The following is a 51701-nucleotide window of genomic DNA, read 5'->3' on the forward strand; positions in this document are numbered from 1 at the left end:
TCATCGACGGTGACCTGCACGATCGCCATGTCCGGGGTGGCGTACTCGACGAAGTCCAGCAGGTCGCCCATGGTCAAGTCCTGGTCCGGATCATCGAGCCAACGCAGCCGCAGACCGTGCTTGAGCAGGTCGGCGTTGAGCGCGTGACTGTGCTGGTCGATGAGTCGGGCCAGGCCGACTATTTCCCCGCGGTGACCCCGGACGCGGTCGACCAGTGCTCCATGAGCACCTCGACCTCTTCCCCGGCGATATCCCGGACCGCGGGCGCCGAGTCCGGGGCGTGCTTGTCCAGGAACGTGATGAACTCGCCGAAGCTGCCCGTGTCGAGGGCTGCGACGATGCCCAGCGGGAGGGTGTCCAGCTTCGGCAGCGTGAACTCCCCATCGAAATCGGGCATCTCGAAGGACACCATGGGGTACTGCTTTTCGCCCTTGCGCTTCGGGCTCATCGTCTTGCGTCCGGTTGCCATGCGAGGCTCCTATCGTGTGGTGCGCGCAGGCTCGAAAAAGTGTGTGGACCCAGGGCGGCGGCGAGCCTACGCATGAATGGGTTCCGCCGCCCTGGGAATCTGTGGAGCCCGCTACCGGGTCAGTACTCGGCCCGGTAGCGGGCGGTCATTCCCCCGTGGCACCGCCCTCATCGCCGCCACCGGTCTCCCCGCCGCCATCAGCGGGGGCGACTGCGATGCGCTCGATGAGGGTGTTGCCGTCGTCGTCGGGGTCGCACGAGACGGTGACCTCGTAAGCGATTGCCTCCCCGTCGACATACGAGATGTCGCCGACCTCGGTCACCTGGGCCAGGCCCGCGTCGAGGTGGCGCGAGTTCGTGCCGTCGAGCATCGGGATGAGCAGCTGACCGTGCGGCAGGGTCTGCGAGTTCCGCTTGACCGTGATGACACCGCCCTCGGTGGAGACGTTGTCGGCGCCATAGACGAACTTCAGCGTCTCGGCGCGGAGAGACTCGATGAGCGTGAACTGCAGAGTGGTGCCGAACTCCGTCTGCACGGTGCGGACCTTGTCGCCGCCCCACGCTCGAATGTCTTCGGTGGACCGCTCGGAGGTCTCCGTGACACCGTCATCGGAGACATACCCCAGCGAGGCATACGCCGCGTCGATCGCGGCTTCGAGAGACGTGGGCCGGGTCGTGCCCAGCGGGGCGAACATGACGCCGCCGGAAACCTTGAGATTCGGCTTTCCAACGGCGACGTTCTGGGTGGATGTACCAGCCATGATGCGTGCTCCTCAGCAGGATTTGCGTAGGCCCCTTTGGAGTGCATGAAGCGTGCCGGCTCAGGTTCCCCTGAGCCGGATCGTGAGAGTGAATGTGAACCGGTGCTGCTCGGATTCGTCCGGCAGATCGACCGGCGGGCCCGACTCCCGATACCGGTAGACCGGGCGGCCCGCCCACTCCGGTGCCTCGCACAGGAGTCCCCGGATATGGTTGGCGCGATCCTCGGCCACGACCTCCGAGTCGTCCCACGATTCGACAGTCAGCGCGACCTCCTCGAGGACCGGACCCAGGCGGCCGGCGCCCCCGGCGTTGAGGATCCGCACGAACCCCGGCGGCCTCTCCGCAGGCACCCGCGTCACCACGGGCACGTCGAGCAGGCCCGCCAGATGCTCCCGCAGCAGGCGGCGAGCGCTGGGGAATTCGGGCATTACTGCCTCCCTGCGTTCAGTGCCTTTTGGAGGACGTTGTCCTGGGCTTGGCGGCGGCGGCCTTTGAGGCTGTCGGTGCCGACTGATGCGCGTGCGCGGGGGTTGCGGCCCTTGGTGCCCGGTTGGGCGTCGTGGGCTTCGAAGCCTTCGCCGGCGGCGTTGGAGATCTTGCGGGCGCGGCGGTTCAGGTCGGCCATCACCTCGGCGGAGTTGCGCAGCTGGGCGAAGGCCTTGGTGTTGAGCTTGATCTTGCCTTTGGCCATGGTCAGCCTTTCGCTCGGGTGATGGTGATGACGGCCCCGGACTGTGCAGCCTTGAAGGGGTCGGACCATCGTGCGATCTCGCCGACGACGCGGTAGCGGTGGCCGCGGACGGTGATGTGGTCCCGGTCGGTGACTGGCGTGTCGACGGTGTCGTAGAGGTCGAATCCGTCGACGACCATGCGTCGGTTCGGATCGATCTCGGCCGGTTCGACGTGCGGGGCGACGGCGATACCCGTGCGGGTGTAGTCGTCGCCGAACGCCGGGACCGGGTTGCCGTTGGCGTCCAAGGCTCCGTCTATGTAGGGGTGGACGGTGATGGTCTCCCCGTGCGGGTGCCTCACCGCTCCCATAGGGGCTCACCCCCGGTCAGGTCCGCGCCACACGAGCAGGAGCGAGCGCCGAAGAACTGTGAGCACCAGGGCTGGTGCTCACAGGCCGGGCCGCCACCGGCAATGTCCACGCCGAATGCCTTCTGCCCGCCCTGGCCCAGGGCCTTCTTCTCGGCCTTGGTCAGGTAGAAGTCCCCGTGCGGGTTGGCGGGTGTCTGGGACATGGCGAACGGGCCCGTGGTCAGCGACTGCTGGGACAGGCCGTCCATGTCGGAGGCTTCGGCGGCCATGGCCCGGCGGACGACCGCGCAGACGATCCGCCGGCGCGTGGACGCCGTGGCGTGGACCGCGGTGGGACAGACGTCGATGATGAACTGCGAGGCGTCCTCGAGGAGGACTCCCGCGTGGGCGTCGGCCCCGGGTGGGAAGTCCGGCCAGCGGGCCTTCAGGTCTTCGACCGTGGCCATGGGCCAGGGCTCGACCGGAGGTGGTGTCTCATCGGCCATGGCCAGACCTCCTTATCAGCCCTCGGTGGGCGGCGTTTCCAGCTTGGTCACGCGGGCGGCCAGGGCATCGAATGCCGCCTTGGTCACGTCCGAGTCCTTACCCTTGTCGCCCGGTGCCCCCTTCAGGTCCGGGCCCTCGACACCGTCGATGACGATCTTGGTGCCGTTCATGGTCACCTTGGGGGACTTGCCAGCGTCGCCGGGCTTTCCCTTCAGGTCCGGGCCCGCAGTGCCGTCCACGACGATCTTGGTGCCGTCGAAGGTGATGACCGGGCTGTGGCCATCATCGCCGGGCGTACCCTTACCGTCCTTGCCGTTGAGCGCGCCGGAGTCCACCAGATCGCGGATCTCCTTCACTGCGGCGTTGAGCTTGTTGTGGTCCTCCGGGTGTCCAGAGTTTCCCTCCTTGGCTTCCGCCGGGAGGGGCGCCTTCCATTCGGCCATGGTGGTCTCCAATCAGTCATTCGGGGTGTGGGTGGGCGCGGGGCCGCCCGCTACCAGGCCGGTCAGTACGCGGCCTGGTAGCGGGCGGTCATTCCCCCGCGTCGCCACCCTCATCGGCGCCGGCGGCCTTGATCACGGCGAAGCGGTCCGCGAAGACGTACCAGCCATAGACCAGCTCGAGGCGAAGGGCGATCTGGTTCTTCCGCTTGAGGTCTCCGCCGCCGTCCGGGTCGCCGAAGCGGATCAGCTCGATTGGCAGATCCCGCTGGATGCCCCAGCGGATTCCGTTCGTGTAATCGCCGACGATGCCGCGCACGCCCGTGGGCTTGGCGGCTTCGGGCTTGCCGGAGACGGTCGAGCCGGAGGCCGCATTCAGGCCCAGGAAGGACTCGATGTTGGCGCCCAAGCCGAGGTTCGGGTAGCGCTGCTGGCCGGACGGGTCGCCGTTGGCCAGCTTCCCCTGAAGGTTGGCCAGGTCCCAGACCGCATCCGGGGCCAGGGCCAGGCCGGTCGGGGTAATGGGGTCGTCGTCGCGGTTGACCAGCAGGCCCACGGCCTCGCGGATCACCTGATCGAACTCGTCGTCGTCGGTGACGACGTTGGTCGTCGACGTCAGGTAGTTGTCCCACCCGGTGATGACCGCTCCGGACAGGGGGTTGATGCGGTGGTACAGGCCCAGGTCCAGGGCGCGGGACAGGGCCTCGGAGCCCTTGGCGCCCAGCTGGTCGAGGATACCGAGCTGGTTGTCCTCGTCCATCCACTGGACTTCCTCGTTGAACCGCATCGTGACCTGAGCCTTGTGCGGCTTCGCAGTCACCGATCGGAACCCGCCCGAGGTCGACCCCTTGTCGGCGCCTTCCTCGACGAACTCGGCGCGGGGGAAGTCGTCGAAAATGATGTAGTCGACCTCGCCGAACTTCTGCGGCTCGGACGCCGAGAGCTTCGCGACCGTCGATGTGGACTGGGTCTTCGTGATCATGCCGTCAGCGATCGTGCGCGGCATGAGCACCTTGGCCTGCTTGCTGTCGAATACAGCCATCAGGGCCTCCTTCTGTTAGTCGTTGCTGAACAGGCTGCGAACGGCCTGCATCTCCTCGGACACCGGCGGCGCCGGAGGATTGTCACCGGCGCTGGGAACGACCGGCGCTGACGGTGCCGCGCCCTGCAGGGTTTCCGCCGCCTTCGTGAGCGCGTCCTCCGTGTCCCCGGCCATGAGGGCCAGGACTGTGGCGTCGACGTTCTTCTCACCGGCGATCTTCGCGACGAGGTCCGTGCGGGCCTTCGCCGTTTCGAACCCCGCGACCTTGTCCGTGAGGCCCTGGTTCGCCTGCTCCAGCTCGGTCGCCCGAGTCTGGGCCGCGTCCCGTTCGTCACGATTGGACTTCGCGCGGGTCTCCCACTTGCGGGACTCGGCGACGGCGGCGTGGTACTTCGCCTCCCAATCGGTCTGGTCCCCGGCGGGCGCCGGCGGCGGGGTCTTCGGGTCGGTGGTGCTGGCGGTGGTGTCACCCATGAGGGCACCGTCCTTTCATGCCGTGCGGCAATCGGATATGGCACAGGCCCCGTGCGGGGCCCGAAAATCGTGGAGCCCGGAGCGCTTCCGGGCATAAGAAAACCCCCGATGGGTGGTCGGGGGTTGGACTATATGCTGAGCCGGTCTAGACCGGCTGTCTGGCTACGATCGCTTGCTGGTCGGCATACAGGTCGGCATAGTCTTCGGTGTCGCCAGTTTCTTCAGCCACCCGCGCGAAGCGCTGCATCAGGTCGGCTGGCACCCGGACGTGGTGTTCGACAAGCTGATCAACGGCCATGGTCACCGGTGCCATTGGCCCATCGGCGTGCAGCACGTCTTGGATCTCGACGGCCCGGTCATCTCCGATCTCCGACCGGATGAGGTCGATGAGGTCCTGGGCGATCATTTCCATCGTGGGTTGGTCAGCTAGGAGGGAACGCTGTGATAACACGGGCTTTTCCTTTCCTTCGTCCAATGGCCACTCTGATCGGTGATCCCTCAATCATACCCTCGTAGGTCGCCTGCGACGTGTCGGTTATGTCAACCGTCTGGAGGAATTCTGCGATGTTCTGGGCGATCTTCTCAGGCCCCCATGTCGGCGGAAACGGCGTCCCTCCGCTGATCCATTCGTACCCCTTTTGGTGAGCACCCCCGGACCCGAATCCATAGAGAATGTGGTTCCATTCTTTAGAGCGTAGTGCCGGCAGATCAGTCGGCCACCATTCGGGCGGTTCTGCTGGGTGCTTTGGAGGCATCAGGTAGTCGCCCCCTGAGGTCTTCCCCTCTTGGTATAGGCGGGCCAGAAGGTCGCGTCTATGCTGCTCGTACTTGCTCAGTTGGAGCGTCCCATCCTTGCTCGTCCCGGTGGGGAGTCTCGGCCAGATACCGTCCGTGTACCTCTCCGGGTGAAGCTCGCGCATCTTCGTCATGATCTCTTCGGCGGTGGCGTACTTACCGTCATCGGGCAGCTGAGAGCGGGCTTCCTGGTACTGGTCGTAGAGCGCTTCCGGGTCGTACCCGGCCGGCACAGTGCCATCTTCCGGGACGATCTGGCAATCACAGTGCGCGTGATACCGATTGAGCCCACCAGCTGTATTCCGGTCGGTGTAGACGAATCCACGGGAGGCGAGCATGGTGCAGAACGAACAGGTGGTCCGCCCGGCTGGCACCCGTGCGAAGCGGACCTTCCGTCGCTGAGCCGAGGTCTGCACTGTGTCCTTGCCCTGGGCCCTTACCAGGCGATCAGCGACACTGGCCAGGTTGGCGAGCGCAGTGTCCCAGTCGCCGTCGAAGGCGGGGCCCATAGCCCAACGGAGTGAACTGTTGGCCTGGTCGGCGGGTATGGGGTCGGCTAGGACTGCACGCTGGCCTGTGCGCTCTTCAAACCATTCGGCCGCCGCCGTGGCCGCCACATCGCCGAACTTCTCCAGCAGGGCCGGGAAGATCTCCTCGAGCTGTTGGCGAGCGCGGAGCGGGTCGGCGTCGAGCTTGGCCCAGATGCGGGCCAGTTCCTGTTGGACCTGGTCGGTGACGGCGTTCTGAGCGTCTGCGAGGCGGTTGGTCTGGGCGCGGGTTGGCATTTACTTGTCCTCGAGGTCGTCCGCTTCGGTTCGGGGTGGGCGGAACGATACGGGGATCGCTCCGGTGAACTTCACCCCGGTCAGGCCCAGGCGGCGTGCTGCGTCGTCGGGGTCGACGCCGGAGCGGATTGCGATGCCGAGGGCGTCGAAGCGGGCCTTCATGTCGGTGGCGTCAACCCCGTCCGGGGGCGTCGGTGGTGGCCGGTTCCGGTTCGCTGCCCGGGGCCTGTCCGAGGAGGTTGTCGACCAGGTTGGATCCGCGGGCGCGGCGCTGGTCGTCGAGGATGCGCTGCACCTGACCCTCGTCGAACACTTGTTCGAGGAGGACGGGGTGTTTGACGAGCTGGTCCATGGAGGCGGAGAGCTTCTGGACTGCGTCGGCGCCTGCGGCCTGGCTGCGGAACTCAGGGTCGGCGAACCTGGTGGTGAGCTTCCACCAGTCGGCCGGCTCTTCGGTCAGCGTGTCGCGGACCATGACGGTGAGGATCATGAGATCGCGGACCTGTGCGGAGAGCACGTATTTGTTCTGGTAGGTCGCGTCGATGAGCAGGTCGTGCTCGGCGGCGCGGATCGCCTCGGCACTGGCGGGGTTGTCGTGGAGGACGCCGAGGGACGACGGTGGGATGCCGGTCTCTCCGGTGAACGCCATCGCGATGGTGCGCAGCATGTCACTGTGCGGTGTCATGGATGCCTGGGTGAGCTGCTGCAGGCTGGGGGTGTCGCCGTCCTCATCCTTCGTGATCGCCAGGAGGCGGCGCATGGCCAGCTTGAAACGGCGCGTTTCGGACATGTCCTCGTAGGCTGCCTCGTCGACGCCGAGTAGGGCGAGCTGTGGGGCGGAGTAGAGTTCGGCGTTGCCCTCCATGCGGACGTAGCTGCGGGCTGCCATGTCGGTGAGCCCCATGACGGAGTTCGTCAGGCGGGACCGGCCAAACTGGCGGCGCAGCTGGGGGTCGTGGGTGATCGGCACGGCCAGGACGCGGCCGATCGGGTTCGGGAGCCGTTCGGCCGTCCAGCCGGTGGTCTTGGTGAACTGGCATTCGATGACGGCGTCGGGCAGGTAGACGGTGAACCGCTTGGGCTTGTCCGTGGAGTATTCGGCGATCGTCAGGGCCGCGGCCAGGCGACGCAGGCGGGGATCCCATAGGGCGGCGACGTTCTCGGCGGAGTGGGCGTGCATCTGCACCGGGGACTCCCCCGGACCGCCCTTGGTGACCGTGTACAGGGCCATGCCGTGCGTGTAGGCCGAAACGATCGCCTGACCCAGGTACAGGCCAAAATTGTTCACGGCCAACAGTTCGCCGAGTTCGAACGGATTTTCCGAACCGGGTAGGCGCAGGCCGTCGAACTGCGAGCGCATGGCGGGTTTGCGGACGGCCTGGGTGGCCCAGCCGAGGCAAAACTTGGCCTTCTTCAGCTGGGGCGGCAGGGCGATGCCGAGGTCCTTGAAGGCCTGTTCGGTGTCGTAGTAGAGGGACCGCTTCATGTTCTTCTCGCGGCGGGCGCGCCAGACGGTGAAGAGCTTCTTGATGGTGGCCAGTTCCGCGTCGTCGATGCCAGTGATCTTGATGTTCTGGATATCGTTGGCGGTCCACTCCACGGCGACTCCCTTCTAGAGGATCTGTTTGCGGCCTCCCTTGCGGGGACGGCGGCGGGTTGTCTTGGCGGCCCAGGCCGCGGTGGTGGCGGCTTCGAGCAGGGTCACGGAGCCATCTTCGGGGGCTTCCCAGCCCCAGCCGCCGGCCTTGCCGATCGCGCGGCGGCCGGCGCCTTCGACCTGGGCGTCGAGTTCGGGCTGGCCCGAGTGGGACAGGGTGCCCTGCTTGACGGCCTCGAGGAACATCGTGTGGGCGGTGATGACCTGGTCTGCGGTCGGCGTCCAGATGAGCCGCTTGTTGCGCACGCCTTCCTCGCGGAGGGCTTCGACGAGGTAGCCGACGCCGTTACGGCCGTCGATGACGAACTGCGCGGCGGTGTCCTTGCGGTCTACGAGGAAGTCGACGAGCCACTGAGTGCCGGCGGACATGGGCGCCGACCGGATGCCCTCGACGAAGAGTTGGCCGTCTGGGTCGCGGCGGGCCGCGGCGAGCGCGACCTCGGCGCCGTCTGCGGAGAACCTGATGCCGAACGCGTCGATGCCCTCGTCTGGCGGGGTGCCGCGCAGCTTGTCCCAGCGTGCCTTCGGGATCGGGTGCTTGCGCTTGAGGGTCTCGTCCCAGATGCCTAGTCCCTCACGCTTGAAGCTGTCGGGGCCGAGCAGGTCGCGCATACGCTGGATCGCCTCTTCGGAGGTCCGGTGCGGGTAGGACGGGTTCGCCTTGCGCAGCTGGCGGCGGTCGTCCGGGTTCGCGTCCTTGTCGGCGGACATCTCCACGTACAGGGTGTTCTCGTTGCCGTCCAGGGCCTTCTGGCGACGATTCGTGAACACTTCTCCGGGGTCCGTGGGCCGCGGTGGCGTGCCCATCATGAAGACCAGGCCGTTGGGTGCGGCGTTCGTGGCCGGGACCATGTCCTCCATGGCCTTCTCGGAGAGGATCTGCGCCTCATCGAGGACCAGCACGTCGACCTTGGCGAAACCGCGGCCGAACCCGGACTCGCGAGCGCCGAAGAGGATCCGGGAGCCGTTGGTGAATTCGATCTCCTGGCGGCCGTTGCCCGAGCGAATGTTGGCGACGTGCTTCGCGGCGCGGCGCCGCTTGGCCATGGCCGACATGTCCATGAACGTTTCGTCGGCGGTGCGGGTGCGGTGGGCCGTCCAGATGATAGTCAGCTTCGGCAGGATCGTGGCCAGCGCGAAGAGCATCCAGCCGATCAGGTAGGTCTTGCCGACCTGGCGGGGGATGGACATGACGACGCCGCCGATGCCCGCGGCGTACTTGCCGGTCTCGCGTTTGCCCAGGGCGACCTGGCCGATGCCGGTCTGCCACCGGTCGAAGCCCACGCCGAAGCTCGCGCAGCGGTCACGGACGCCGGGCCAGGCGGTGGTGGTGATCCCCGAGGGGATGACCAGGTGGGAGGCGACCTCCGAGAGCTTCCGCTCAGACCTCGTCCGGGTCGAAGGCCTCGTCTTCAGAGACGCCACCATGGGTCGCCTCCTCTTCCTCCTGAGCCTGGAGCGATTCGATCTCCTTGCCGATCTCGATCTGCCGGCGGGTCAGCGCGGCCAGGTCCCGGGCGGGCGTGCCCTCATCGTCGATCGCGCGGGCGATCCGCCGGCGCATCGCGGCGAGCTCCCCGACACGGTCGCCGGCGGCTGCCGCGGCGGCGACGGACTGGGCCTCGGGCTGGTCAGGCTGCACGTGGGGTTCCTCGGCGGCTACGGCGTGCAGTTTCACGGCCATGCTTCCTCCAAGGGTTGCCGGTGACGCGGATGAACCGCGCTCGGGAGTAGTACTCTATGTTGCCGTCTCGGCGGCCCCGGGCCTCGGGCGCCTCAACGAAGATGTGCAGGCCGCGGCCCGACAGGGAGACTTCGGCCCAGACGGGGTCCGGGATGCCGGCGAGCAGGTCCGCGGCCCAGGCTGCGAGCGCGCCCGCATCGTCGATGCAGTGGTCGAGGTCCCAGCAGGCGAGGCCGCCGCCGAGCATGATGCCGTAGCCGTCGCCGGGCCCGTCCTGGACTTGGTCGAATGTCGTCCAGGTCCAGGAGTTCGTCGAGGAGGCGGGCCGACCGCGGACTGTCAGGGGGCGTTTGCCGGCGGCGCGGGTCCAGCGGGCCCGGGAGGTCATCCGCTCCGGCAGGGCCTGGGGGCCAGCTGCCCGGCGGGCGCGGTAGGCGCGCTGCCGGCAGGCGTTCGAGCAGTACCGCGGGATACGGCCACGACCGGCCGGCGCGATATCCTTCCCGCATTCACATTTCCCCATACCCCAATTCTATCGGGGCGCGTTACGAAATACTATTCTCACCAGGGTTAATACCGTGTGATTTGATGCCGTCAGGGAATCGCCTCAGAAGGGCCACAATCAGAGCCAAGTCAAATGCTTCATTCGGGGAATCGCTGGGCATTTCTGGGAAATCGTGGTGCCAATCGGGCCTATGCCACATTTCCGGGGACAGATTTGGAAAAATATCGGGGAGATATTTCGCTATGCCGCGGGGTACGGGAATCAGGCCCCTTTGGGGTATACCCCCTGGGTACCTCTTTACCGGATAAGAATAACACTAGTCTGATAACCCCGCCACCACCCGGCGATACCACCCGGACGGGATACCCTCGAATACCCCGACCGGGCTACCACCGGGCTGCCACCGTGGGCCGAATCTCCCGGGCCCGGCGCACCTGCTTCCGCCGGCGGGGCTGCTTATCCCCCATCGACTGATTGCACCGCCTGCACACCACTTGCGTGTTCTCGTAAACGTCGAGACCACCGAGTGATGCAGGGACGATGTGATCGACCTCGACCGAGTTCGGCCGCTTCCCTCGCTCATAGTCGAGGACCACACGGCAGCGCGGGCAGTGCGTCAGGCCGTCGTTGATCGCAGCCTGGATGCGACGGTCGCGGATGCGCATCCACTTCGTGGTGCCCGTGCGCGACGCCGCCATGCTCACTCCCCAAACCCGCGCGGCCCCGACCGTGATGGTCGAGGCCGCGCGCCTGCTGCTGGTCCTACAGTTTGAACGGCACCTGCGCGGTGCCGTCGAAGGCCGGGTCTGACAGGATGAAGTACTCGGGCTTGGCATCGGCCGGGACCGAGATGACTGCAATGACCTTCACCTTGTCACCGGGGTTGATGAACTGCCCGAAGGCCTCATCATTCTCCCGGCTCAGGTTCCCGCTGATATCGTCATCGGCGCCGGTCTGGGCGAATGATCCATTCCCGATTCCCGCCATCGGGGTCAGGCTTGGCATCGACGGCTTATTACCGACGTTCTCAACTTCGTATTCGACGACGAGGAATTGCTTTCCCTGCTTCGGCTTAGCCGTGGTGTATCGGTCATTGCCACCGTCGTAATCGGGATTCGACCCACCGTCTTTAATACTCGTGCTGGTCTCGCTCTTGAGTACCCGCAATTTGTAATGGTCCGTCTGATCGGAGTTCATATACTCTTCAGTCGCACCCTTGGTGATTCCGTTCGGATCATCGGCAGCCTGCTCATCAGCAGCAGTATCAACGATCGATTCAACCGGCGATGCTGCCGGAGTCTCGGCCGGGGCAGAGTCACTGGAACCACAGCCGGCCAATGCGAGGACGCCGGCGACGGTCAGGACTATGGGAAGTGTGGGGATCTTCATGGCCACCATGCTACCGGCAACCAGCGTTGCCGGTGGTGTGGGCCCGAGCCTCCCCACGAAGCCCGGGCCCGGTAACCATCCCCATCCATCAGGCGTGACCCCGAGGAACAGTCGAACATGCAGAAGGGCCAGGGTGAGCAACGCTCAACCTGGCCCTTCCGACAATCATTCGACTATGCCTTCAAGGTAGGGTACAAACCCGCCGAATGTCAAGACGCCGCCCGAGACGCGCGCGAGGCCTCAGCCAACGCCGCCACGTCCCCCACCGCGTACAGGGCCACCCCATCATCGTCCCGATCCACCGCGGTCAGGCGGCCACGCTTGACCCACTGCTTCGCCGTACCCAGCTTCACCGGCACGCCCTCACGCTGCAGCACACCGACCACGATCGACAGACGGGCCACATACCCGGCAGCCTCGGCCACCCGGGCCGCCTGCCTCTCGGCTACGTCCCACCGGGCGCCGCAGTCCGGGCACTCCGCCACCGGCTCACCCTCGACCGCCCATACCTGCCCGAAGCACTCCCCGCCCGCCACAATGGCACCACAGTCCCCCAGGCTCACCCGCTCCACCGGCAGATCCACCACACGCAGACCCCGCACCAGCAGATCGGACAGACGCTCAAACCAGGCGTCCGCCTCATCCCGACGCGCCATCCACCACGCCCACTTACACGCCGCCCGGACCAACTCCCCCACGTCCGAGCAGTACACGAACCCCGACTGCCTCAAGTTCCCCACCCGGACGCCGGCCACATACACCTCCTGCACCAGCGCCCGAATCCCATCGAGCACCTCGGCGGCACCCACATTGAACACCAACGGATTTCCCGCCACGCCATGGCCACCCTGATTCCGGGCCACCACATCACGCCGCTGCACCGTCACCTCCAAATCACCCACCAACACCACCAACTGCGCCAACACCCGCTGGAACTCCCGCTTCGAAACCGTCATCTCAACTCCCGTCCAATCCGACCCGACACCAAATCACTCGGCCGCCACACGCCCGCATCCTGCCCAGCATCAGCCAACGCCCCCAACCAATCCCTCTGCGCCGGTCGAAGCCTGCCTGTCTCCGTCTTCAACTCCCGCCACATCACCCGAGCCCGACCAGGATGGACGAGGCACAGATCAGGAAACCCCGGATCAGACCGACGTGAATCGTGAGTGTGATAGCTCATCCAACCCAGACTGCGAGCCATCGCCACAACCTGCGATTGGAACTGAGCCTCTGTCCACGACCGAGCTTGGAGTGCGCGGTAGTCGGCGGCTTTCATCTGCGGCGTCGCTTTCTCTTAGTGCCAGGAGCAGGGGCAGGTCTGAGGCTGGCAGGATCGTGCTCCCGGCCAGTCCCAGCCCCGTCCCCTCCTGACAAGGCCCTACCCGACCCGTCCCGACCCGACCCGCAACTGCCCGTCGACGTGGAGTCGCCTTCGGGCAGTTCCGGGCAGGATCGGGCAGGCCGTGGCATGGCCCGTGTTTTCCCAGGTGAGACACCCTGCAACCCGGTCTTGCGCTCGCGTGGTTTCGCGCTCGCTAAGGGTTGCCTTAGTGCTTGTTTGTCCTCCGCTGGGTCCGGTGCCGCCTGGCTGGCGGCTGTTTCCCTCGGACCGGAGGTTTCCGCGCCTGCGGGGCCACCCACCGTGGTGGGGATGCCCTGCGGACCAGGCGTGGACGCTGCGGGGTCGTCCCGGCCACCTGGCTGGTGGTCGGGGACCCGCGGGCCAGCGGTTTGGGCCACGCCCGCGGGGTCCGGTGCCGCCTGGCTGGCGGCTGTTTCCCTCGGACCGGGCGTGGGTGCTGCTGCGGGGTCGTCCCTGGTGTGGGGACCCTTCGGGCCAGCAGCTGCAGGCGCGGGGCCACCCACCGTGGTGGGGATGCCCTGCGGACCGCCTGCGTTCTTGACCGGCTGGCTGCCGGCCGAAGTCTTCTTGGTGAGATACACCTGTGCCCCCGGAGCGGACTGGCGCTTCGACGGGGACGGGATCTTCACATTGTTGTTGATGACCCACTTCAAGCCCCGGAGCCACGTCACTGTGGACTCGCTGAGGTAGGGGCTGAGCGGGACGGGCATGAGGTGGATGGCTTTGTCCTCGGCGGGCATGTCGCCGAACTTGCCATTGCAGCTCTGGCAGGCCACAACCAGATCCGAGATCGTCTCGGCCTCGACGCCGGGGACGAGATGGTCGTAGGTGCCTGCCATGGCCGAGTTGTTCGACCCCCACTGGACGACGCGGCCGCAGTACCGGCAGCCGTCACCGTCGCGCAGGCGCACGGGTACGACGATCTGGTATTTGTTCCGGTCGCGCTTCTGTTGTTTCGCCCATTCCCGCTCCTCGTACGGGACCAGGTGGATGAAGTCGTCATCTTGGAGCAGCTCGTAATAGTCCGCTTCCGGGTCGGCGGGGACGGACCAGTACCCGCAGGCGATCGCCGCGTCGATGAGCAGGCGGGCGCGGGTAGGGGAACCACCGAATGCGAGCGCGGTGCCCTTGGGGATCTTGTACTCGATGTTGTGGGCGGTGGATTCGAGCGCGCATCTGGCCACGAACCCGAAGAGTTCGTTGGCGATCCGCTCGTCCGCGTCGGCGAGCGCCAGTGCTCGGTTGACGACGGGGTGGTTGGCGGAGGTGTCGCCGAATCTGGCCCATGACATGCGGTTCGTGTCCTTTGCGGTGGTGTGCGGTAGGGGTGGGTGCCGGCAGGCCGTGGGGACTTGCCGGCACCGTTGTGGGTGGGCGCGTGCTGTTAGGTGGTGGGCCTGTTCATCCACGGGTAGACGTCGACGGCCCGAGGCAGGTTCAGGGTTGGTTCGATGACCTCGGCGAGCTTGATCTCGTCGCGCCACTCGACCATCCAGATCACGTCGATTCGGGTCTGGTCGGTGCTGTCGCGGCCGTAAACGATCTGGGCTTTCGACGTGTCGGCCAGGGCGTAGTGCGCCCAAGCCGTGCGGAGGCGACAGTGCAGGTAGAGCGATGCCGGACTGCGGTCAGGCCGCTCGTAGTAGGCCTGGGCCAGGTTCACGACCTGCCGCAGCGGCTTGTAGACGCCGCTGGACTCGTCGATCGTCTTGCCGTCGCCCAGGATGATCGTTGTCATTCGTCGTCCTCCTCCGTGTGCAGTGGGGCGTGGAAACCGACCGGCCGGTGTCCGGCGTTCTCCAGGTAGGCGCCCATGTCGACCTCGCGCAGAGGCTCCGGAGTTGGGCCGGGCTGGGGCTGGGCGCGTGTGATGGACAGGCCCAGGGTCAGGCTGATCTTCACTGCGCGCTCCAATCGCAGGAGATACCGCCCTGGCCCTGGCGATTGACGTCGTCCAGATAGATGCACTCGATGGACCTTCCGTCCTTGAGCTTCACCGTGTCCGAGGTCAGGCGGCCCTTTCCGCTCTCCGCGTGGCCTGCGCATCCGCCTAGGGCTACGGCAGCGAGGACGAGAGCAGCTGCGAACGCAGCGGTCTTCTTGGGACGAGTCATTGGTGGTCGTCTCCTCTGTTGATCTGGCGGGACCGGTCGAGCTGCGGGTCATCTGCCGCGGCGGGCCGGTAGTGGCGCATGTACTCGTCGGTGACGATCCAGTAGACCGGGACCTCGATGGTCAGGCTGATCGTGGTGCGAGCACTGCGGGGCATTGTTGTGCCTAGTCGTGTCATAAGGTCAGGCGTTTCGTATCCGTGGGTGATCGTCATCCCATCGCCGGCCAAGTGGCCTTCTGCGATGATCCATTGGCCTCGGTTCGGGTCATAGACCGCGATACGCGCTTCAGCTCCGCTCATTTGGGTCCACCCCCAGGGCCGCGCAGATCGGGCGCACAGTGCGGCAGGGGTAGAGCTGCCACTGTCCCGAATCCGTCCCGCACCCGGCGCAGACGCGGATCGGGCGCTTCGTCCGCCCCAGCTCGTCGACGGCTTCAATCGGCTGGTGCACCTGCAGCACGCCTTCCAGGGCCGTCAGGAGGTGTGGGAGCGCTGCGCGTGCATCTGCGATGGCTCTGATGTCCGCCGCGCTCCCGACCCCGTAGTGAGTGTCGTCTGGGATGATGCCCGGCAGGATTCCAAATTCTCCATCGACGTCGGCTTTCCACTCACCTGGTGTGGCCGCGGCTGCGATCCGGTGGCGCTCTGCCAAGTAGCCCTTAAGCGTCTCCTTTTCGCTCATCACTCGATCCCCAATCGCTGTGCGACCGTCTGTTCCAGGGCGATCTCGCCCGGCGTCGGGTCTCGGTCCGGGTCGTTGACCATCGCCAGATAGGCCACCAGCGTCGCCGTCCGCGTCTCGTATGCCTGGGCCATGAGCGCCTGGAACTTCCCTTGGTCAGCCGACATTGAGGCCTCCGGCCCTGGTACGTATGGGTTCCCTGGCAGTGGACTTGTCCAGCTCATTCCTCTTCCTCCTTCGTCGTGACGGCTGTCAGGACGGCCCGGGCCATGTTCTCCGCACTTCTCCAGGTACGTCCGAGCATCGCGGTATGAGTTGCGGCGGCATCTGCGGCCATCTCCACGGCCTCGTCTCCCAGCAGCGCGGCACGCACGGCTTCCGCCTGGTGGGCGGCATGTTGGCGGTAGGTCCGGTAGGTGTCGTCACATTCGCATGCCATCGCTATATCCGGCCCAGCCTCATGCACCATCGCCGCCTGATGCCGGGCCAGCGTCTCCGCGATCAGATCAGGCATCACGCGCCTCCCTGGCGGTCCATGTGCCTCGCCCACCCGGCGTCCGAGTAGGCCTTCTCTGCTTCCTTCGTGCGCCGGTTCAGATCGTTGATGGCCCGCTGGGCGTTGAACGCGGCAGTGGCCTCTACGACCTCTATGGGGAATTTCAGGTCTTCGACCAGGGTCGGGCCACATGGGCGCCACCGGTCGCCAGTGACTATGACCGGGTCGTCCTCGTTCCGGGGGCGGGCCGCGAACCATTCCCCTTCCTCGGTCTCCCAGGCCAGCCAGACTTCACCTCCGGATCGCATCAGCAGCTGGTCGCTATGCGCGGCGTCAAGGAAGCTTTCTATTGTCTGGTGTTTCATCGGTATTCCTCTCGTGTGATGATTCGGTTGCAGCACTTGCAGTGGTCGGCGACGATCGGGCCGGCCTCCGGGTCGATCAGATCGAACGGGGTCGCCGCGTGTACCGGTTCTAGGTGCTCGTGTTCGCAGACTCGGTAGACGCGCTGATAGGCGCCGTTCATGGACTGCTCCTCGGTGAGGTCGTGGGGACAGTCCTCATGGCCGGGCATCGGCTGGTCACTCATTCACTTCCTCCTTCTTCTGCGTGCTGCCCGTATCGTCGTCTGGTGGGTTGTGGTTGCAGTTGGGGCAGCAGGGGCGGCCGCGGTCACGGGTGAGGATCTTGCATGAGTGCCAGGTGACTTGGCATAGCTGGCATCGTGAGAACTTGTCGCCGGGCGGGTGCGCGGTCATGGCTGCCAGCCTTTGACCGGTCGGTCTGGGCGTTCGGCTGCTGCTGGGCAGTGGGCTTCCTGAGTGAAGTTCGGCGAGTAGATGCGCCGCCATTTCTGCCCGCATGCTGGACAGGTGGCTTCCATCTCCCAGCTGAAGATCCACTTCCCGTCGCTCAGGTACTGGTGCCACCATTGGCGGTCGTGAGTCTCTAGGTCGATGCCGTATCGGGTCCCTTCCGGATCTCCGAATCTTCGATCGCGCCAGATTCTCTTTCCCTTGAGCGGGCCCACGGCCACGGTGAACTGCTCCCGGAATTCAGCGTCCGGGAGCCCAAGGCCGAGGTAGATGAATTCTTCGGCAGGTCGGTCGTTGTCGTCCAGCAGGTCGAACAGGTCCCCGGTCTGCGGTGCGGCGGTGGTCACGCTGTGCTCCCTTCTGCGGTGTAGTCGGTGTCGTCGAGGTCCCAGGCGGTGTCGGTCGAGCGCTGGTAGATGCTGTCGTGGCCGCAGTGGCGGCAGCGGGTGGCGCACAGGTCCTTGAGTGGGCGGGCTGGGCGCCGGACGTCGACCGTGTAGAGCCGGCCGGACCGGGTGCGCCGGAGAGCCTGCTCTGTGGTGGTCTCGCCCGGGTTCGGGTGGATCGTTCCAAACGCGGTGACCTGGTACTGCTCGTCGATGACGCCGCAGGCCGTGCAGCACGTCGGGTCGCCGTGCCAGGCCAGGGAGCCGAGGTTGACCGTCTCCCAGGGCGACCACGCCACCCGCCGGCCGTCCCACCGCGGCGGCAGGTCGAACTCCCGGCCGCCGGGCAGGGCCATCAGGAGTGGGGTCTGCTGCCACATGGCTGGTCACCTGCGAACCCAGGCGCGGCCGGCGGGGCTCATGTCGATGTACGCGGCGAGGAACCCGTCATAGACCTCGTAGTCGAGGGTCGTTCCGACACCGGTCTCAACCCGGTGGATGTCCTGCTGCGTGAGCTTCGGGGAGACGGTCCAGGCGGCGAGTTCCTGGTGGGAGATCCCGTGGGCGCGGCGCAGGTCGGCCAGGGCGCGGCCGGCGCGGCGGTTCTGCGCGTTGATGTACTTGCGGAACCGGCGGGCGGACTTCGGCGTGTACCGGGAGCGGACGGGGAACGGGCGGTACGGCAAGTGACGGAGTTTCGTCTTGAGTCTCATGGTGTGGGGCCTTTCGGGATGGGTGCGGGCGGGTCAGATGTTGGTGTCGTTCATCCAGCCCGGGAGGTGGTGGGGGCCGAACCAGTCTTCGTCGATCTCCACAAAGCCGTATGCCGGTTCGTCCTCCTCCTCGTCGTCTTCGGGGATGGGCTCGTCGACGTCCTCGTCGACGTCCGGCAGTGGGGCTGGCTGGTCGCGGGCCTCAAGGATGAGGCCCGCCACGACGAGGCCGGCGAGTGTGACCAGGACCCCCGCGGTGAAGGTAAAGGTGGTCTTGAGCATGATGGGTTCCCCTTTCAGGGCTAGAAGGGTGGTTCGCCGTTATCGGCCGGGGCGGGCTGCTGACTCCAATCAGCGCCACCACCAGGTGCGGCGGAGGCCCAGGGGTCGTCGGTCGTCTGCCCGGTACCCGTGCCAGCACCGTGGACGTTCTGCGGGTCGCCCTGCGGCGCCCGACCCCAATCCGACCCGCCACCGTAACCACGCTGATCGGCCTGAGCGCGCTGGTCCGGCCGGGCATTACGCTGCACATTCGCGGTGGCATAGCGCAGGCTGGGACCGACCTCGTCGACGTCGAGCTCGAATACCGTGCGGTTCTCGCCCTCCTTCGTCTCGAACGAGCGGGTGCGCAGGCGTCCCTGCACGACCACGCGCGTCCCGCGGGACAAGGAACTTGCCACGTTCTCCGCCATATCGCGCCACGCGGCGCACCGGAGGAACATGGTCTCGCCGTCCTTGAACTCGTTGCTGCGACGGTCGAACGTGCGCGGCGTCGAGGCCACCGTGAAGTTCGCGACCGCGGCACCGTTCGGGGTGAAACGCAGATCCGGATCGGCCGTGAGGTTGCCAACCAGCGTGATGATCGTTTCCCCGGCCATCAGGCAGCCTCCCCAGTCGGGACATGCACGTGGAAGAACGTGCCGGCGGTCGGGTCCTGCTGGCCCGTGTCCCCGTTGAACCCGGCCACATACCGCACCGACGTGTCCGAATCGTTGATGTCACCGCCCTGACTGACGTAGGCGATCGCCATACGGTTCCGGATCTTCTCCGGCTCGATCTGGTGTGCCGGGGCGGCCGCCTCATAGCCACGGCGGACCGCGTCGAGCTGCATGCGCAGGTCGAAGATCTCCGCCGCCGCGGACCCCACCAAGTGGCCGGCCCGGTCCATGTCCAGAGCATGCCGGTACGTCAGTGCGTGCGACGTCCACCCGCCCCCGACGATGAGCATCGCGGCGGTCAGGATCACCGCGGAGACGACCAGCGCCACCATGTCCCCGGGCTCACCACCTCTCGCTGCCAGCCGGAAGCCGGAGGTGATCACGGCAGTCAGGCCACACACCACGGCGATGACCCCGGCGATGGCCATGAACCAGCGGCCCCGCCGGTACTCGCGTGCATGATCCTCGCGCCGATGCTTGCGGGCCCGGGCCTCGTCATGCTGCTGCTCGGGTTCTGCCTGCGGGTTGATTTCAGGCTGCATGGTGCATCTCCTCTTCGTCGTCATCGGCCCGTCTGGGCCGGGTGGTCAGCTTGTGGAACTTCTCTTCGACCGGGCGCCACCGCGGGAACCCCGACTCCACGGAGCCCTGCAGGTAGGTGATCGTGAGCGTCGAATGGTTGCCCTTGACATTGCGGATGCCCACCGGGGAGCGGCTGAGCTGGCTCAGCCGGTTGAGGAACTGCTCCTTTGCCGTTCCCGGTCGGACCTGCTCGAACCCCTCGGCCACCGGCGGGGTGGTCTCCGTGTGCGTGATCGTCGTGTGCACCAGGCACCGCGCGTCAGGCGTGATTGTGTAGGAGGTCATCGGGTGCCGTCCTTCCTGGCCGGGGCCTGCGGGTAGATCGGGATCGGGGTCAGCGAGCGCGGTGCCGGGTGTGGTGAGCGGGGGCGGTAGATGAGTCGTTCGTGGCCGCCGGTGCTGTTGATCAGGGTGATCGTGAGCGCTGCCTTGTCGATGTGGTGGACGGTCACGTGGTTGTTGCGGATCCGGACGAGGCGGGCCTCGAACTGCTCACGCGGGGTGCCGCGCAGGGGCACCGTCTGGGTGAGGACCGCTGGGCGGGCGAGGTGGTAGCACTCGTCGCGGTGCTCGACTTCGCACTTCTCCCCCGGCGTGAACCGGTCGTCGCTGGCGTTGAGTTCTTCGATCAGCATGGCGCCTCCATCGGCGGGACGAGGGCCACGTCATCCTGAGTCAGCGGAGGCATGAACAGGTTCCGCAGGCTCCCGATGGCTTGGAAGGTAGCCACGCCGAAGCATGGGGCCACCTTGGTCGGGGTGACGTAGACCGTGGTGTCTGGCGCGTCCTCGCTGGGCAGGGCCAGAATCCTCTCATCGAGAATTGGACGAACCTGGCACGGGTCGTTTCGGTGCCACCTGATCATGCGGGGCTGTCGATCGGCGCGGTACTCGGGGCGGCCCCAGGTCCAGACGTCGACGGCGGCCAGGGCTGCCTGGTGGGTGATGGTCAGGGCGATGGTGCCGGCCGTGTCGTGGCGGGCCTCCCACTGGCCCGGGCGGGCTCGGCGGATCGTGATCCTCGGTGTCATCAGTGGCACCGGTCCTCGATGAGCAGGGCGGCCAGGGCGAGGATCGCCACGCCAGCCAGGGCGCCCATCTGGCCGCTGACGTTGTCGTGGACGACCGCGACCAGGTAGCCGGCCGAGAGGGCGAGGGCCGGGGGCGTGTACAGGAGGAAGAAACGGCGCCTCTCGTGCTTCGCGCGCATCCGACGTCGGGCTCTGGCTTGGGCAGCCTGTTCGGTCTGGGCGTCGTTGAGCATCTGATTCAGCAGCGATTCCATGGGGGTCTCCTATCGGGTAATGGGTGTGGGGTTATGCGGCAGCAGCCGCGGGGATTGTGGTGGGGAGGGCCCCGGCGCGGAGTGCCGCGATCCGGGCCTCCAGCTCAGCCAGGGGCGGGCCGCCCGGCGTGTACGCGCGAGCCGCGGCCTCCGCGACCGTGCCCTCCATGTAGGTGCGCACCAGCCCGCGGGCCAGGATCTGCCCGGCGCCGGCAATCGCCTCATCACGCGTCGGCATCGGGGCCTCCCAACTGCATCTCGGCCTGTACCTCTACCGCGGTGGACTTAACCAGGCCGAGGCGCCCGGCGAGGTCGGGCGCGTAGTACTGGCGGACGTACAACGTCTGTCGGACCTGGCCGTTGTGCAGGCGCGGCGCATTGTGCTGGGGTCTCAGGTCAAACCACTCGGACGACCGCTGGCCCTGCCGCGCCCGCCACTCGAAGTCCTCGACCATGCGGTTTTCCTTGCGGGACCAGTGACTACCGACCTTCTTGCGTGTGGCCAACCGCCTCTGATCGAGGAGCTCACGGACCCGCGGGCCAGTCGTCTGGTACTGGCCTGCGAAATTCTCGATCGTGATGATGTCGTCGGACTCCGCCACATACCGCTCGTGGTAGGCGACGATTGGGGCCTGCTGCTCGACCGTCTGCTCCAACTCGGCGATCTGCGCTGTGGTGATCTGCAGCGCCCGGGCTACGATCTGCTGATCATCCAGCGCCGGCGCACCGGTCCCGTAGCTGCCGGTCTTGCGGATCGAAGGCAGGACCTCCGAAGTGATCCAGCGTCGGAAGACCGCCGCTTCCGGCTTATCCGACCGGATGACGACCTCGTACATTCCCGCTTCGGAAACGACTGCCGTGCTCTGCAGCCGCCCCAGGGTGTCGGCAATGGGGTGATTCTGAATCATGTCGTCACCCAATCGGTCCTGTCGGTACTGCTTGAGCCCGAGAACCCGGATGAGGTCCGCGAGGACGAACCACGGTCCGCCGTCGATCAGGACCGTCCGCACTTCGGTACCCTGGTAGTTGAAGATGTTCAGCTCGTTCATCTCGATCTCCTTCCTGGAGGTCAGAGCCCTCGCCTATTGCCGTAGGTGGGGGCTCACTTCGTTTCTGTCTTGCGCGCCCACTGGTGACCGGCATGCACGTGCGGGGGCTTGGCGACCTCCGCCTTCTGGCGGCCGGCGTTCCGGCTGTTTCGCTCGGCGATCGCCTCGCGGAACAGCACCACGGTCGGGTCGTTCTCGGTGACAGGCAGACCCGATGCCACGCAGTGCGCGATGTCCCGGCCGAACTCGTCGATGCGCAGGTCCAGGGTGTCGTCGGGTGTCGTGGCCCAGTAGCTGTCCATCACGCAGCCCCTTTCTCGTCGTGGCCTTTGCGGGCCTCTCCCTCGGTAGGATTGGCGCTACCCCTAGAACCACCTACCGAAGGAGAAGAATCATGAGCGGACTCGCCATGCTGACCATCGAGAACGTCACGATCCAGATGAACGTCAGGGTCCACAACGACCTCGATTTCGTGATCCGAGAGAACCTTGGGTTCAATGACGGCGTCCTCGTCGTTGGTCCGGATGAGAACGGAGTCGAGCAGCGTCTCTGGGTTGGCCCGCACGTGGATTACGATCTCCAGGTCATCCACCTCGACCCGTCCGCTCCCCCGCGTGTTCCCGAAGCCGACCGGATGATGTACGAGGATGAGCTTTACGACACGCGACGTGCGGGGCGAACTGCCGTCGCCTACGTCGGCGGTGAAGAGCTGATCCTCGAGTCCGAGTGACTGAGCGCGGATTCGAGACCGCAGGCTCTTGATCTCCTGCGATAGCTGTCCGACCTGTTCCCGTGCGCCGCTTGCCTCGCGTTCCGCTTCTCGGAGCCGGCCGGACAGATACGCGATCGTGCCCTCTAACTGCTGCATCTCCTTGTAGTGCATGGGCCGATCCGAATCAGGGAATCGTACTGCCATCACGCCGCCGCCTTTCCGCGAGCGCGAGGCGACTTATTTGTCGCGTGCGCTTGATTTGTCACTTTGGGCTTGAATTCAGCTTCTTCGAGTTCGAAGAGGTCCTCCCAGTCGACGCCGAGGCGGGCCGCCAGCAGGAGCCCGAAGTCTTCCGTGATCGTCGGTAGCGTGCCCTTTTCGATCTGGTAGATCGCCGCCTGCGAGCGCTTGCACAGGAATGCCAGGTCGCGCTGGCTGTACTGGCGATTCTTCCGCTTTCGGCGGATCATCGCCGGGTCTTTGACCTTCATCCACGTCTCCTTCCGTACGAGGTTGAGGTGTCGCCGCGTGCGTGTCGTCATCATTCTGCCTTCCTGTTGTCCTGTTGACAAGTTAAGTGTGCGCGATTTGTTATCTACTTGTCAAGCCGACAAGTGGCCTCACCCTACTTTTGCCCTGTGATCGTGTGGGATTATGTACTTGTCAGTTGTCATGGGAAAACTTGACTCTCTGTACCTACCGCCGCGCACTCCAGGAGGCTGGACCTCGTGAATACCTCGCTCAAGGCTCTAATCGACCAAGCTGTCGCCAAGCATGGCGGAGCATCAGGTCGCGCCCTTGGGCTGCTGGCACAGAAGCATGGCCACAAGATCGTCGGTACCACCATCAACGGGATTCGGAACGGGACCTACAAGTTCAACCCGTCCGATGAGACGATCCGTGCGATCGCGTGGCTGGCCGGCGTGCCCGAGGCTGAGGCGTTCACCGCAGCAGGAAAGCCCATCCCAGGGCCACCCTTCGCCGCGGAACTCCCACCCGGAGTCGACAACCTGTCGGCCCGGTCCCGGAAGGCCGCCCTGGCGATGCTCTCGGCCCTGGTCCACGCGGAAGCAGGAACCAGCGATGCACAAGACGACGACACACCTACCACAGACGACGGACACGACGCCCAAGCCACTACCGTGGCTGACCCGCCGGCACCGGGAACACCACGCCCGACCGACAATCAAGAGCAGAAGACCCGGCCCGGGCCGAGCCCGGAAATCGAAGCCTTGCAGGCCAGGGCTGACAGCATGTCCACGAAGGACATGATCGGCCTGGCCGCAGACCACGGCCACGCATCCGGCGACGACGAGGAGACCGGCGAGTGAGCCGGTTCAAGCCGGGATGGGATTCGGCCAGCACGTTCCACCTGGCCACCCAACGCCAGGGCCGCTACGGAGTGGCATACGTCCGATCAGTGTGCACGCAATTCGGTGTCGGTTTCGGTGAGACGTCGGCCGACGAGGATACGATCGGTGTCGATGGGCAGATTGAGTATGAGGTCAGCCCGCTACGCATCCAGATCAAGTGCACTACCAAAGCGTTCACAAAGCAGGAACCCCACATCTCCTGGCCGATCAAGGACAAGTGGGCCCAGTTGTGGTCAGGCATGCTAGTTCACCCATACCTTGTCGTCGTCCAAGTCCCGGAAGAACCAGCTGACTGGATCGACTACGAAGATGGCAGCACTTTGCACCACACGTCTGCCTATTGGGCCCCCTTGGACAGAACTACCTTGAAGCCCTTGGAAAAGCAGACATCCATCCACGTTCCGAAGCGCAACCTGTTCACTCCAGAAACAGTGGGAGACTGGGAACGCGAGATCAAATCACAGTTCATGGGAGGCGAGTAATGACCGACATCGATCGTGAAGACCTCACGTCCACGCTCAAAAACGGCGCTTGGACTCTCATCGGACGAGGACCGGCTGGCGAGCTCTGGCGCAACAGTCAGTCCGAGGCAGAGGTTGGCATCCCATACGACGTGCGTCCGTCTACTTCCGCGTGGTCTGATGTGCTCATCCGAGTAGCAGCCGCTGACAAGATCTCTGTGCCCGACTTGTCCAAGACGCTCATCTCAAACCGCTTCGACGTATCAGAGTTCCGTGCGGCCGGCACCAGTTGGTCCCGCTCCGTCCCAGTAGATACCGGCTATAACCTGTTCAAGACGGCGCGTCAGGTCCTGCGAGCGAGCGCCACCACCTCGCGGAACCAGACTGCTCAGATTAATGGTAACTACTCGACGGCGGGGGATGTTCTTCTCTCCCAATCCCGCTTTGGGCAGACTCGTGAGGGCTCGTACATTGTGCCGCTCTTGGTCCCTGTCGTGAGTCCTGCACCGAGTACGACGGAGCAGGTCGATGAGCTTAAGCAGGACGATGAGGTGTTTGGGAAGACGGCCCATGGTGAATCGGTGGGCCGGCGTGCTACTCGCATGATGGCCCAGTCTCTTGATGCTTTGTACCGTGAGGTTATCGAGCCGGCGGTTGTGCCCGGTAAGGAGCTCGTCAACCACCTGGTCATGTTGGGTATCAGCCGTGAGTTCATCTCTGCTGTCGAGTCCACGATCTCAGAATCCATGGTGGATCGACTGGACGTCGACTTCCAATGGTCTCCGCGTGGCGGCGACCTGCCAAAAAGCATCGAGCATCATTTCTCCATAGAGTCGGAGGCGGCTGAGCTTCTAGAGCGTACGGCAAAGAGGTTCGTCCGCCCGCCAAAGCACGACTTGGAGACTTTCACCGGCCCGATTGTCCAGCTGCGGGACGAAGAATCTACTTCCTATGCCGACTTGACCATCGACACCACAAGGCGAAACAGATCTGTCGAACTCTCGGTTCGCGTATCGACTAGAGACGGTGCAGCGGTCCACGACTGGTTCAAGCAACGCGAGACCGTGATCGTACAAGGTCTCGTCCGCACACAGTCTGGGCGGCTGCGGATCGATTCCCCGAAATCGATCGGCTTGGCGAAAGACACCGTGCTACCAACCGAGTGATGTCAGTGCCTCGTGATTAGCTGCGAGCGTGCGACCCTACCCCCATCCGTGGGCCGATCTGCTGGCCCGTGAGCACGTCGTCGTGTCCTGGCATGGCGACCTGCCCCCGGGCATGCGCGGCGCCACCAACGGCATAGACATCATCCTGCTCTCTACCCGCCTGCGCCTGCAGCCGGAGCGACGCTGCACACTCACCCATGAGCTCGTGCACGTCGACTGGGGGCATACCTGCGGGCAATCGCCCGCTATCGAATCCCGCGTACGGCGGGAGACCGCGCGGCGCCTCATCCTGCCCGAACACCTCGAGGACGCGGCCCGCTGGGCATCCAGCACGGCCGAGGCCGCCGAAGCCCTCTGGGTCACCGAGGACGTCCTCATCGACCGCCTCCACTGCCTCACCACCAGCGAGCGCGATGCGCTGATTTCTGTGTGTCGTGGTCATTGGCAGCAACCGTAACCACTGCGAGCGCCCGGGCCCTGCCCGTGGCGGTGTTCGCGCACCCCATTTTCGAGGAGAACCATCATGTCCGATAGGGCAGTTTTGTATCTGCGTCAGTCTGTGGCGCGGGAGGAGTCGATCAGTCTGGAGCTGCAGGAGTCGGCGTGCCGGCGACACTGTGAGGAGCGCGGCTATCAGGTGGTGGCGGTGAAGGCGGATCCGGGGATCTCGGGGCGGACGTGGCGGCGGCCGGCGGTGGTTCAGACGATGGAGATGATCGAGGAGCATGAGGCTGAGGTGATCGTGCTGTGGAAATGGTCCCGCCTGTCGAGGTCGCGGCGGGATTGGGCGGTGGCGGATGACCGGGTGCGTGTGGCCGGCGGGCGGATCGAGTCGGCGACGGAGGACATTGACGTGTCCACCAGTCATGGTCGGTTGGCGCGCGGGATGATGGTGGAGTTTGCGGCGTTCGAGTCGGAGCGGATCGGGGACCAGTGGCGGGAGGCCCATGCACGGCGCGTGTCGATGGGTCTGCCGGCGAACGGCAAACCGCGGTTCGGGTATCGGCGGGCCGGTGAGGGGTTCGAGCCTGACCCTGAGACCGGGCCCGTCCTGGCGGAGGCCTACAGGCGGTTCGTCTCCGGTGAGAGCTCCGGCCCGATTGTGGAGTGGCTCAACGGCTTGGGCCTTCACCCTGCCAGCGGATACGGCCACTCCGTGGATTCCCTCTGGTCACGGCGTACTCTCATCCGCTGTCTTGATACTGGGTTCGGAGCCGGGTTCATCCGCTCACATGGCGAGCTTCTCCCTGGCGTTCAGGAAGCCGTGATCACTCCTCAGGAATGGGAGGCGTACCTCGCGCGGCGCCGCAAGCAACAGTCTGGACCGCGAAACGTGGCCCGCTCCCCCTACCTACTTTCCGGGTTCATCCGCTGCGCATGCGGCGGCATGATGACGGGAGGGACCCGGCGGCGTGGGACTCCCCAGGAACGGTCCCAGTATCGGTGCAGGCAGTCCAGCGAGAAGAACACCCATCGTGGCGGGTATGTCAACGCGAACTATGTGGAACGGGCAGTGCTGGACTGGCTGCGCCGGCTGGCCGACGACCTAGATCATGCGACGACTGCAGCTGCAGCAGCAGAGCAGCGGCGGACACGAATCGTGGCCGATGTGGCCGACATGGACCGGCAGATCCACCGGCTGGGGCAGAGCCGTGCCCATCTCACGGTGCTCCTGGCGCAGGGTGCTATCACGCATGGCGCCTATCAGGGGGCTGTCGACGAGATGGAGGCCGATCTGTCGGATCTGGCGAGTCGGAGGTCTGCGGCCGCGGCGGAGCGGGCACGACTGCCAGTGGACATGTCTGCAGCCGCTCGGGACATCCTGACACACTGGGATGTACTCCCCGTCACCCAGCGTAGGGAGGCCCTGTCCCGCCTCATCCGCGTAGTAGTCGTCACCCCCAGGAAGCCAGCCGGTACGATCCGGATCGTGCCAGCGTGGACAGAAGATGAGTAGCGGAAGCCTCACGAGACTGTCATGGTGATGACTGCGGCATTGGTAGTCGGATTATGGGCACTCGCGGGCCAGGCCTTCACCGAGTTCTTCAACGACAGCATGGACAAGGTCCGGCGGGCGGGGTGAGGCCACGATGAGGCTGCGCGAGGACCGGGGTTCGGCCGTCGCCGAGTTCGCCCTGGTGGCCGGCCTGCTGTCGCTGATCTTCGCCGCCGTCCTGCAGATCGGCTTCGCGGTGCACGTGCGCAATACCGTGATCGATTCCGCATTGAGCGGCGCGCGCACGGCAGGCCTGGCCGACCAGGGCGGCGCGGCGGGACGCGATACGGCCCGTGAACTGCTTTCGGTGTCCCTGGGCGAGGCCTATGCCCGCGACATCACCGTCGACGCGCCGGGCCCGGGGCGGATCGTCACCGTGACGGTCCGGGTGCCGGTGCCCCTGATCGGTCCGGTCGGACCACGGCTCTGGGAGATTTCGGCCCGGTCCCTGGCCGAGGATCCACAGGAGGGCCGACGATGAGAGATCGCGGCAGCGCACCCGTGGAGTTCATTTTCGGCTCGGTGGTCCTGCTGATCCCGCTGATCTACCTGTTGGTGGCCTTCGCACAGATCCAGGCGGCGTCCATGGCGGCCCAGGCGACCGCGGTGGACGCCGCCAGGGCCGCCGCCCGTACTCCGGAGGTGGCCTCGGCCACGGCGCACGAACTCGCGCGCATGCACTTCGCCGACTTCGGCGTCACGCACGCCGGCCTGGACCTGTCCACCGACTGCGAAACAGACTGCCGGGCCGCCGGTACCCTGGTCACCGCCCGGGTGGCGCTCAGAGTGCCTCTGCCAGGAGTCGCGCTGATCTTCGGACGCGAGGGCCCCGGCACCGTCACGGTGCGCGCCTCGCACACCGACCAGATAGCGCGCAGCGGTGCCGACTCCCCGAGTGGGTTCCGATGAAGCCCGTAGACGACCGCGGCTCGACACTGCCGCTCATCATCGGGTTCACCACGATCGGCCTGCTGTTCATCGTGCTCGCCGTACAGATCACCGATATCTATCTGGCCCGCGCCCGGCTGCACGCCATCGCCGACTCCGCCGTACTGGCCGCCGCCGAATCCTTCGAACCGGGGACGGGTGACGCTCCTTCGATCGATTTCACGGACGCCGGCGTCGAAGCCGCCGCCAAGCGCTTCGTGACCCGCACCGCCGCCGATCCGCGGTTGAGCGCAACCACCGTGCGCGGCAGCGCCCATGGCGCCTCTATCGAGGTGCGCATCAAGGCGCGCTACCGTCCGGTGCTCATCGCACCCCTGACTCCACGCGGCATCACACTGGAAGTCTCGGCGAGCTCGCGCGGCGGGCTGCGGCGCTGAGACCGCCGCACCGGATCCGTACGGGGCTACTTCGCAGGCCCGGCCGGCGCCCCAGTGCCGGTGGGGACGGTCGGCTCATCGGCCATCAGCGGTTCGAACAACACCATGTCGACGTCCTTGGCGAACAGCGCGGCGTGGACCATCAGGATGAGCATCATGAAGGTGTTGAGCAATGCGACGACGATGAACACCCGCGGGTCCTCGAAATTCCCCTGGGCCACGATCATCGCGGCCGCGGTGTTGCGCTGCGCGGTGCCCAGGGCGCCGATCTCGGAGAGTTCCCGACGGCCCTGGCCGTTGCCATAGCCCAGGAAGAACGACAACAACAGGGCGACCACACCGGCCGCGATGGCCACCCACAGGCCGGGATCGACCATCGCCGGGGCATGCCCGATGACCGAGGCCGCGAGCATCGCATACAGCGCGATACTGCTGATCCGCGCCACCCATGGCTGCACCACCGCCGTGACCTTTCGGGCGAGGCACAGCAACAGCATGCCCACGGCCATCGGCAACACCATCTGCTCCACCAGTGACTTCGTCATCGCCCAGCTGTCGACCGTGACATCGCCGAGGAACAACGGCAGGAGGAAGGGCAAGAACACGATCGTGGCCACCATCAGAACGAGCTGGACCGTCGCCCCCAGGGCCACGGTGTTATGGCTCTGCACCGTTAGCTTGATCAACAGGGGCGCTCCCGCCGCACAGGCGAAGAGCACCAGGCCGATCCGATAGACCTCTTCGACGTGGAGAACGTCGGCGGCCAGGATCATCAGCGCCGGCACCACCAGGAAACTGACGATGAGCATCCGCACCAGGAAGCGCCAATTGCGCAGATGGGCCACGATCTTCAGGGGATGCTGGGTCAGGCCGACGTTGAGCATGCTGCTGACGACGAAGACGGGAGTCAGCCAGCCGACGGCCATCTGGAGGAAGTGCAGCATGTTAATCTTTCAAGTTCATATGCCGAATACGGATCTCCCACGATAGTGTACAGGTGTCGGGAAAATACCAGCAGTAAATACCAGTACACAAAGGTGAGCATCATGCCGGAAACCCCATCACAGTCCCCCAACATCCTGTTCATCCTGGCCGACGATCTGGGCCAGGGCGACGTCTCCTGCTTCAATCCCCACGCCGGCTGGCACACCGGCCACATCGACGCCCTGGCCGCCCAGGGACTGCGGATGACCGATTCCCACGCGACGAGTTCCCTGTGCACGCCCAGCCGCTACGCCGCCCTGACGGGCCGGTACAACTGGCGCTCGCGGCTGAAAAGCCTGGTCCTGCCCGGGGACTCCATGGCCCTGGTCGAGGCCGACCGGCCGACCCTGCCCCGGCTGCTGAAGGACAACGGCTACCGCACCGCCGTGGTCGGCAAGTGGCATCTGGGGCTGGACTGGCATCTCAAGGATTCCGGAAACGACTACGACGCCTTCGGCCTGTCAGCGGACGAACACCCGGAACCCGCCAACCGGATGGGCCGCAACGGAGACTTCGCAGCCCGCGATATGTGGCATGTCGAGGGCCTGGACATCGACTACACGCAGCCCGTGCGCCGCGGCCCGAACCAAGTGGGATTCGATTACTCCTTCATCACGGCGGCCAGCCTGGACCAGCCACCCTACGTCTACCTCGAAAACGGCATGCCCCAGGGCGTACCCAGCGTCTTCGCAGGCGACCAATTCAACCTCGACCGGGTGACGGACTCCCAACAGCAGCAGATCCAAAAGGGCCCGATGGTCCCCGGCTACGACATCGGCCGTGTCGCCTCCGACTTCCAGGCCAGGGCGCTCGACGTGCTCGACGGGTTCCTGGCCGATCCGGATACCCCGTGGTTCCTCTACGTACCCAGCCATCTGGTACACGGGCCCGTCATCCCCGATGCCGAGTACAGGGGCGCCAGCGGCAAAGGCCCCTATGGCGACTGGGTACTCCAGCTCGACGACTACGTGGGCCAGCTGGTCGACCGGATCGATGCCGCCGGCGCCGGAGGGAACACCATCATCGTCTTCACCTCGGACAACGGGCCATCGGGCGTTGCGGGCTTCGAGACCCTGGCCGCCCAGGGCCACGATCCCTCGAACGGCTGGCGCGGGCACAAATCCGATATCTGGGAGGGCGGCCATCGCGAACCGACGGTGATCCGCTGGCCCGGCACAGTGGCCCCGGGAACGACCAGTGACCGAACCGTCGCCCACAGCGACCTGTTCGCCACTTTCGCGCAGATCCTGGACGTGGCAGTGCCCGAGGACGCCGCCGAGGATTCGATATCGAACCTCCCACTGTGGTTGGGCGGCGACGAGGCCGTGCGCCCCGACCTGATCTCCAGTTCCGGCGGTGGCGGCCTGGCCATCCGCCGCGGTGATTGGAAGCTCGAGTTCGTCACCACCGGAGACGGCATGGATGTGCCCAAGGACCCGCACACCACCACGTCCTATGAGCCCGCCCAGCTCTACAACCTGGTAAGCGATCCCGGGGAAACCGACAACGTCATCGCCGCGCACCCACTGCTCGTCTCCGAACTCACCGAACTACTGGCCGAACGGATCCGTCGGGGCCGGTCCACACCGGGACCCGACGGGGTCAATGACTGGCCCGGACCCGACGGCGACTGGCACCAGATCGGCTGGCTCTCCGACGCCGAACAGGTCATCGACGATGCCCGCCATGTCTGAGCTGACCGCGCTGATCGACGTACCGGCCGGCTGTGGACAACTCGGCAGCGAGGATTTCTATCCTGAGGAAAAACCGGTCAGACGGGTTCACATCCCCGCCTTCCGCCTCGAGGCCCATCCGGTGACCAACGCCCAGTTCGCAGACTTCACCGCCGCCACCGGCTACCTGACGACGGCCGAACTCCCCCTGCCCCCGGATCTGGCACTGGGACCGGGTCGGACCCCGGGCTCGCTGGTATTCACCCCGACCCCCGGGCCGGTCCCACTGGACGATTGGCAACGCTGGTGGACCTGGGTCCAGGGAGCCGACTGGCGCCATCCCCACGGTCCCGACGACGACCTTGTCGGCAAGGACTCGCACCCTGTCGTGCACATCAGCCGCGCCGACGCCCTGGCCTATGCCGCCTGGGCCGGCAGGCGGCTGCCGAGTGAGGACGAATGGGAGTACGCAGCGCGCGGACCCGGGGCCGCTACCGTCTACGCCTGGGGCGATGAGCCCCACCCCGGCGGGCGCATCATGGCCAACACCTGGCAGGGCGACTTCCCCCACCACAACACCGGGCGCTGGCGGACCACCTCACCGGTGGGCAGCTATCCTCCCAACGGCCTCGGCCTGCTCGACATGATCGGCAATGTCTGGGAATGGACGGCCAGTCCCTTCGACCGGGCCGGCACCTCGCCCGGTGCCGCCCCCGGTGGGAGCTGCTGTGCACCGGCTCCGGCCGCACTCGGCCCGGACCGGCACACCTTCACCGTCAAGGGCGGATCCCACCTGTGCGCTCCCGAATACTGCCACAGGTACCGGCCGGCGGCCAGACAACCGCAGACGGAGGACTCCGCAAGCACCCATCTGGGCTTCCGCTGCGCCGTGTGAGTCCACCGGCCACCGGCGCATCATCCGCCTGTGGACGGGCGGCCGTTGTCCACAGCCCACCTCTCCGGGCTTCCGCCGCACCGGCGGCCCGGTCTACGGTGCGCGCATGGAACAGATCGTCCTCCTCCGCTCTCCCTTCGCCCTGCGCGCCCTGTGCGTCGACGCGCCCGCCGGTCGTCCCGTCGCCGAAGTGCTCGCCCACGTTCTGACGGCCCACCACCGCCCACCTCCAACCTCACAGGACGACGATCGTCCCGGGGCGGGGCACACCGCAACCGGGCACACCACCTCGGGCACCGTCGTGCCGGACACCGGCGAGACCTGGGGCCGCTGGGTGGGCAGGGCCACGGCGACGGTCCTCTGGGACCCGGGCTCCGCACCCGCCCCGCCGGCTGTCGGCCCGCGGGCCGAGGTCGTCACCGGCCCCGATTCCGGCCATATCCTGCCGCTGCCGGCACGTGCGTGGACGATCGCGCGCGGCCCCTCCGATCTGCCCCTGGCGGACCCGCACCTGAGCCGCGCGCCGCTGACGGTCTCGCCCAGCTCCCACGGTTTCTCCGTGACCGATGAGACCGGAACCCCGGTGGAGCTGCCGAACCACCACGGTGTGTCCCGGATCCGCGTCGGGCACTCCCTCGTCCTGCTGCGGGCGGGCTCGACGGCCGGTGGTGGCTCGGCGCCCACCCCGCCTGCCCTCGCGGACTGGCCCGTGCTGCGCCCGGTCCCGGAGCCCACCCGTGCGCACTGGCTGCTGTACCTGGTACCCGCCCTGTTGGGTGTCGTCCTGGCGCTGACCACGGGCATGTGGTGGTTCCTCCTGTTCAGCCTCTCGGGACCGCTGACGGCAGCGCTCACCGGGTGTGTCGAACGACGTAGGCACCGCGCCGACTGTCTGCTGGCGGCAGCCGAATACCGCAGGCGGGTGCGCGAACGCGAGCACGACATCGATCGGCTGTGCCACGAACTGCACGAGCTCTCCTCAACCCGCCGCGCCCCGCCCGGACACGTCGAACTGGGCTACGGCACCGTCGCCGCGGCCTACGGGATGACGATCGGCGAATCCGATCCGCATGACCTGCCGCAGCCCCTGCGCGGACACTCCGAGCTGCTGCCCCCGGCGCCCCGCCGCCCCGGCATCCGACTGGACGGACGCTGGCATCCCCTGCTCGAACAGGTGCCCGTACGCATCGACCTGGCCGATGGCCTCAGGGTGACGGGCCCCGCGGACACAGTAACGGCCCTGGTCCGCTCACTGCTTCTACAGTCCCTGGCCGATCGGGTCCTCTCCACTCCGCCACCCCCGGCTGCAGCCGGCGGCCACCGGTCAGAACAGCGGGCCGCCCTGTACGTCCACGGCGAGCGGATGCCGGACTTCCTGGCCGGGGTCGACGCGATCCTGTGCCCGTGCACGGGGCGGGCAGTCTCCTGCGTGGGCGCGGCCGTTGCGGGAATCCACCTGTTCCTCAGCAGCACAGGGATCGACCTGTGGCGCGGTACCGGACAGGCCGGTCATACGGAAACCGCCGGACCGGCGGGCGGTGAGCTGTGGAGGTTGGAATGTTCCACAGACCGGTCACTCCTGACCGGCGAGCGCCCTGGGCCGGCCGACTGGGGCATCGTGATCGACGGCCCGGTGGACCTACGGCTGGTCCGCCCCGAACTCTTCGCCGTCACCTGGACCCGCTGGTCCACCGGCACTCCCGCCTGGGAACAACCGGTCGAGTTGGGCGACGTCCTGTCCGGGCCACCCGGCCCGGTGCCGACCGCTGCCGTACCGATCGGTGTGGGGGAAGACGGCGCGATTGCCCTCGACTTGTTCGGCCAGGGCCCCCACGCACTGGTGGCGGGCACCACTGGCAGCGGGAAATCGGTATTCCTCCAGACCTGGGCCACGGCTTTGGCCGCCGCGCTGTCCCCTGAGGAACTGCGCCTGGTCCTGGTCGACTTCAAGGGCGGCGCGGCCTTCGCGCCCCTGGCCGCGCTGCCGCACGTCGACTCGGTCACGAGCGATCTGTCCGGACGTCTGGCGGTGCGGGCACTGCGCGCGGTCAGGGCCGAGGTCACGCGCCGGGAGGCGGTACTCGCCGCCAGCGGTGCGTCCGACATCGACGCACACAATGCCGCGGTGGACACGGCAGATGGTTCCGGACCGGGTCACCTGCCGCGCGTGGTGCTGATGATCGATGAGTTTCAGGCGCTGATCGACGACGACCCGGGAGGTGTGGCCCTATTGGAGTCCCTGACCGCCCTGGGCCGGTCGCTCGGCATCCACTGTGTGCTGGCCACTCAGCGTCCCGCCGGTGTGGTGACCGCCAGGATGAAGGCCAATATCAACCTGCGCATCGCCCTGCGGGTCCGCGATCCGCAGGATTCCCTGGAGGTCGTCGACTGTCCCGCTGCCGCCGAACTGGATCCGGACCGTCCCGGCCTGGGTGTTATCGCCGCCGGAGCCGGTGTCCGATCATTCCACAGTGCCCATGTGGACTTCACCCGGGTTCCGGGGCCGGAGATGCTGCGCATACGCGACCTGCATTCGGGCGAGGAAACGAGCATCCCCCTGCCGGGGACAGAAGGACACGGCCTGTGGGAACAACTCACCGGCCCGGCGGCGAGGACTTCCGCAGACCGGGCCGGTGCGCACAGCATCGTGCCCCCACCGCTGCCCGCCGAACTCCCTGCCACCGATCCCCTACAGCTGGGATCGGTCGAGGACCCACGCTCGCCGGGGGCCGAACCGTGGTGCTATGCCGGCGGGGACCTGCTGATCACCGGCGGCCACGGGCGAGGGCGCAGCACTGCGCTGCGCACCTTCGTCCAGGCGGCCTGCTCCTCCTTACGGGCGCCGGCGATCATCGTCGCCGACCCCGTGCCGGGACGGGGTTCCACACGCGGTTCCGATGCCGTCCCCTGCGCCGTGCATATCGATCCGGCGCGCACTGATCTTCTCGAATACCTGGTGGGACTGCTGACCGGAGCACGCCCCATCGGGCCGCTGGTCCTGGCCCTGGACGATTGGGAGGACCTCCTCGCGGCCCCGGCGAACCGCGGTCTCGTCGAACGCCTGGAACACCTGTTGACCGTGGGCGTACCCGGGTCGGTCATGGGGATCGTCGCCGGACGGCGGTCACTGTCGACGGGCCCGGGTAGCTCGGCTCCACACCGATTGATCTTCCCCACCCCGGCGCCGGCCGAGGCCGTGTACTACGGTCTGCAACCCGAGCGCTTCGCGGACCCGTCCGAGCCGGGACGCGGCGTGCTCCTGACCCCGGATGGTCCAGAGTCCGGCTGGGATGCACAGATCGCCAGGCCCGCGGACGGCGTCCACGATCCGACGACCAATGCTGCAGTCATGACCGTGAACGGCACCCAGCCGGGCACATCGCCGACAGCCGTACTGCGCTCATTGTTGGGATTGGAGAGCCCGCCCGAACCGGGCGCGCACGCCAGACCCGGCGCCCTCCTGCTGGGCACCGGGCCCTTGGGCGAGGCCATCGTCTGGCGGCCCGACCGAATGGGCCCGTGTTTGAACGTCCGGGTCCCGCCCGGGCGCGTAACAGAACTGGGAGAGCGGCTGCGCGCCCTGGGCCCGCCGGTGGAAACGGCTGGTTTAGCCGGTCAGGCGGGCCCGACCGCCCGGTCCGCGGGGACCGCCACCGGGGATTCGCCGCGTGTGATGCTCACAGCCCACGGCTGGCAGCCACCGTTCGGCTCGGACTTCATGGCCGCCGTGGGTCTCGGCCCCACTCTGCTGCTGTGGCCGCGCGGAGCCGGGGACCTGTTTGTCGACGGACGCCGCAGCCTGCCGCGGCTGCACGGGGCCGACGGCTGGTTCGTCGACGAATCACGGGCGGTGCCCATCGACCTCGTGATCTGAACCCGATCGGCTCCGGCCCGGAGCCCGGGATGCAGGATCACGGGCCGCAGCACCGGGGGTCTAGAACCCCTGCGCGACGCGGTAGTACACGTTGTTCCACCGCAGGGCGTCCTGGAACCCGGCCACCGTCGTGTCCTGGTCGATCACGGCCAGTTCGATGCCGGCCATGGTGGCCAGATCGCGCCAGGCGTCCATGCCCACGGCGGTGGTCATCACCGTGTGGTGGGCCGCTCCCGCCGACAGCCAGCAGGTCGTGGAGGTTTTGAAGTCCGGAGCGGGTTCCCAGACGGCGCGGGCCACGGGCAGCTTGGGCAGCGGCTCATCGGGTCCCACCACTTCCACGGCATTGGCCGTGAGCCTGAAGCGGTCGCGGATATCGGACAGGGCGACGACGACGCCCGGGGCAGGATCCGCGTCGAAGACCAGGCGTACGGGGTCCTCGCGGTCGCCGATGCCCAGTTCGTGGATCTCCAGGCTGGGGCGCCCGGTGGTCAGTGAGGGGCAGACCTCCAGCATATGGGCGCCTAGGATCTTCTCATTGCCCGGTTCCAGGTTGTAGGAGTAGTCCTCCATCAGGCTGGCCCCGCCCGGCAGCCCGTAGCCCATGACCTTGGCGATGCGGATGAGCACGCCGGTCTTCCAGTCGCCCTCGGCACCGAAGCCGTAGCCGTCTGCCATCAACCGCTGCACGGCCAGGCCGGGCAACTGCTTGAGGGCGCCCAGGTCCTCGAAGCTGTCGGTGAAGGCGGTGGCGCCCTCCTGTTCGAGGAAGCCGCGGATCGCGGCCTCCTGCCGGGCCCCGTAGCGCAGGGATTCGTGCCGCGCTCCCCCTGGCAGCAACTCGGCTGCCACATCGTAGGCCTCCAGGTATTCGGCGATGAGCCCGTCGACCGTGGACTCGTCGACGGCCTCGATCGCAGCGGCCAGGTCGTTCACGGCCCAGGTGTTCACGGACACGCCCAGGCGGATCTCCGCCTCGGTCTTATCGCCCTCGGTCACGGCGACATTGCGCATATTGTCACCGAAGCGCACCATCTTCATGTGCTGTGCGGCATCGTAGCCGGCGGCGGCCCTGGCCCACACGCCGATCCGCCCGGTCACATCGGCGTGGGTGACGTGTCCGACCACGGTAACCCTGGGGATGTTCAGCCGCGTCAGGATGTAGCCGAACTCACGGTCGCCGTGGGCGGCCTGGTTGAGGTTCATGAAGTCCATGTCGATGTCGGCGTACGGCATGCGCTCGTGGACCTGGGTGTGCAGGTGCAGCAGTGGCTTGCGCAGCGCCTCGAGGCCGCGGATCCACATCTTCGCGGGGCTGAAGGTGTGCATCCAGGTGATGACGCCCAGCACATCGTCGTTCGCTCCGGCGTCCAGGATGGTCCGCAGGATCGATTCGGAGTCCGTCAGGACCGGTTTCCAAACGACCTTGACGGGGATATCGGATGCGGCGTCCAATGTGGCGGCCAGCTGCTGGGACTGTGCGGCGACCTGGTCCAGGGTCTCTGGACCGTAGAGGCCCTGGCTGCCGGTGAGGAACCAGATCTCCTTGGATTCGAATGGATTGGCCATCATGGTGGGTGCTCCTAGGTTTCTTCGCAGGGATGGGTGGGGCGGCGGGGCTTATTGGCCGTAGACGTTCTGGTAGCGGTCGTAGAGCCGATCGATGATCTCCTGGTCGATCGGCTGCACCTCGCCCAGCTGCTGTGCGATGTGCACGGTGCGGGCGACCTCTTCGACCATCACGGCGGCCTTGACCGCCGATTCCGCGTTGCGGCCGATGGTGAACGGGCCGTGATTGCGCATCAGCACGGCCGGCGAGCGGCTGCCCGTCAGCGTCTCCACGATGCCCCTGCCGATCGATTCGTCGCCGATGATCGCCAGCGGGCCCACCGGCACGGGGCCGCCGAACTCATCGCCCATCATCGTGAGCACGCAGGGGATCTCCTGGCCGCGGGCGGCCCAGGCTGTGGCGTAGGTGGAGTGGGTGTGCACGACTCCGCCCACCTGCGGCATGTGCCGGTAGACGTAGGCGTGGGCCGCGGTGTCCGAGGACGGCGCATAGTCGCCCTCGAGCAGGTTTCCGTGCAGATCGCACACGACCATCGCATCGGGGGTCAGCGTCTCATAGCGCACGCCGGAGGGTTTGATGACCAGCAGGTCATCGGCCCCCGGCGTCGCGTCCTCGGATACCGGGACGCGCTCGGAGACATTGCCGGCCGTCCACACGACCAGGCCCCAGCGGGGCAGTTCCGCGTGCAGTTCGGCGACCCGGTGCTTGGCGATCTCCACGCGTTCGCGCACCGTGGTCGACAGGCGCGCGGTCTTGTGCGGAGTGGTCTTCTCGGACATGGGTGATTCGGTCCTTTCTATACTGCGATTTCCCGGCAGCCGGTCGGTGCGCAACCTGGTCAGGGCGCAAGCTCGTCAGTGCGCGGTCCTATCGGTCGCCGCGACGGCGGTGGCCTGCAGGTCCAGGCCGCGGCGGTAGTGGTCGAGGAAGCGGCGGAAGCCGTTGGCGTCCACGGGCTCTGGCCGCACGGTCTGCGCCGGAGCATCGGCGAAGACGGTATTGGCCAGGAAGGTGTGCAGGGGCGCCTGCGCGTGGTCCAGGTAGGCGGCCAGCAGGGCGATGCCCCAGGCCCCGCCCTCCCCGGCTCCCTCGGTCACCACGATCGGGGTGCCGGCGGCCGCCGCCAGCAGCCGGGCTGCCACATCGGCGGTTTTGAGCAGGCCGCCGTGGGCGTTGAGGAAGTCCAGGGCGACGTCCTCGGCGCGCAGCACGTCGAGGCCGATGGCCAGGGTGGCGAAGACGGAGAACATCTGCGAGCGCATGATGTTCTCCAGGTTCAGTGCCGTCTCCGGTCCGCGCACCATGAGCGGACGGCCGTCGGCCTGGCCGGTGATGGGTTCACCGGAGATGTAGTTGTACGACAGCAGCCCGCCGGCGTCGGGCTGGGCCCGCAGGGCCGCCGCCAGGAGTTCGGCGTAGGCGGTGTCGGGGTCGATCTCGGTCTCGGGGGCGAACAGGCGCGCGGCCTGGACGAACAGGGCCACCCAGCGGCTGAGCTCGTCGGCCCCGTTGTTGCAGTGGACCATGGCCACGGCCTCGCCGGCCGGGGTGGTGACCAGGTCGATTTCGTGGTGGATCTCCCGCAGGGGTTTCTCCAGCACGACCATGGCGAAGATCGAGGTGCCAACGGAGACATTGCCCGTGCGGGGGCGCACGGAGTCGGTGGCGACCATTCCGGTGCCGGCGTCGCCCTCCGGCGGGCACAGTGCCGTTCCGGGCTGCAGAGCCCCGGTGGGGTCGAGCAGCAGGGCGCCGGCGGCGCTCAGGGTGCCTGCCGGGGTGCCGGCGGTGAGCACCCGGGGCAGCAGGCGGGACAGGTCGGACTCGGGCACCAGGGCCCTGATGTGGGCGTCGAAGGCGTCGAGCATTCCGCGGTCGTAGTCGCAGCTCGTGGAGTCGATGGGGAACATCCCCGAGGCATCGCCGATGCCCAGGACCTTCTCACCGGTCAGGCGCCAGTGGACGTAGCCGGACAGGGTCGTCAGGAAGTCAACCTGTGGCACATGGGGTTCGGCGTCGAGGACCGCCTGGTAGTAGTGGGCGACCGACCAGCGCAGGGGGATGTTCACGCCCAGGACCGAGGTCAGTTCCCCGGCTGCGCGCGCGGTCGTGGTGTCGCGCCAGGTGCGGAACGGCACCAGGAGTTCGCCCTGGGCGTCGAAGGCCAGGTAGCCGTGCATCATGGCCGACACGCCCATGGCGTGCAGCCTGGTCGGGGCCGCGCCGTAGCGGGCAGTGGTCTGGGCGCTCAGGTCGGCGTAGGCTGCGGCGATGCCCTCCCAGATCGCGTCGAGCGCGTAGGTCCAGTGGCCGTCGACCAGCCGGTTCTCCCAGGTGTGTCCGCCGGTGGCCAGGGGGCGGCCGTCCGGTGCGGTCAAACACGCCTTGATGCGCGTCGATCCGAGTTCGAGGCCCAGGATGCAGGACCCTGAGGCGATGAGCTGGGCGGTTTCGGGGATGTTCTCGACCATCGTGGGCGATCCACCTTGCTTCTGTTCAGACACGACTGTTAACGCTAACATTAATGCCTTGGAGTCCGGGCCGCCAGTGTTCCGGACGGGAGGGAAGCATGGAACTGCGCGACGCACCGGAGTCCGTAAACCTGGCCCACGGGGACTATTCCGCGGTGATCGACCCCGTCGGAGCCGCCCTGGCCGCCCTGCGCCACGCCGAGCGCGATCTGATCCTCCCCTTCGCCCCTGGCTCCGAACGCCGCGGCGCACAGGGCTCTGTGCTGGCACCGTGGCCCAATCGGATCGGCGGCGGGCGCTACGCCTTCGCCGGCCGCATCCAGCAGCTGCCGCTGAGCGAGCCCGACCGCGGCAATGCGATCCACGGCTTGGCCATGTGGACCCAGTGGCGGATCGCGCGGGCCACCTCGGATTCGGTCGTCCTGACCATCCGCGTGCCGGCCCAGCCGGGGTATCCCGGCGCGCTGGACGTCAGCTGCACCTATCAGCTGGACGATTCCGGATTGACCTGGCGGGTCGAGGCGCAGGGCGTGGGCCCTGGTCCCGTGCCCTACGGCGTCGCGGTCCATCCCTATCTGACCCTGCCGACCGGCCGGGTCGACGACTGGCGGTTGTGCCTGCCCGCCGCAGAGGTCCTCGTCCCCGATCCGCAGACCCTGCTGCCGCGTGCCCTGGAACCGGTCGCAGGCGAGCTCGATCTGCGCACCGGCGGCCCAATCGGTCCGGCCCGGATCGATCATGCCTACACCGGTCTGCCACCCGCGCCGGTATCACTGACCCTGTGCGGTGCCGCCGCCCAGGAACCGCGGGTCACCCTGAGCTGGGATTCCCGGGAGATGCCGTGGGTGCAGGTATTCACCGCGGACCTCGGCATCGCAGGGATGGATCGGCGCGGGCTCGCGGTCGAACCGTCCACGTGTCCGCCCGACGCCTTCAACTCGGGCACGAACCTCATCGTCTTGGAGCCCGGGCAGGAGCACCGGGCCCTCTGGCACCTGGCCGCGGGATGAGGAGGACCGGACCGCCCACCCACCCTGGCACCCTTCGGCCCGCAGGCCGGTAATAGTCTTGACGGTGGGTCGAATCCCTTTCGCCCCCCGTTGTTCATCCCCGGAACGGACCGATTTCACAATGCCCACCCCTCCAGCCGACACTCCGCGCCCCACTCCACCGGCGCCCCGCCGCAAGGCCGCCGGCCGGCGGCCCTCGATGGCCGATGTCGCAGGACTGGCCGGTGTCTCCCACCAGACGGTCTCCCGCGTCATCAACGACATCCCCGGAGTCCGCCCGGCGACCCGTGAGCGCGTCATGGCCGCGATCGCCGAATTGGGCTACCGCCCCAACAACGCCGCACGCACCCTGGCCACCTCCCGGTCGGGGCTGATCGGCGTGATCGCAGTCGGGTCCTTCCTCTACGGCCCCACCCGCACGCTCTCCGGGATCGAGGAGGCAGCCAGGTCCCATGGTTTCGCCACCCTCCTGTCGACCATCCCCGAATCCGACCGGACCGCTTTCGCCGCGGCGATCGACACCTGCCTGAACCGCGCCGTCGAGGCCATCGTCGTCATCGCCGCCCGTAACCGGGTGGTGGAGTTCCTGGCCGGCCTACACACCGACGTGCCGATTGTGGCCGTCGGGCCGGCGGCCGCCGACCTGCCCCGCCTGACCACTCTGAGCGTCGACCAGGCAGCCGGCGCCGAGGCCGTGATCGAGCATCTGCGGGACCGGGGACACGGCCACATCGCCCTGCTGGCCGGTCCCGAACACTGGACCGACGCCCAGGCGCGCACCAGGGCGGTCCGCGGTTGTTGCGCCAGCTTCGGAATCGAGCTCGAAGTGTTCCCCGGCGACTGGTCGGCGGCTTGTGGCTTCGCACTCGGCTCGCAGCTGGCCACCCGAGCCCCTCAACAGCGGCCCACTGCGGTATTCGCCGCCAATGACGGAATGGCACTGGGACTGCTGGCCGCCTTCAACCGCGCCCGGATCCGGGTACCGCGCCAGATCGCGGTCGCGGGCTTCGACGACGTCCCCGAATCCGGGTTCTACAGTCCGGCGCTGACAACCGTGCACCAGGACTTCGTGGAACTGGGCCACCGCACGGTCCTGGCCGTACTCGACCTGGTCGACGGCCGGGAGCCGGACACCACCCCGATCGCACCCACCCTGGTGGTGCGCGCGTCCACAGTCGAGGACTGAACCGCGCGGCGGCGCGCCGCACCGGCGCACCCCTTTGACACCTCGGCCGACACGGGTCTAGGCTTCCTCACGATCGAATGTTAGCGCTCACTTCCGGGCTCCTCCCGGACGTGGGTCCCACCCCATCCCCATCAGTACTGGGCATAAGACACTGGGCGGAGAGTCAGCGCGGACGCCTCTGCGAAACGCCGACCCACACGCCTCGAGGAGCACAATTGGGCAGCGACAAGAAAATATCCAGCGCCTTCATCTACTTCTTCGGCGCCTTCGGCGGCATCCTCTTCGGATATGACATCGGTGTGATGACCGGCGCCCTGCCGTTCTTGCAGAACGACTGGGGCCTGGGCGATTCCGCCGGGGTGATCGGCTGGATCACCTCGGGCGTGATGTTCGGCGCTATCTTCGGCGGCGCTATCGCCGGCCAGCTCTCCGACCGCTTCGGCCGGCGCAATATGATCCTGGCCTCCGCCCTCGTCTTCGTCCTCGGCTCGGTGCTGTGCGGACTCTCCCCGCACAACGGCTCGATCTACCTGGTGTGCGTGCGCATCTTCCTGGGCCTGGCAGTCGGTGCCGCCTCGGCCCTGGTGCCCGCCTATATGTCCGAACTGGCACCGGCCCGCCTGCGCGGGCGCCTGTCGGGGCTGAACCAGACGATGATCGTCTCCGGCATGCTCATCTCCTATGTCGTCGACTTCCTGCTCAAAGACCTGCCGGAGACCTGGGCCTGGCGACTCATGCTGTCCCTGGCCGCGGTGCCCGCGATCATCTTGTTCCTCGGCGTGCTCCGCCTGCCGGAATCGCCGCGCTTCCTGGTCAAACACGGCAAGGACGAAGAGGCCGCCAGGGTACTCGGCTACATCCGCAAACCCGCCGAGATCGACGCCGAACTGGCCCTGATCAAGAACACCGCGGTCCTGGAGGAATCGGCGCAGGCCAAGGCCGGCTGGGCGACCCTGTTGTCAGGGCGCTATCGCTACCTGGTGATCGCCGGCATCGGCGTGGCCGCCTTCCAGCAGTTCCAGGGCGCCAATGCGATCTTCTACTACATCCCGCTGATCGTCGAGAAGGCCACCGGCAACTCCGCCGAATCGGCACTCATGTGGCCGATCATCCAGGGCGTCATCCTGGTCCTGGGATCCCTGCTCTACATGGCGATCGCCGAACGCTTCAACCGTCGCTTCCTGCTCATCGGCGGCGGCATCATCATGGCGGCGTCGTTCCTGCTGCCGGCCATCATCAACACGGTGGCCCCGAATTCCTCGCCCATGCTCATCGTCGTCTTCCTGTGCGTCTACGTCGCCCTGTACTCCTTCACCTGGGCTCCGTTGACCTGGGTGATCGTCGGTGAGATCTTCCCCCTGGCGATCCGCGGACGCGCCTCGGGCCTGGCCAGTTCCTTCAACTGGATCGGCTCCTTCCTCGTCGGCCTGCTGTTCCCGATCATGACCGCCCGGATGAGCCAGGAGGCGGTCTTCGCGATCTTCGGCGTCATCTGCGTCTTGGGCGTCGTCTTCGTCAGCCTGCGCGTGCCCGAAACCCGCGGCCGCACACTCGAGGACATCGAGGCGAACGCGCTCAAGCGCTGAGCCCCCTGGCCCGGTGATAGCACAGCGCCGCGCCGCCACGTGTTGTGGCGGCGCGGCGCTGTCTGCTCTCCCGGCTCAGTCTCCCGGAGTTCAGTCCCCCAGGGTCGTGTACGTGTAGAGCACGCGGGCCAGGTGCGCTGTCAGCAGACCGTCGAGCAGTTCACCGAGCACCGGCATCTCACTGGTGACCTCCACGTCCACCGGCACATCGGTCGACAGGCGCGCGATGATCACTCCCGCGTCCTGCAGCGCTGCCTGATAGTCGGTATCGGAGGATGTGGCGGCCACAGCGGCCTCCTCGGCGTCGAATGCCACGCCGACGGTCAGCTCCGTGGCCTCCTCTGGCACGCCGTCCGGCCCGGCATCCGCCGATCCCGGGGCGGCCTGCTCCGGCCGACCCGCGGCTTCGGGTACGGCGTAGGACACCGCGAAGGCACTGATCCGGCCGGCGCGGCGCAGCAGGGCCGCTCCATAGGCGCCGGCGGCCTCGGACAGGAAGGCTGCGTTGATCCGCCCGGGACTCAGGGGCGCCACCGGGTCCACCCGGTTGACCCCCGCGTACCAGGCCCCGAATGCCTGGGTCAGTGCGACCGATCCGGTCGCGGTGACCTGGAAGTCCTCGACCCGGTCGGCGCCCAGATTGCCCAGGGCCATGGGCTGTACCCGGATCACCCGGGTGGTGGACAGTTCGCCGAAGCCCCAGTGGGCGGCGATCGCGGCGCCGGGCGCCTCGGCTGCGATTCTGGCGCGCAGTGGCAGGCCCTCGAGGTCCGTCCCCACCGTCTGTTCCCGGACCGCCGCCAGCAGGGCGGATCCGATACCGTGGCCGCGTTCCTCGGCCGCGACCTCCACATGCACCCAGGCCCGCGCCGGGTGCAGGGGTGCCGCGGCGATCGCCGCGGCGCCGACGACGACATCGTCGTCGTCCAGAGTCGCGACCACACAGCACAGGGCCGGGCCCTCTCCGGTGGCCCCACTCGAGGGGGCGCGCAGCAGCGAGCGCGCAAAGTGTTCCGCAGGGGTCGTCGGGTCGTGCAGGAGCTCCGTCAAGCGCAGGTCGTCGCCGGTCCGGAAGGGTCGAATCTTCACCATGGGACAAGTCTAACGAGGCCGGCCCTCCCGCATCGCGGACACCGTGGGCGCAGAAGGTCTCGGGTAGGGTAGCGAGCATGAACGACTATATGGAAACAGCCCGTTCGGCGGCCGCCACGATCAATGGGAACGCGGGTGTGCAACGCCACGATATCGCCCTGGTACTGGGCTCCGGATGGGGCGAGGCGGCCGGCCTGCTGGGTGAGACCGTCGCATCCCTGCCGGCTGAGCAGGTGCCCGGTTTCCACTCCCCCGTCGTCGCCGGCCATGGGGGCCGACTGGACACGGTGGCCATTGGCGACACGGGCCGCCACGCCTTGGTCCTGGGGGCGCGCACCCACTACTACGAGGGCCGTGGCGTCGATGCGGTGGCCCATGGAGTGCGCACCGCCGCCGCCGCCGGCTGCACCACCCTGGTCTTGACGAACGGTTGTGGTTCGACCCGGGAGGAATTCGCGCCGGGATCCCCCGTGCTCATCTCCGATCATCTCAACCTCACCGCGGTCTCTCCCCTGCACGGGGCGGATTTCACCGATCTGACCGATCTCTACTCCGCCCGGTTGCGCGCCCTGGCCCAGCGCATCGACCCGAGCCTGGCCGAGGGCGTCTACGCGCAGTTCCCCGGACCGCACTACGAGACCCCGGCCGAGGTCCGGATGGCCCGGACGCTGGGTGCCGACCTGGTCGGCATGTCGACCGCGCTCGAGGCGATCGCCGCGCGCGCCTGCGGCATGGAGCTCATGGGCATCTCCCTGGTGACGAACCTGGGAGCCGGGGTCTCTGCAACCCCGTTGGATCACGCCGAGGTGCTGGCCGCGGGGCAGGCAGCCGGCCCCCGGATCTCCCGGCTGTTGGCCGATATCGTCGCCGGCATCGCCGCCGAGGAGGACTGAGATGGCCTCTGAGACGACAGCGTCCGACGGACCCACACGCGTGCCCGACGGATTCTCGGCCGGATTCGACCCGGCCGTGGTACGGGCCTGGGCCCTCGACGATCCGGACGCAGCCGATCGCGCCGCTCTGCTCGACCTGCTCGACCTCGCGCTCGGCGGCACCGCGGCCGAGGCCGCGGCCCGCACCGAGTTGGAGGACAGGTTCGCGGGACCCCTCGAGTTCGGCACCGCGGGGTTGCGCGGCGCGATGGCGGCCGGGCCCAATCGGATGAACCGGGCCGTGGTGATCCGGGCCGCGGCGGGGCTGGCGGCCTTCCTCGACGATTATGTGGGCCATGGGTTCTCAGTGGTGATCGGCTGCGATGGCCGGCACCACTCCGAGGAGTTCGCCGAGGACACCGCAGCGGTCGTCACGGCCGCGGGCGGGCGGGCCCTACTCCTGCCCGTGCGCCTGCCCACCCCGCTGACGGCCTTCGCGCTGGAGCATCTGGGCGCGGATGCGGCCGTTATGGTCACGGCCAGCCACAATCCGAAGGACGACAACGGCTACAAGGTCTATCTGGGCGTGCGCCCCCTGCGCGCGGTCTACGAGCGCACCGGCGATCCGGCCGGAGACGAGTTGGCAGCGGCCGGCGCCGGCGCACAGATCGTCCCGCCCTTCGACGCGCTCATCTCCGAGCAGATCGCCCGGGTGCCGTCCGTGGCGGCAGTGCCCAGGGCCGCCGACGGCTGGGAGAGGCTGGGCCCGGCCATCGTGATGGACTATCTGGAGGCCATCGGCTCCGCCGGGGTCACCCAGACCGCGCCGCTGCGAATCGTGCACACCGCAATGCACGGGGTGGGCACCACCACGGCGCTGGCGGCCTTGGAGCGCGCCGGCTGCAAGGACCTGCATCCGGTGCCCGAACAGGCCGAGCCGGATCCGGAGTTCCCCACGGTGGTCTTCCCCAATCCGGAGGAGGCCGGCGCCCTCGACCTGGCCATGGAGCTGGCCCGTGAGGTCGACGCGGATCTGATCCTGGCCAACGATCCGGATGCTGACCGGTTCTCCGCCGCCGTCCCGGATGCCTCGGCTACCGTGGGCTGGCGGCAGCTGGCCGGGGACGAGGTGGGCCTGCTGCTGGGCGAGTACCTGGCCGGTTTCGGCCATGTGGGGCCCGAGGCGGTATTCGCCAATTCGATCGTCTCGAGCCGCGGCCTGGGGGCCGCCTGTGCCGCGCACGGAATCGCACACCGCACGACGCTGACCGGTTTCAAGTGGATCTCCCGGGTTCCGGGGGTGGCATACGGCTACGAGGAAGCACTGGGCTACTGCGTCGCCCCGCAATTGGTGCGCGATAAGGATGGGATATCCGCTGCCGTGTTCTTCGCCGGGCTGGTGTCCCAGCTCGCGGCCGAGGACATGTCGGTGGACGACGAGCTGGCGCGCATCCGGGCCCGCGACGGAGTCTATCTGACCCGTCCGTTGACCTTCCGCGTCACCGATACCACGCTGATCGCCGACGCCATGGAGCGCCTGCGAGGCCGGCCTCCGCAGGCCCTGGGCGATGTCCCCATCGTCACCGTCACCGACCTGGCGCAGGGATCAGCGCAGCTGCCCCCGACCGACGGGCTGCTGCTGGAAGCCGAGACCGGGGATCGGGTGATCATCCGGCCCTCGGGCACCGAGCCCAAACTCAAGTGCTATTTGGAGGCCTACGAGCCGGTGCCCGACCATGCCGCGGCCGAGGTCCCGGCGGCCCAGGCCAGGGCCGCGGCAAGGCTGGCGGCGATGGCCGACGGCCTCACCAATGATCTGGACCTCGGCTAGGCCACGCTCCGGCCGGGCGGACATCCACCCGGGTGACGGCCGGCGCTCTCCGGGGCCGGGGCGGGCGGCTCAGCCCAGCTTGTGCAGGTACAGCCGTGCGCCCAGCCAGGCGACGTAGACGACGACCAGCTGCGTGGTCGCCAGGATGCGGGCGTCGCTGCCGGCGCTACTGATCAGCCCCGCGATCCCGTAGACGGTGATCGTCAGGCCCACCGCGATCATCCCGGTGAATGCCAGCGCCCCCGTCCCATGCGGGACGGGCCCCGAGGGAGCCTCGGGACGGTCGGGGTCCCGCACCCACCAGGATCCGCCGATCTGCAGAAATGCGATGACGACGAGGACGATGCCGGGCAACCACTGGGTCCAGGCGAGGTTGAGCAGTCCGAAGGCCAGGGCGATGATGGCCAGGCCAAGGCTGTGCTTGGAGAAGGGAAGCTGACGCATACCCCCATGGTACTGCGCTGCGCGCCGGCGCCCGGCAGGTGGCTGGCCCGCCGGACGCCGGCGACTACTCACTTCTCGTCGTAGAGCTTCAGGGCCAACAGCCCGTGAGTGTAGGCGCCGCCGGCGCGCAGGGCCGCGGCGATGAGCACTGCGCGCGAGATCTCCTCGTCACTGGCCCCTGCGCGCTTCGCATTGCCGGTGTGTCCGGTCACACAGAAAGGGCACTGGGTCGTCGCCGCCACCGCGATCGCGATGAGCTCTCGCTCCTTGACCCCCAGGACCTCGTCGGCAGGGTCGAACACCGCCTTGTCGAAGCCCTGGAAGCCCTCGACACCGCCGCCGGAGGTCTGGCGCAGGATCCGTGCATAACTCCTGTCGCCCGGTTCCGTGAAGTGCTCCAGCCCAGCGCCCTGGTCGGCCGCCTTGTGGACCAGGAAGCCGTGCGTGAAGGCTCCTCCGGCGCGCAGTGCCGCAGAGACGAAGACCGCACGCGATACCTCGGCCTTGCTCGCACCGGCGCGCTTCGCATTGCCCACATGGACGTCTAGGCAGTAGGGGCACTGCGTGGTCGCGGCGACGCCGATCGCGATGAGCTCCTTGGTCTTGATCGGCAGCACCTCGTCGCTCGGGTCGAAGACGGCCGCATTGAAATCGTTGAAGCCGGCGGACTGCGCGGGCGCCACTTCTGCCAGTTCCTTGGCGTAGGCGAAGTCCGACGGGTCGTGGTAGTGCTCTGCCATGTGTTCCTCCAGTGGATTCCAGTGACGTACATCTCAACCGTACGCCCACTCCGGCATCCGTGTCAGGGGCCGTCGATAGGATGGACGCAGCCCGGGCGTTCGCGTCCGGGCGCCTTTGTGCCAACTTCCCCAATAGAAGGATGACGAGCGTGGAATCGCTGCTGGAGACCCTCCAGACGTATACCGAATCGCTGCCGGACTGGCTGCACTGGGTGGTAGTCCTGGTGATGGGCGCCGTGCCCTATGTCGGATCGCACTTCGCGGCCCTGCTCGGCACCCTCGCCGGTGTGTCGAATCCCGTCACCCTGGCCTCGGCCTTCGGCGGCAACGCGGCGGCGCTGCTGGCGACCGCCGCCGTCGCCGACCGCGCCAGACGGCACATGCGCAGGATCGGCCGCACGCTGCCGATCCGCCGCAGAAAGTCCAAGCTCGAGCGCCGGGTCAGGCGCGCGATCGACCGGTACGGTGTCGCCGGGTTCGCCCTGTTGGGCCAGGTCGTGATCCCCAGTCAGCTGAGCACCGCCGCGATGATCGCCCTGGGCGTCAACCGGCGCAAGGTGATCGCCTGGCAGCTGGCGGGTTCGGCGCTGTGGGCCTGTGTGGCCACTGCGCTCACCGACTGGGGCCTGGACACGCTGGTCCGCTGATCCCTCCCGCCGGCCTAATCCAGTCCGTCGAGCACTCCGGCGGTGCCGGACAGGCCCAGACGGCTGGCGCCGGCGGAGATCATCTGTGATGCGGCCTCGGCCGTGCGGATCCCGCCGGAGGCCTTGACCCCCAGGCGGTCCCCCACGGTCCGACGCATGAGTTCCACGGCGTGGGCGCTGGCGCCGCCGGCCGGATGGAAACCGGTCGAGGTCTTCACGAAGTCCGCGCCCGCGGCTTCGGCGGCACGGCAGGCCGCGACGATCTCCTCATCGTCCAGCGTTGCCGATTCGATGATCACCTTGACCAAAACGGGGGCTTCGAGGTCGGCGGCAGCGGCCGCACTCGCCGCGACGACGGCGCGGATATCGGCCTCGACCAGTTCCCAGTCACCGGCCTTGGCGGCCCCCAGGTTGATCACCATGTCGATCTCCGTGGCGCCCTGGGCCACGGCCAGCGCCGCCTCTGCAGCCTTGATCTGGCTTTTGACGGCGCCTGAGGGGAAGCCCACGACGGTGGCCACCGTCAACTCGCCCGTATCCTCCAGCGGCAGCTGGTTCGGGGAGACGCAGACGGCCTTGACGCCCAGGCGGCGCCCCTCGGCCACCAGGGCCGCGACGTCCGCGCGGGTGGATTCCGGCTTGAGCAGGGTGTGGTCGACCAGTCCGGCGACCTGTTCACGAGTGGGCATGTTCCTATCCTCTTTCCTCATCGACGCCTGTTCTCCTCTGCGACGGCTGTCATCGGGCACTGATCTGTTCGAACACAACCGAACCCGGCGCAGTGCCCCCGGCAGGGCCGATCGTCGCCGCCGATTCCAGGGCCTCGAGTGCCCGGGGCAGGCGCGCCTCGTCGTCGGTGTGCAGGGTCAGCAGCGGGGCTCCCGCCACCACCGAATCACCGGGTTTCGCGTGCAGTTCGATACCGGCTCCGGCGGACACCGGGTCCTCCTTGCGGGCGCGCCCGGCACCCAGCCGCCAGGAGGCCACGCCCACGTCCAGGGCGTCCAATCCGGTCAGCACGCCGGTCTCCGGTGCTGTGACGGTGTGGGCGTGCGCCGCCTGCGGCAACGGTGCCGTGGGGTTCCCGCCCTGGGCCGCGATCATGGCGTTCCACCGGTCCATCGCACGGCCGTCGCGCAGGGCGGCGGCGACGTCCACGTCGACGATGCCCACCAGGCGCAGCATCTCGCGGGCCAGCGCGACAGTCAGTTCGACCACATCGGCGGGCCCGCCGCCGGCCAGGACCTCGAGGGCCTCGCGGACCTCCAGGGCATTGCCCACGGTGCGGCCCAGCGGGGTGGACATATCGGTCAGCAGCGCCGAGGTCCGTACCCCGTGGGCGGTTCCCAGGTCCACCATCGTGCGCGCCAGTTCACGCGCGGAATCCAGGTCCTTCATGAAGGCCCCGGAGCCCACCTTGACGTCGAGCACCAGGGCCGACGTGCCCTCGGCGATCTTCTTCGACATGATCGAGGAGGCGATGAGGGGAATGCAGTCGACCGTGGCGGTGGTGTCGCGCAGTGCGTAGAGCTTCTTGTCCGCCGGGGCCAGGCCGTCTCCGGCGGCTGCGACCACAGCCCCGACCTCGGACAGGTGGCCCAGCATCGCCGCGTGGTCCATCCGGGAGCTCCAGCCGGGGATCGATTCGAGCTTGTCCAGGGTTCCGCCCGTGTGCCCCAGCCCCCGGCCGGACAACTGTGGGACCGCTGCGCCGAAGACCGCCACCAGCGGACCCAGCGGCAGGGTGATCTTGTCCCCGACCCCGCCGGTGGAGTGTTTGTCCGTGGTGGGTTTGGACAGTGCGGAGAAGTCCATAGTGGTGCCCGAGGCGATCATCGCGC

72 protein-coding genes (2 of these 72 cut by a window edge) are annotated in these 51701 nt (G+C 67.4%); 18 read left to right on the forward strand and 54 right to left on the reverse strand.

Translation table 11 applies throughout. The features are described 5' to 3' along the window. The 44 genes from NQ036_RS03625 to NQ036_RS03840 form a co-directional block, all read right to left on the reverse strand. A protein-coding gene (locus NQ036_RS03625) for a DUF5361 domain-containing protein (RefSeq protein ID WP_257047085.1) crosses the window boundary here: on the reverse strand, window positions 1-71 show its 5' end (the start). The gene continues 211 nt to the left of window position 1, outside the view; 71 of the gene's 282 nt are visible here — the first part of the coding sequence; the start codon lies at window positions 69-71; its stop codon lies beyond the left edge, outside the window. Between the two features lie 107 nt (window positions 72-178). Next, window positions 179-469, reverse strand: coding sequence for a hypothetical protein (locus NQ036_RS03630; protein ID WP_257047084.1), 291 nt, complete (start codon window positions 467-469; stop codon window positions 179-181). Between the two features lie 145 nt (window positions 470-614). Then, window positions 615-1229 carry a phage tail protein gene (locus tag NQ036_RS03635; RefSeq protein ID WP_257047083.1) on the reverse strand — a complete coding sequence of 205 codons (615 nt, stop codon included), beginning with the start codon at window positions 1227-1229 and terminating at the stop codon, window positions 615-617. Window positions 1230-1289: 60 nt separating this feature from the next. Next, on the reverse strand, window positions 1290-1658 hold the full coding sequence (locus NQ036_RS03640; RefSeq protein WP_257047082.1) for a hypothetical protein: 369 nt from the start codon (window positions 1656-1658) through the stop codon (window positions 1290-1292). Further along, on the reverse strand, window positions 1658-1921 hold the full coding sequence (locus NQ036_RS03645; RefSeq protein ID WP_257047081.1) for a hypothetical protein: 264 nt from the start codon (window positions 1919-1921) through the stop codon (window positions 1658-1660). Before NQ036_RS03645 ends, NQ036_RS03640 begins: the two co-directional genes overlap by 1 nt. A 2-nt stretch (window positions 1922-1923) precedes the next feature. Continuing rightward, window positions 1924-2262 carry a hypothetical protein gene (locus NQ036_RS03650; RefSeq protein ID WP_257047080.1) on the reverse strand — a complete coding sequence of 113 codons (339 nt, stop codon included), beginning with the start codon at window positions 2260-2262 and terminating at the stop codon, window positions 1924-1926. Next, entirely contained in the window at window positions 2259-2756 is a 498-nt protein-coding gene (locus NQ036_RS03655) for a hypothetical protein (RefSeq protein ID WP_257047079.1), read from the reverse strand. The genes NQ036_RS03650 and NQ036_RS03655 overlap by 4 nt, the downstream gene beginning before the upstream one ends. Window positions 2757-2771: 15 nt before the next feature. Next, the gene (locus tag NQ036_RS03660) at window positions 2772-3200 is read right to left on the reverse strand and encodes a hypothetical protein (RefSeq protein WP_257047078.1); all 429 of its coding nucleotides are present in this window, start codon (window positions 3198-3200) and stop codon (window positions 2772-2774) included. Between the two features lie 88 nt (window positions 3201-3288). Then, window positions 3289-4239: a phage major capsid protein gene (locus NQ036_RS03665; protein ID WP_257047077.1), complete on the reverse strand. Its 951-nt coding sequence runs from the start codon at window positions 4237-4239 to the stop codon at window positions 3289-3291. A gap of 15 nt (window positions 4240-4254) precedes the next feature. Then, window positions 4255-4713, reverse strand: coding sequence for a hypothetical protein (locus tag NQ036_RS03670; RefSeq protein ID WP_257047076.1), 459 nt, complete (start codon window positions 4711-4713; stop codon window positions 4255-4257). A 145-nt stretch (window positions 4714-4858) separates the two neighbouring features. Beyond that, window positions 4859-5125: a hypothetical protein gene (locus tag NQ036_RS03675; protein WP_257047075.1), complete on the reverse strand. Its 267-nt coding sequence runs from the start codon at window positions 5123-5125 to the stop codon at window positions 4859-4861. 10 nt (window positions 5126-5135) lie between these two features. After that, window positions 5136-6293 carry a hypothetical protein gene (locus NQ036_RS03680; protein ID WP_257047074.1) on the reverse strand — a complete coding sequence of 386 codons (1158 nt, stop codon included), beginning with the start codon at window positions 6291-6293 and terminating at the stop codon, window positions 5136-5138. Beyond that, on the reverse strand, window positions 6294-6455 hold the full coding sequence (locus NQ036_RS03685) for a hypothetical protein (RefSeq protein ID WP_257047073.1): 162 nt from the start codon (window positions 6453-6455) through the stop codon (window positions 6294-6296). It lies immediately after the preceding gene. A gap of 10 nt (window positions 6456-6465) precedes the next feature. After that, entirely contained in the window at window positions 6466-7893 is a 1428-nt protein-coding gene (locus NQ036_RS03690; RefSeq protein ID WP_257047072.1) for a phage portal protein, read from the reverse strand. Window positions 7894-7905: 12 nt separating this feature from the next. After that, window positions 7906-9378 (reverse strand): hypothetical protein, encoded by a 1473-nt coding sequence (locus tag NQ036_RS03695; RefSeq protein WP_257047071.1) that lies wholly within the window; start codon window positions 9376-9378, stop codon window positions 7906-7908. Continuing rightward, complete coding sequence (locus NQ036_RS03700; protein WP_257047070.1) at window positions 9332-9592, reverse strand: hypothetical protein; 261 nt, start codon at window positions 9590-9592, stop codon at window positions 9332-9334. Before NQ036_RS03700 ends, NQ036_RS03695 begins: the two co-directional genes overlap by 47 nt. Beyond that, the gene (locus NQ036_RS03705) at window positions 9582-10157 is read right to left on the reverse strand and encodes a hypothetical protein (protein WP_257047069.1); all 576 of its coding nucleotides are present in this window, start codon (window positions 10155-10157) and stop codon (window positions 9582-9584) included. The genes NQ036_RS03700 and NQ036_RS03705 overlap by 11 nt, the downstream gene beginning before the upstream one ends. A gap of 368 nt (window positions 10158-10525) precedes the next feature. Beyond that, window positions 10526-10837 carry an HNH endonuclease gene (locus tag NQ036_RS03710; protein WP_257047068.1) on the reverse strand — a complete coding sequence of 104 codons (312 nt, stop codon included), beginning with the start codon at window positions 10835-10837 and terminating at the stop codon, window positions 10526-10528. Between the two features lie 64 nt (window positions 10838-10901). Continuing rightward, window positions 10902-11528, reverse strand: coding sequence for a DUF4352 domain-containing protein (locus NQ036_RS03715; RefSeq protein ID WP_257047067.1), 627 nt, complete (start codon window positions 11526-11528; stop codon window positions 10902-10904). 209 nt (window positions 11529-11737) lie between these two features. Further along, window positions 11738-12484: a hypothetical protein gene (locus tag NQ036_RS03720; protein WP_257047066.1), complete on the reverse strand. Its 747-nt coding sequence runs from the start codon at window positions 12482-12484 to the stop codon at window positions 11738-11740. Then, window positions 12481-12807: a VRR-NUC domain-containing protein gene (locus tag NQ036_RS03725; protein ID WP_257047065.1), complete on the reverse strand. Its 327-nt coding sequence runs from the start codon at window positions 12805-12807 to the stop codon at window positions 12481-12483. Before NQ036_RS03725 ends, NQ036_RS03720 begins: the two co-directional genes overlap by 4 nt. Then, entirely contained in the window at window positions 12804-14186 is a 1383-nt protein-coding gene (locus NQ036_RS03730; protein ID WP_257047064.1) for a hypothetical protein, read from the reverse strand. Before NQ036_RS03730 ends, NQ036_RS03725 begins: the two co-directional genes overlap by 4 nt. Window positions 14187-14278: 92 nt before the next feature. Further along, window positions 14279-14632, reverse strand: coding sequence for a hypothetical protein (locus tag NQ036_RS03735; RefSeq protein WP_257057157.1), 354 nt, complete (start codon window positions 14630-14632; stop codon window positions 14279-14281). Then, window positions 14629-14796: a hypothetical protein gene (locus NQ036_RS03740; protein ID WP_257047062.1), complete on the reverse strand. Its 168-nt coding sequence runs from the start codon at window positions 14794-14796 to the stop codon at window positions 14629-14631. Before NQ036_RS03740 ends, NQ036_RS03735 begins: the two co-directional genes overlap by 4 nt. Further along, window positions 14793-15008, reverse strand: a complete 216-nt coding sequence (locus NQ036_RS03745; protein WP_257047061.1) for a hypothetical protein — start codon at window positions 15006-15008, stop codon at window positions 14793-14795. Before NQ036_RS03745 ends, NQ036_RS03740 begins: the two co-directional genes overlap by 4 nt. Next, window positions 15005-15163 carry a hypothetical protein gene (locus tag NQ036_RS03750; protein WP_257047059.1) on the reverse strand — a complete coding sequence of 53 codons (159 nt, stop codon included), beginning with the start codon at window positions 15161-15163 and terminating at the stop codon, window positions 15005-15007. Before NQ036_RS03750 ends, NQ036_RS03745 begins: the two co-directional genes overlap by 4 nt. Before the next feature lie 130 nt (window positions 15164-15293). Continuing rightward, window positions 15294-15689: a hypothetical protein gene (locus NQ036_RS03755; RefSeq protein ID WP_257047058.1), complete on the reverse strand. Its 396-nt coding sequence runs from the start codon at window positions 15687-15689 to the stop codon at window positions 15294-15296. Further along, window positions 15689-15856, reverse strand: coding sequence for a hypothetical protein (locus tag NQ036_RS03760; RefSeq protein ID WP_257047057.1), 168 nt, complete (start codon window positions 15854-15856; stop codon window positions 15689-15691). The genes NQ036_RS03755 and NQ036_RS03760 overlap by 1 nt, the downstream gene beginning before the upstream one ends. Window positions 15857-15909: 53 nt before the next feature. Next, the gene (locus tag NQ036_RS03765) at window positions 15910-16203 is read right to left on the reverse strand and encodes a hypothetical protein (RefSeq protein WP_257047056.1); all 294 of its coding nucleotides are present in this window, start codon (window positions 16201-16203) and stop codon (window positions 15910-15912) included. Beyond that, complete coding sequence (locus NQ036_RS03770; protein ID WP_257047055.1) at window positions 16203-16550, reverse strand: hypothetical protein; 348 nt, start codon at window positions 16548-16550, stop codon at window positions 16203-16205. Before NQ036_RS03770 ends, NQ036_RS03765 begins: the two co-directional genes overlap by 1 nt. Next, window positions 16547-16774: a hypothetical protein gene (locus NQ036_RS03775; protein WP_257047054.1), complete on the reverse strand. Its 228-nt coding sequence runs from the start codon at window positions 16772-16774 to the stop codon at window positions 16547-16549. The genes NQ036_RS03770 and NQ036_RS03775 overlap by 4 nt, the downstream gene beginning before the upstream one ends. A 165-nt stretch (window positions 16775-16939) precedes the next feature. After that, a complete protein-coding gene (locus NQ036_RS03780) occupies window positions 16940-17347 on the reverse strand; it encodes a hypothetical protein (RefSeq protein WP_257047053.1) in 408 nt (135 codons plus the stop codon). Further along, window positions 17344-17766 (reverse strand): hypothetical protein, encoded by a 423-nt coding sequence (locus tag NQ036_RS03785; protein WP_257047052.1) that lies wholly within the window; start codon window positions 17764-17766, stop codon window positions 17344-17346. Before NQ036_RS03785 ends, NQ036_RS03780 begins: the two co-directional genes overlap by 4 nt. Before the next feature lie 6 nt (window positions 17767-17772). Then, window positions 17773-18099: a hypothetical protein gene (locus NQ036_RS03790; protein WP_257047051.1), complete on the reverse strand. Its 327-nt coding sequence runs from the start codon at window positions 18097-18099 to the stop codon at window positions 17773-17775. Window positions 18100-18132: 33 nt separating this feature from the next. Next, window positions 18133-18381: a hypothetical protein gene (locus NQ036_RS03795; RefSeq protein ID WP_257047050.1), complete on the reverse strand. Its 249-nt coding sequence runs from the start codon at window positions 18379-18381 to the stop codon at window positions 18133-18135. A gap of 20 nt (window positions 18382-18401) precedes the next feature. Next, entirely contained in the window at window positions 18402-18977 is a 576-nt protein-coding gene (locus NQ036_RS03800) for a single-stranded DNA-binding protein (RefSeq protein WP_257047049.1), read from the reverse strand. Continuing rightward, window positions 18977-19579 (reverse strand): hypothetical protein, encoded by a 603-nt coding sequence (locus tag NQ036_RS03805; RefSeq protein ID WP_257047048.1) that lies wholly within the window; start codon window positions 19577-19579, stop codon window positions 18977-18979. Before NQ036_RS03805 ends, NQ036_RS03800 begins: the two co-directional genes overlap by 1 nt. Next, window positions 19569-19904 carry a hypothetical protein gene (locus tag NQ036_RS03810; RefSeq protein WP_257047047.1) on the reverse strand — a complete coding sequence of 112 codons (336 nt, stop codon included), beginning with the start codon at window positions 19902-19904 and terminating at the stop codon, window positions 19569-19571. Before NQ036_RS03810 ends, NQ036_RS03805 begins: the two co-directional genes overlap by 11 nt. After that, the gene (locus NQ036_RS03815; RefSeq protein WP_257047046.1) at window positions 19901-20254 is read right to left on the reverse strand and encodes a hypothetical protein; all 354 of its coding nucleotides are present in this window, start codon (window positions 20252-20254) and stop codon (window positions 19901-19903) included. Before NQ036_RS03815 ends, NQ036_RS03810 begins: the two co-directional genes overlap by 4 nt. Continuing rightward, window positions 20248-20649, reverse strand: a complete 402-nt coding sequence (locus NQ036_RS03820; protein ID WP_257047045.1) for a hypothetical protein — start codon at window positions 20647-20649, stop codon at window positions 20248-20250. Before NQ036_RS03820 ends, NQ036_RS03815 begins: the two co-directional genes overlap by 7 nt. Further along, window positions 20649-20903 (reverse strand): hypothetical protein, encoded by a 255-nt coding sequence (locus tag NQ036_RS03825; protein ID WP_257047044.1) that lies wholly within the window; start codon window positions 20901-20903, stop codon window positions 20649-20651. The genes NQ036_RS03820 and NQ036_RS03825 overlap by 1 nt, the downstream gene beginning before the upstream one ends. 31 nt (window positions 20904-20934) lie before the next feature. Continuing rightward, window positions 20935-21141 carry a hypothetical protein gene (locus tag NQ036_RS03830; RefSeq protein WP_257047043.1) on the reverse strand — a complete coding sequence of 69 codons (207 nt, stop codon included), beginning with the start codon at window positions 21139-21141 and terminating at the stop codon, window positions 20935-20937. Continuing rightward, window positions 21128-21952, reverse strand: a complete 825-nt coding sequence (locus NQ036_RS03835; protein ID WP_257047042.1) for a phage antirepressor — start codon at window positions 21950-21952, stop codon at window positions 21128-21130. The genes NQ036_RS03830 and NQ036_RS03835 overlap by 14 nt, the downstream gene beginning before the upstream one ends. Window positions 21953-22005: 53 nt before the next feature. Next, window positions 22006-22254, reverse strand: a complete 249-nt coding sequence (locus NQ036_RS03840; RefSeq protein ID WP_257047041.1) for a hypothetical protein — start codon at window positions 22252-22254, stop codon at window positions 22006-22008. 92 nt (window positions 22255-22346) lie between these two features. Here NQ036_RS03840 and NQ036_RS03845 point away from each other — a divergent pair, with 92 nt between their 5' ends. After that, a complete protein-coding gene (locus NQ036_RS03845; RefSeq protein ID WP_257047040.1) occupies window positions 22347-22682 on the forward strand; it encodes a hypothetical protein in 336 nt (111 codons plus the stop codon). Window positions 22683-22867: 185 nt separating this feature from the next. Here the strand turns inward: NQ036_RS03845 and NQ036_RS03850 are convergent, their stop codons facing one another. Beyond that, window positions 22868-23155, reverse strand: coding sequence for a helix-turn-helix transcriptional regulator (locus NQ036_RS03850; RefSeq protein ID WP_257047039.1), 288 nt, complete (start codon window positions 23153-23155; stop codon window positions 22868-22870). A gap of 237 nt (window positions 23156-23392) precedes the next feature. Here NQ036_RS03850 and NQ036_RS03855 point away from each other — a divergent pair, with 237 nt between their 5' ends. The 8 genes from NQ036_RS03855 to NQ036_RS03890 all read left to right on the forward strand — a co-directional run bounded on the left by NQ036_RS03855 (window position 23393) and on the right by NQ036_RS03890 (window position 28985). Further along, window positions 23393-23995 (forward strand): hypothetical protein, encoded by a 603-nt coding sequence (locus NQ036_RS03855; RefSeq protein WP_257047038.1) that lies wholly within the window; start codon window positions 23393-23395, stop codon window positions 23993-23995. Next, window positions 23992-24519, forward strand: a complete 528-nt coding sequence (locus tag NQ036_RS03860; RefSeq protein ID WP_257047037.1) for a DUF4365 domain-containing protein — start codon at window positions 23992-23994, stop codon at window positions 24517-24519. Before NQ036_RS03855 ends, NQ036_RS03860 begins: the two co-directional genes overlap by 4 nt. Beyond that, a complete protein-coding gene (locus NQ036_RS03865) occupies window positions 24519-25664 on the forward strand; it encodes a hypothetical protein (protein WP_257047036.1) in 1146 nt (381 codons plus the stop codon). The genes NQ036_RS03860 and NQ036_RS03865 overlap by 1 nt, the downstream gene beginning before the upstream one ends. A gap of 28 nt (window positions 25665-25692) precedes the next feature. Next, on the forward strand, window positions 25693-26121 hold the full coding sequence (locus tag NQ036_RS03870) for an ImmA/IrrE family metallo-endopeptidase (RefSeq protein WP_257047035.1): 429 nt from the start codon (window positions 25693-25695) through the stop codon (window positions 26119-26121). A 66-nt stretch (window positions 26122-26187) separates the two neighbouring features. Continuing rightward, entirely contained in the window at window positions 26188-27621 is a 1434-nt protein-coding gene (locus NQ036_RS03875) for a recombinase family protein (protein ID WP_257047034.1), read from the forward strand. Window positions 27622-27754: 133 nt separating this feature from the next. Continuing rightward, window positions 27755-28141, forward strand: coding sequence for a TadE/TadG family type IV pilus assembly protein (locus tag NQ036_RS03880; protein ID WP_257047033.1), 387 nt, complete (start codon window positions 27755-27757; stop codon window positions 28139-28141). After that, window positions 28138-28569 carry a hypothetical protein gene (locus tag NQ036_RS03885; RefSeq protein ID WP_257047032.1) on the forward strand — a complete coding sequence of 144 codons (432 nt, stop codon included), beginning with the start codon at window positions 28138-28140 and terminating at the stop codon, window positions 28567-28569. The genes NQ036_RS03880 and NQ036_RS03885 overlap by 4 nt, the downstream gene beginning before the upstream one ends. Further along, entirely contained in the window at window positions 28566-28985 is a 420-nt protein-coding gene (locus tag NQ036_RS03890) for a Tad domain-containing protein (RefSeq protein WP_257057159.1), read from the forward strand. The genes NQ036_RS03885 and NQ036_RS03890 overlap by 4 nt, the downstream gene beginning before the upstream one ends. A 26-nt stretch (window positions 28986-29011) precedes the next feature. On the opposite strand, the gene NQ036_RS03895 is transcribed toward NQ036_RS03890, so the two are convergent. Then, complete coding sequence (locus NQ036_RS03895; protein ID WP_257057161.1) at window positions 29012-29929, reverse strand: bile acid:sodium symporter family protein; 918 nt, start codon at window positions 29927-29929, stop codon at window positions 29012-29014. A 102-nt stretch (window positions 29930-30031) separates the two neighbouring features. Here NQ036_RS03895 and NQ036_RS03900 point away from each other — a divergent pair, with 102 nt between their 5' ends. The 3 genes from NQ036_RS03900 (at window position 30032) to NQ036_RS03910 (ending at window position 36411) form a co-directional block, all read left to right on the forward strand. Then, a complete protein-coding gene (locus NQ036_RS03900) occupies window positions 30032-31663 on the forward strand; it encodes an arylsulfatase (RefSeq protein ID WP_257057163.1) in 1632 nt (543 codons plus the stop codon). Further along, entirely contained in the window at window positions 31656-32537 is an 882-nt protein-coding gene (locus NQ036_RS03905; RefSeq protein WP_257057165.1) for a formylglycine-generating enzyme family protein, read from the forward strand. Before NQ036_RS03900 ends, NQ036_RS03905 begins: the two co-directional genes overlap by 8 nt. 106 nt (window positions 32538-32643) lie before the next feature. After that, entirely contained in the window at window positions 32644-36411 is a 3768-nt protein-coding gene (locus tag NQ036_RS03910; protein ID WP_257057167.1) for an FtsK/SpoIIIE domain-containing protein, read from the forward strand. 60 nt (window positions 36412-36471) lie between these two features. On the opposite strand, the gene araA is transcribed toward NQ036_RS03910, so the two are convergent. The 3 genes from araA to NQ036_RS03925 form a co-directional block, all read right to left on the reverse strand. Next, a complete protein-coding gene (gene araA, locus NQ036_RS03915) occupies window positions 36472-37980 on the reverse strand; it encodes an L-arabinose isomerase (RefSeq protein ID WP_257047130.1) in 1509 nt (502 codons plus the stop codon). Window positions 37981-38031: 51 nt separating this feature from the next. Beyond that, the gene (locus tag NQ036_RS03920; RefSeq protein WP_257047025.1) at window positions 38032-38760 is read right to left on the reverse strand and encodes an L-ribulose-5-phosphate 4-epimerase; all 729 of its coding nucleotides are present in this window, start codon (window positions 38758-38760) and stop codon (window positions 38032-38034) included. Between the two features lie 75 nt (window positions 38761-38835). Continuing rightward, a complete protein-coding gene (locus tag NQ036_RS03925) occupies window positions 38836-40485 on the reverse strand; it encodes an FGGY-family carbohydrate kinase (RefSeq protein ID WP_373456816.1) in 1650 nt (549 codons plus the stop codon). 65 nt (window positions 40486-40550) lie between these two features. Here NQ036_RS03925 and NQ036_RS03930 point away from each other — a divergent pair, with 65 nt between their 5' ends. The 3 genes from NQ036_RS03930 to NQ036_RS03940 all read left to right on the forward strand — a co-directional run bounded on the left by NQ036_RS03930 (window position 40551) and on the right by NQ036_RS03940 (window position 44234). Next, window positions 40551-41462, forward strand: coding sequence for an aldose 1-epimerase family protein (locus tag NQ036_RS03930; RefSeq protein WP_257057168.1), 912 nt, complete (start codon window positions 40551-40553; stop codon window positions 41460-41462). Between the two features lie 121 nt (window positions 41463-41583). Next, entirely contained in the window at window positions 41584-42648 is a 1065-nt protein-coding gene (locus NQ036_RS03935; protein WP_257047023.1) for a LacI family DNA-binding transcriptional regulator, read from the forward strand. A 215-nt stretch (window positions 42649-42863) separates the two neighbouring features. Then, a complete protein-coding gene (locus tag NQ036_RS03940) occupies window positions 42864-44234 on the forward strand; it encodes a sugar porter family MFS transporter (protein WP_257047022.1) in 1371 nt (456 codons plus the stop codon). 90 nt (window positions 44235-44324) lie between these two features. Here NQ036_RS03940 and NQ036_RS03945 read toward each other — a convergent pair whose 3' ends face one another. Further along, a complete protein-coding gene (locus NQ036_RS03945) occupies window positions 44325-45326 on the reverse strand; it encodes a GNAT family N-acetyltransferase (RefSeq protein WP_257047021.1) in 1002 nt (333 codons plus the stop codon). Window positions 45327-45403: 77 nt separating this feature from the next. Between NQ036_RS03945 and NQ036_RS03950 the strand changes: the two genes are divergently transcribed. Together NQ036_RS03950 and NQ036_RS03955 are read left to right on the forward strand one after the other, a co-directional pair. Continuing rightward, window positions 45404-46219 carry a purine-nucleoside phosphorylase gene (locus tag NQ036_RS03950; RefSeq protein WP_257057171.1) on the forward strand — a complete coding sequence of 272 codons (816 nt, stop codon included), beginning with the start codon at window positions 45404-45406 and terminating at the stop codon, window positions 46217-46219. A 1-nt stretch (window position 46220) separates the two neighbouring features. Next, entirely contained in the window at window positions 46221-48029 is a 1809-nt protein-coding gene (locus tag NQ036_RS03955; protein ID WP_257057174.1) for a phospho-sugar mutase, read from the forward strand. Between the two features lie 69 nt (window positions 48030-48098). Here the strand turns inward: NQ036_RS03955 and NQ036_RS03960 are convergent, their stop codons facing one another. Beyond that, window positions 48099-48473, reverse strand: a complete 375-nt coding sequence (locus tag NQ036_RS03960) for a hypothetical protein (RefSeq protein ID WP_257057175.1) — start codon at window positions 48471-48473, stop codon at window positions 48099-48101. A gap of 68 nt (window positions 48474-48541) precedes the next feature. Continuing rightward, entirely contained in the window at window positions 48542-49213 is a 672-nt protein-coding gene (locus NQ036_RS03965; RefSeq protein WP_257047016.1) for a carboxymuconolactone decarboxylase family protein, read from the reverse strand. Between the two features lie 149 nt (window positions 49214-49362). Here NQ036_RS03965 and NQ036_RS03970 point away from each other — a divergent pair, with 149 nt between their 5' ends. Further along, the gene (locus tag NQ036_RS03970) at window positions 49363-49860 is read left to right on the forward strand and encodes a hypothetical protein (protein ID WP_257057177.1); all 498 of its coding nucleotides are present in this window, start codon (window positions 49363-49365) and stop codon (window positions 49858-49860) included. Window positions 49861-49874: 14 nt separating this feature from the next. On the opposite strand, the gene deoC is transcribed toward NQ036_RS03970, so the two are convergent. Continuing rightward, window positions 49875-50549 carry a deoxyribose-phosphate aldolase gene (gene deoC / locus NQ036_RS03975; protein WP_257057178.1) on the reverse strand — a complete coding sequence of 225 codons (675 nt, stop codon included), beginning with the start codon at window positions 50547-50549 and terminating at the stop codon, window positions 49875-49877. A gap of 49 nt (window positions 50550-50598) precedes the next feature. After that, on the reverse strand, window positions 50599-51701 hold the 3' portion of the coding sequence (locus NQ036_RS03980; RefSeq protein ID WP_257047013.1) for a thymidine phosphorylase. 190 nt of this gene lie beyond the right edge of the window; 1103 of the gene's 1293 nt are visible here — the last part of the coding sequence; its start codon lies beyond the right edge, outside the window — the gene reads right to left on this strand; its stop codon occupies window positions 50599-50601.

Origin of the sequence: Brevibacterium sp. 91QC2O2 (assembly GCF_024580695.1) — a bacterium.
In the GTDB taxonomy this organism is placed as follows: Bacteria; Actinomycetota; Actinomycetes; order Actinomycetales; family Brevibacteriaceae; genus Brevibacterium; species Brevibacterium moorei.

Bases quoted from the DNA above. Each gene is read 5' to 3' on its own strand.
- NQ036_RS03755 (WP_257047058.1), bottom strand. From the start codon at position 15,689: ATGAGCGAAAAGGAGACGCTTAAGGGCTACTTGGCAGAGCGCCACCGG.
- NQ036_RS03910 (WP_257057167.1), top strand. From the start codon at position 32,644: ATGGAACAGATCGTCCTCCTCCGCTCTCCCTTCGCCCTGCGCGCCCTG.
- NQ036_RS03945 (WP_257047021.1), bottom strand. From the start codon at position 45,326: ATGGTGAAGATTCGACCCTTCCGGACCGGCGACGACCTGCGCTTGACG.
- NQ036_RS03810 (WP_257047047.1), bottom strand. From the start codon at position 19,904: ATGACCTCCTACACAATCACGCCTGACGCGCGGTGCCTGGTGCACACG.
- NQ036_RS03820 (WP_257047045.1), bottom strand. From the start codon at position 20,649: ATGACACCGAGGATCACGATCCGCCGAGCCCGCCCGGGCCAGTGGGAG.
- NQ036_RS03765 (WP_257047056.1), bottom strand. From the start codon at position 16,203: ATGCCTGATCTGATCGCGGAGACGCTGGCCCGGCATCAGGCGGCGATG.
- NQ036_RS03720 (WP_257047066.1), bottom strand. From the start codon at position 12,484: ATGACGGTTTCGAAGCGGGAGTTCCAGCGGGTGTTGGCGCAGTTGGTG.
- NQ036_RS03770 (WP_257047055.1), bottom strand. From the start codon at position 16,550: ATGAAACACCAGACAATAGAAAGCTTCCTTGACGCCGCGCATAGCGAC.
- NQ036_RS03850 (WP_257047039.1), bottom strand. From the start codon at position 23,155: ATGAAGGTCAAAGACCCGGCGATGATCCGCCGAAAGCGGAAGAATCGC.
- NQ036_RS03965 (WP_257047016.1), bottom strand. From the start codon at position 49,213: ATGGCAGAGCACTACCACGACCCGTCGGACTTCGCCTACGCCAAGGAA.
- NQ036_RS03895 (WP_257057161.1), bottom strand. From the start codon at position 29,929: ATGCTGCACTTCCTCCAGATGGCCGTCGGCTGGCTGACTCCCGTCTTC.
- NQ036_RS03670 (WP_257047076.1), bottom strand. From the start codon at position 4,713: ATGGGTGACACCACCGCCAGCACCACCGACCCGAAGACCCCGCCGCCG.
- NQ036_RS03655 (WP_257047079.1), bottom strand. From the start codon at position 2,756: ATGGCCGATGAGACACCACCTCCGGTCGAGCCCTGGCCCATGGCCACG.
- NQ036_RS03815 (WP_257047046.1), bottom strand. From the start codon at position 20,254: ATGCTGATCGAAGAACTCAACGCCAGCGACGACCGGTTCACGCCGGGG.
- NQ036_RS03865 (WP_257047036.1), top strand. From the start codon at position 24,519: ATGACCGACATCGATCGTGAAGACCTCACGTCCACGCTCAAAAACGGC.
- NQ036_RS03880 (WP_257047033.1), top strand. From the start codon at position 27,755: ATGAGGCTGCGCGAGGACCGGGGTTCGGCCGTCGCCGAGTTCGCCCTG.
- NQ036_RS03760 (WP_257047057.1), bottom strand. From the start codon at position 15,856: ATGTCGGCTGACCAAGGGAAGTTCCAGGCGCTCATGGCCCAGGCATAC.
- NQ036_RS03715 (WP_257047067.1), bottom strand. From the start codon at position 11,528: ATGAAGATCCCCACACTTCCCATAGTCCTGACCGTCGCCGGCGTCCTC.
- NQ036_RS03735 (WP_257057157.1), bottom strand. From the start codon at position 14,632: ATGACAACGATCATCCTGGGCGACGGCAAGACGATCGACGAGTCCAGC.
- NQ036_RS03745 (WP_257047061.1), bottom strand. From the start codon at position 15,008: ATGACTCGTCCCAAGAAGACCGCTGCGTTCGCAGCTGCTCTCGTCCTC.
- NQ036_RS03845 (WP_257047040.1), top strand. From the start codon at position 22,347: ATGAGCGGACTCGCCATGCTGACCATCGAGAACGTCACGATCCAGATG.
- NQ036_RS03695 (WP_257047071.1), bottom strand. From the start codon at position 9,378: ATGGTGGCGTCTCTGAAGACGAGGCCTTCGACCCGGACGAGGTCTGAG.
- NQ036_RS03935 (WP_257047023.1), top strand. From the start codon at position 41,584: ATGCCCACCCCTCCAGCCGACACTCCGCGCCCCACTCCACCGGCGCCC.
- NQ036_RS03835 (WP_257047042.1), bottom strand. From the start codon at position 21,952: ATGAACGAGCTGAACATCTTCAACTACCAGGGTACCGAAGTGCGGACG.
- NQ036_RS03640 (WP_257047082.1), bottom strand. From the start codon at position 1,658: ATGCCCGAATTCCCCAGCGCTCGCCGCCTGCTGCGGGAGCATCTGGCG.
- NQ036_RS03725 (WP_257047065.1), bottom strand. From the start codon at position 12,807: ATGAAAGCCGCCGACTACCGCGCACTCCAAGCTCGGTCGTGGACAGAG.
- NQ036_RS03920 (WP_257047025.1), bottom strand. From the start codon at position 38,760: ATGTCCGAGAAGACCACTCCGCACAAGACCGCGCGCCTGTCGACCACG.
- NQ036_RS03680 (WP_257047074.1), bottom strand. From the start codon at position 6,293: ATGCCAACCCGCGCCCAGACCAACCGCCTCGCAGACGCTCAGAACGCC.
- NQ036_RS03875 (WP_257047034.1), top strand. From the start codon at position 26,188: ATGTCCGATAGGGCAGTTTTGTATCTGCGTCAGTCTGTGGCGCGGGAG.
- NQ036_RS03960 (WP_257057175.1), bottom strand. From the start codon at position 48,473: ATGCGTCAGCTTCCCTTCTCCAAGCACAGCCTTGGCCTGGCCATCATC.
- NQ036_RS03630 (WP_257047084.1), bottom strand. From the start codon at position 469: ATGGCAACCGGACGCAAGACGATGAGCCCGAAGCGCAAGGGCGAAAAG.
- NQ036_RS03750 (WP_257047059.1), bottom strand. From the start codon at position 15,163: ATGCCCCGCAGTGCTCGCACCACGATCAGCCTGACCATCGAGGTCCCG.
- NQ036_RS03790 (WP_257047051.1), bottom strand. From the start codon at position 18,099: ATGAGACTCAAGACGAAACTCCGTCACTTGCCGTACCGCCCGTTCCCC.
- NQ036_RS03665 (WP_257047077.1), bottom strand. From the start codon at position 4,239: ATGGCTGTATTCGACAGCAAGCAGGCCAAGGTGCTCATGCCGCGCACG.
- NQ036_RS03730 (WP_257047064.1), bottom strand. From the start codon at position 14,186: ATGTCATGGGCCAGATTCGGCGACACCTCCGCCAACCACCCCGTCGTC.
- NQ036_RS03635 (WP_257047083.1), bottom strand. From the start codon at position 1,229: ATGGCTGGTACATCCACCCAGAACGTCGCCGTTGGAAAGCCGAATCTC.
- NQ036_RS03795 (WP_257047050.1), bottom strand. From the start codon at position 18,381: ATGCTCAAGACCACCTTTACCTTCACCGCGGGGGTCCTGGTCACACTC.
- NQ036_RS03890 (WP_257057159.1), top strand. From the start codon at position 28,566: ATGAAGCCCGTAGACGACCGCGGCTCGACACTGCCGCTCATCATCGGG.
- NQ036_RS03950 (WP_257057171.1), top strand. From the start codon at position 45,404: ATGAACGACTATATGGAAACAGCCCGTTCGGCGGCCGCCACGATCAAT.
- NQ036_RS03660 (WP_257047078.1), bottom strand. From the start codon at position 3,200: ATGGCCGAATGGAAGGCGCCCCTCCCGGCGGAAGCCAAGGAGGGAAAC.
- NQ036_RS03805 (WP_257047048.1), bottom strand. From the start codon at position 19,579: ATGCAGCCTGAAATCAACCCGCAGGCAGAACCCGAGCAGCAGCATGAC.
- NQ036_RS03900 (WP_257057163.1), top strand. From the start codon at position 30,032: ATGCCGGAAACCCCATCACAGTCCCCCAACATCCTGTTCATCCTGGCC.
- araA (WP_257047130.1), bottom strand. From the start codon at position 37,980: ATGGCCAATCCATTCGAATCCAAGGAGATCTGGTTCCTCACCGGCAGC.
- NQ036_RS03830 (WP_257047043.1), bottom strand. From the start codon at position 21,141: ATGCCGACGCGTGATGAGGCGATTGCCGGCGCCGGGCAGATCCTGGCC.
- NQ036_RS03905 (WP_257057165.1), top strand. From the start codon at position 31,656: ATGTCTGAGCTGACCGCGCTGATCGACGTACCGGCCGGCTGTGGACAA.
- NQ036_RS03645 (WP_257047081.1), bottom strand. From the start codon at position 1,921: ATGGCCAAAGGCAAGATCAAGCTCAACACCAAGGCCTTCGCCCAGCTG.
- deoC (WP_257057178.1), bottom strand. From the start codon at position 50,549: ATGCCCACTCGTGAACAGGTCGCCGGACTGGTCGACCACACCCTGCTC.
- NQ036_RS03785 (WP_257047052.1), bottom strand. From the start codon at position 17,766: ATGTGGCAGCAGACCCCACTCCTGATGGCCCTGCCCGGCGGCCGGGAG.
- NQ036_RS03775 (WP_257047054.1), bottom strand. From the start codon at position 16,774: ATGAGTGACCAGCCGATGCCCGGCCATGAGGACTGTCCCCACGACCTC.
- NQ036_RS03840 (WP_257047041.1), bottom strand. From the start codon at position 22,254: ATGGACAGCTACTGGGCCACGACACCCGACGACACCCTGGACCTGCGC.
- NQ036_RS03675 (WP_257047075.1), bottom strand. From the start codon at position 5,125: ATGGAAATGATCGCCCAGGACCTCATCGACCTCATCCGGTCGGAGATC.
- NQ036_RS03685 (WP_257047073.1), bottom strand. From the start codon at position 6,455: ATGAAGGCCCGCTTCGACGCCCTCGGCATCGCAATCCGCTCCGGCGTC.
- NQ036_RS03705 (WP_257047069.1), bottom strand. From the start codon at position 10,157: ATGGGGAAATGTGAATGCGGGAAGGATATCGCGCCGGCCGGTCGTGGC.
- NQ036_RS03825 (WP_257047044.1), bottom strand. From the start codon at position 20,903: ATGGAATCGCTGCTGAATCAGATGCTCAACGACGCCCAGACCGAACAG.
- NQ036_RS03885 (WP_257047032.1), top strand. From the start codon at position 28,138: ATGAGAGATCGCGGCAGCGCACCCGTGGAGTTCATTTTCGGCTCGGTG.
- NQ036_RS03955 (WP_257057174.1), top strand. From the start codon at position 46,221: ATGGCCTCTGAGACGACAGCGTCCGACGGACCCACACGCGTGCCCGAC.
- NQ036_RS03930 (WP_257057168.1), top strand. From the start codon at position 40,551: ATGGAACTGCGCGACGCACCGGAGTCCGTAAACCTGGCCCACGGGGAC.
- NQ036_RS03710 (WP_257047068.1), bottom strand. From the start codon at position 10,837: ATGGCGGCGTCGCGCACGGGCACCACGAAGTGGATGCGCATCCGCGAC.
- NQ036_RS03800 (WP_257047049.1), bottom strand. From the start codon at position 18,977: ATGGCCGGGGAAACGATCATCACGCTGGTTGGCAACCTCACGGCCGAT.